We start from the raw sequence: 57,086 nt of genomic DNA, 5'->3' as shown, positions 1-57,086 counted from the left end.
CGGGATGTCGTCGCGCACCCAGACCCGCTGGTTGCCGACGAGGCCCGCGACGAGCAGCACGAAGCCGGTCACCTGCGTGGCCCCGTCGAAGAGGAGGAGGGTGGCGGCGAGCCGGCCGTCGTCGCTGTCGACGTCGACGTCCTCGCCCGTGCCGAGCGTGATGAACGGGCCGCCCACGGGCACGAGCATCGGCGAGTAGCTGACGGCGTCGCTGCCTCCCTCGCTGAGGATGCTCCCCGCCGTCAGCGCCGAGAGCGCCCACGCGCTGGCGAGGACGATCGACCCCGCGATCACCAGCCGGCGGTTCATCTGCGTCTCGACGCGATAGCCCGCCGGCCGGATCCCGCCTTCCGTGAAGGTCAGCGTTCGCGGCATGCCGAGGATGACGGACGGCGCATACGGCACGTAGCCGGGAGGCACGTGGTCAGGCGGCGGCGCGTATCCAGGCGGCAGCGCGTAGCCGGGCGGCGCATAGCCGGGCGGCGCGCCGGCAGGGGACGGCGCGTAGCCAGACGGCGCCGCGCTCTGCGCGGACGGGGGGGCGTCGCTCTCCGCCGTGGCCGGCGCTGCGAGCGCGAGCGGGCCAAACAGCGCGGCCATCGAGAGGGCGGTGCGGATCGCGGTCACGTGCGTCTCCCTTCGGGGTGAGGGCTGTCGGCGCAGGGGCACCAGCTCAGAATCTCCATCGGAGGCTAGCGGAGGACCCGCCGATCGAGACCTCAGGCCAGCGGGGCGCAGCGTGCCCAGGGTCGCGTGAGCTCACCGTGAACTGGCGCTCGAGGTAGACGTCCTCGTTCGCGAGACCGGCGGCGTACAGGATGAGCCCGCCCACCTGGGTCACGGCATCCATCGTGAGCCAGAAGATGCCCGCGCCCTCCGCTTCCAGGGTCCCTATCGCGATCATCGGGCCGGCGAACGGGATGAGCAGCGGCCCGAACTCGTCGAAATCGTCGTCGTCGAACGACGCGATGCCTGCGACCGTGAACGTGAGCGCGTACGGGATGCCGAACGTGAGCAGCCCCGCCGTGGCGAGCTTGCGGTCCGCCCTGGTCCGGAGCGCGTAGCCGCGCGGGATCGGGTCCCCCTCTTCGTACTCGATGGTCCGTGGGTTGGCCCACGGCGGGAGCGGCGGCACCGGCAGGTAGTAACCCTGCGGGATGGGCACCAGCGCGCCGCCCGCCGGAGCGATCGGGGCGGGCGCCGGAGCGATCGGGGCGGCCGCCGGAGCGACAGGGGCGGCCGCCGGAGCGACAGGGGCGGGCGCCGGAGCGACAGGGGCGGGCGCTGGAGCGATCGGGGCACCCGCTGCCGCGGGCGCCGTGCCTGGCGCGGCGGGCCTCGCCGCGTCGCCGCGCGCCGGTTTCGGCGGCGCGGCCTGCGCCTGCGCGGCCGCCGGCGCGGCGAGCCCGAGCAGCGCCGCGAGCACCGCGGCGGCCTGCACGCCGCGAACGCGCGGCGCTGCGTCGCGGCGCAGCGGTACGATACTCCCTTTCGTTTGCCCGATCGGCATGCTGGCTCCCGTCGCGCTCGCGCGACGACTCCAAGGACTGCGGGTGGCTTCGGTGCAGCGAGGCCAGGATACGCAGACTGTTCACGAACTCAATCCGCCCGCACAGTGCGGGCGGGCGCCGCGCTGGGAGCCCCGACGCTGGCGAGCCGGTCGCCCGCTCCGGCCGCACGATGGGCCACCCCTCGGCCATGCGCTGCACGCCCGAGGAGGAGCTCGTCGTCGCGAAGCCCGCGAGGCCCCGCCCCTCGGCGCATGCTGGGCTGCCGCTCCCCGGGCGCCGACGGTGCCCTCGCGCCCCTCGCTCACCAGCGCGATACCCGCCATCGTCGAGCGTGGTCTGCGCGCCCGCGCGGCGCCGCCGCCCCGCCGCCACGAGTCATGAGTCGCCGGCGACGCGCGGTCGAGCCGTGCACCTGGGACAACCCTGACAGGTAAGGACTGTAGCGAGTGGACCCCTGGGACAACCACGATGCGTAAGGGTCATGGCAAGTGGACGCCTGGGATAACCCTGACAGGTAAAGACTGTATGTCTCTCACCTGCTCTGGCTCAGCTCGCCACCGCCCCATCGGGCGCTACGCTGTTGTCTGATCAAGGGTGATGTCGCAGCCGCCCCCATGGCGAGCTCGGCAGAACCATGGCCTTCCATGACATGGCGGCGACGACCGCCCGCGGAGGAGCGAAACGATGACAAGGACCTCATTCGTGGTGTTGGCGTGCGCGGCTGCCGCGCTGAGCAGCGCGTCGTGCGGAGGGACGGACAAGGGCAATCGGGCCACGGGCGGCGGCGATACGGGCAGCGGCGCTACCGGCGGCGATACGGGCAGCGGCACCCCCGGCAGCGGCGATGCGAGCGGCGGCGATACCGGCGGCGGCGCCACGTCAGGGACCGGCGCGCAGCCGGGGGCCGGCGAGCAGTTCTCCGTCGACGCGCAGGGCGGGACCTTCACGGCGGACGACGGCTTCACCATCGAGGTGCCGCCGGGCGCGGTGAACGAGAACACGGTGATCACCATCCAGCGCACCGACGAGGCGCCCGAGGGCGCGGTGGGGCCCATGTACGTCCTCGGCCCGGAGGGCCTGACGTTCGAGAGGCCGATCACGCTCACGCTGCCGATCACCGTCGAGCTCAGGGCGGAGCTGGGCGAAAGCGCGGTCCTCGGCGCCTATGGCTTCACCGCGCAGGAGGGCTCGGACGATTTCGCGCCGCTCGCGCGGCACGACGTCTCGAGGGACAGCGTCGTCACGGAGACCGACCGCCTCTCGAGGATCTATCCAGGCATGATCCTGGCGACCCCGATGGCGAGCCTGCACCGCTACCCGAGCGCGCTGGCCGCCGACGAGTCCTTCCTCTACTTCGCGAGCGGCGGCACCGAGGACGTCGCGACCGGGGACAACAACGACGGATTCATCTACCGGGTGAGGCTGGGCACCGCCGAGGCAGAGGCGATGATCCCCGCCGATCCCGATCCCAAGGCGCTGTGGGTCAACGACTCCCACGTGTACTGGGCGAGCGGCGGCGATGATGACCCGGTGATCCCCTCGGCGCTCCGGCGCGTCGACAAGGCGACCCTGGAGGTGGAGACGCTGGCCCAGATCGGCTATGTCGTGAGCGTCATCGGCGACGCGTCGGCCATCTACTTCGGCGACGGCGATGGAGAGAACCTCTTCACGATGCCGCTCGACGGCGGCGAGCCGGCCGTCCTCGCGTCCGGCGCCGGGAGGCCCGCGTACCTCGCGCAGGACGCGGAGAACCTCTACTGGACCGGCGGCGCGGCGACCAACAAGGTCTACAAGGTGGCGAAGGCGGGCGGGGAGGTGACCGTCATCGCCGACAACGAGGCCGAGCCGGCGGGGATCGCGGTGGACGCGGCGTTCGTCTACTGGGCCAACGCCGGCGACGGCGGCGTGTTCAAGGCGCCCATCGCCGGAGGACAGAAGACCTTGATCCACAGGGGGGACTCGATGGCGGGGCTGGCCCTCCGGGGCTCGACGCTGTTCTCCACGGACACGCGCGGGAACCGCAGCGTCAACGCGCACGATCTCGAGAGCAACAGGACCGTGCTGCTGGCGTTCGAACAGCCCGTCCCCTGGCGTGTCATCGCCCCGGAAGGGCAGGGCGTGTTCTGGTCCAACGCCGGCGACTACCGCTACCAGGGGCAAGTCGCGTCCTACCACGCTCCTTGATCCTCCGTGGCCCGGCGGTGACCGCGAAGGCGCGCCCGCGTGGCTCGCCCTCGTGGTCGCCGTGGGTCAGGGGCCGAACGCCGCGACGAAGACGTCCTCGTCCCCTGTCAGCGGGCCAGAGCCGAGGTCGAGGGTGCCCGTGAACGTCGCTGTGGCCAGCACGCGATCGAGCGGATCGACGACGATGCTGAAGGGTCGCTCCGTGTCGAACCCCTCGACCCACAGCACGTGCCCGCCGGCGTCGAACTTCACCAGGAAGGTGCGCGCGCTGTAGCTCGACGGGTTGTGCCCTGACGGGAAGGGGATCCCATCGAAATCGAGCGTCGCCGAGACGTCGGCGACGAGCACCCCGGAGGCGACCACGTTCGCCTGGCTGTCGACGTCGATCGAGGTGATGACGACAAGGCTCTCCGGCGCGCTGAAGCCCCTGCTCCAGACGGTGTTCCCGGCCGCGTCGAGCTTCGCGAGGAACGCGACCTGGTAGCCCTCGTTGATGATCGGCCCCGTGCCGAGGTCGATGGTGGTGCCCGTCTGCCCGGCCACGACCACGTTGCCCGCCGGGTCCGCCTCGACGTCCTGGATGAAGCCGGACGTGTCTCCGAACGTCCTGCTCCAGAGGTGGTTGCCCGCGGGATCCAGCTTCGCGACGAAGAGTCGAGGGTCCTGGAGCGGCCCGCCGCCCAGATCCGCGCCGGGGCCCACGGATCCTCCGAAGAGCACGTTGCCCATCGGGTCCGTCGTGAGGGCGACCGACCCGTCGCTGGACTCGCTCCCGACGCCCTTGCTCCAGAGGGTGTTGCCCGCCGGATCCAGCTTGAACAGGAAGATGTCCTGCGCGCCCGCGCTGCTCACCGGCCCCGCGCCGAAGTCGACCGTCCCCTCGAACGAGCCGAGGACGACCACGTTGTCCTCGCCGTCGACCGACAGGCCATAGACGTCTTGATAGGCCGGATCGCCGAAATGGCGGACCCACGCGGGGTCCCCTGCCGGGTCCGTCCTCATGACGTAGATGTCGCTCAGCCCGGCGCTGGGGATCGGCCCGGCGCCGACATCCAGCGAGTCGACATAGCCTCCCGCGTTCACCAGGCTCCCGTCGGAGAGCGCGGCGATCTTCGCGCCGAACTCGTCCCCAGGGCCGCCGTAGCGCCTCGCCCAGGCGAGCCCGCCGTCCGGATCGAGCTTCGCGATCAGCACGTCGCGCTGCCCCGCGCTCGTGAGCGGGCCTCCGCCGAGATCGGCCGTACCGCTGAGCTGGCCAGTGAGGAGGACATTGCTGGCCCCGTCGGCGTTGATGCTCGCGAACGACGCTTCGCCGGGAAAGCTCACGCTCCAGAGCGGCGCGCCCGGCTCCACGCAGGCGCCGTGTCCGTCGCACACCTCGCCCTCGCCGCAGCGATTTCGCCCCCGCGACGGCGGCGGTCCATACGGCGCGGGCGCATGGACGCATGCCCACCTGACGCGTGCGTCCAGGGTGCATGGGTTGTGATCATTGCAGCTCGCTGCGCCGTGGCCGTGGTCGTGACCGTGACCGTGACCGCGCCGTGGGTGCCTGTCATTCGCCCGGAGCGCGCTCGCGGACGCCGCTGCCCCGTCCGGTTCGGGGCTCCCCTGTTTGCTTTCAGGGGGCGCGGCGCAACCGACCATGGCGGATGTCATCACCACGGCGGCATGCATCCTGCTGTTCATGAGAATCGTCGAGACGTGAGGCATGAGCTCCTCCAGCGCGCCTCGAAATGCGCGCTCTCTGCTCGACCATGGCGACCTGCGAGCCATGGGGCGCGCGGGCCATGGTCTCCCGTGTAGGGATCGATGTTGCCATCATCTCGATCATTTCAACTCCATGGTTGCCTGGCATTGCGAGTCCGCCGTCGACCTGAACGCGCGCCGGTCCAGGGAGAGGCGCCACGGGCGCTGAGCGGTTGCAGACGTAGGTGGCTAAGAATCCGCCCGACGCGGTCCGCGCGCGGCGAAGCGCCACGGCCGCGCTCGCCGAGCGCGGCGGCGCTCACGTCGTGACGCCGCCGCCGCGCCTGCGCCTCGCTGCGACGATCGCGGCCCCGGCGCTCACCAGCCGGGATCGAGCGCCGGCTCGACGGGCACGAACGGACCGACCTCACCAAGGTTCCAGCCGCCGTGGCGGAAGCAGGCGCCCGAGCCGTCGGTGCGCACGCCGCAAAGGAGGTCGTACCCGCCTTCGATGAACGTGAAGCGCCCGGCGTCGATCGGCATCTCGGCGCCGTCGTAGCGCCTGCACGTGAGAGCCCCCTCGGCGTCGATCGCGCACACCGCTCCGGCCGTGGCGGTGATGGAACGGTACGGCCCGCCCGAAAACTCGGGATACTCGGGCCCGGCGCAGTGCGTGCTGGGGGTGTTGCCGCAAGAGATGGTCGGCTCGAAGCACTGGATGCCGCCCGCCTTCGTGAGCCCGCAGACGATGCGGTTGCTGAACGCCACCTGGGTGAACTCACCGGCGATCGTCTCCATGCCATGGAACTGCCACAGGCTGCCATCCGGGCGCACGCCGGCGACGAGCCCCTCCCAGGCGCAGAGCGCTTGCGTGAATGGGCCCTCGAACTCCACCACCTTGTCCGGGTGCTCCGGGAGGTTCTCTTGCAGGCGATCCAGCAGCACCGCGAACGACCCGTCCACGAACAGCGGGCACACGCCCTGTTCGCCCCACATGTTCGTCGCTCGAAAGGAGGCGACAGCTGGCAGCCCGTCTGGCAGGAGCGTCTCGGCGGCGAGCAGCCGACCGTCCTCGGTGAGCCCGATCAGCCCCTGTCGCGTGAGCTGGACACGCCGGTAGCGCTCGGCGGGCAGCGCGCCGCCCGGATCGTCGCCCCAGCAACGATAGCTGCCGTCGGTCTTCGTCACACAATAGCTGCCGACGTCATCGTCGACCGCGACGTTTCGCGCGCACACGAAATCGGAGACGCGCCAGCCGCCGTCGCTCGTGCACGTCTCGCGCAGGCCGCTCGCGTTGCAGCGCGCCTCCCCCGCCGCGCAGGCCGCGGCGCTCCCTCCCTCGCCGCCTTCTATTTCTGCGTCGCTCTCCTGCGTCGTCCACGTCCCGCTGCAGCCCATGGCGAGCATCGTGGCGCCCACTGCCACGAGCCGCGCCGCCCTCCGTTCAAGCGCCATGACACAAAGGATACCCAGGTGCTCCGTGCTCCGCATGCACGATCGATCGTCGAGCGCTGGCCCCGATTCAAGGGGTGAGCATCTCCGCGTCTACGCAAGCGGCAGCCCGCGGGCCACGCTTCGTCGCTTTGCGCTCGAAATTTGCGCGCCAGGTGGACCCCACGAAGGCCGCGTCGCGAGCTCTGGCGGGCGGCTTCAGCTCGCGGGCTTCAAGCAGCTCGCGGGCCGAGGTGGAGGCGCGAGCCTCCATCGCCCTGCCAATGGAGGAGGCTGTCGCCTCCATCGCCGGGTCGAGCGGCGGTCTGCCCCACGACCTGCGTCGCGATCCTGCGCTGCGAGATCATTGAGGGCACAGGAGCGCTCAGGGGATCGTCGCAGGCACGCTCCCTGCTCTCTGGTCTGGTGCGGGTGCGGGCACGGCCTGAGTGGCCGTCATACCAAGGAGAGTCACACCATGAAGATGGCTGCGTATCATCTCGGTCTCGGTCTCATCACCTTCTCGATGGTCACGGGCTGCGTGGCGGCGGACGCCGGCAGCTTCGACGAGGAAGACACGGCGGAGAGCGCCGAGGAGCTCGGAGGAAACCCTGACCCCTGCGCGATGGGGACCGACCCGAACTTCACCAGCCCGCAGCTCACCGCGATCGGAGCAAGCGAGACCTACGTCCGCGCCTACCAGTGGATCGACGGCATCTGTCCGGACATCGGGCAGGATCGAGCGACGACGATCGTGGATTTCCCCGTGCCCGGCTATTACCAGCACCAGATCCCGGAGACATACCGCTTTGACGTACAGCCTACCTTCTGGGGGGCCTCCTCCACCTCGTGGAGCGACGCGTCGCAGGCGATGAGCGACTGCGCGAACACCAAGATGGCCACGCGCGTGCAGCGCTGGGACGCGGCCACGAGCCAGTTCGTGCAGCTCACGTACAAGGAGCAAGCGGGCGCGTGGCTCTGGGACAACCCGCTGACCGGCCGCGGGCACTGCTCGACGCCGACGTTCGTCTACTACCACGAGAACTACGGGACCGCGCAGCAGGTCGCCACGAGCAAGTACCGTGTCCGCACCTGGGCGACGCAGCCCGACGGCTCCCACGCGACCGTCTGGATCACGGGGACGCACACGGGCCTGTAACCCGCGCGCGACGATCAGCTGTTCGCGCGAAGCGCCTTGAATTCCCCCGGATCCTTGTGGCAGCTGGAAGCCCGGCGACGGGTAGAATGCTACTCTGGCGGTCGAGGAGCGCCCATGCCCGATCCGTACAACCTGCAACGATTCGTGGACGCGCAGGCTCCGGTCTATGCCCGCGTCCTGGCCGAATTGCGCCGAGGAGAGAAGACCAGCCACTGGATGTGGTTCATTTTTCCGCAGCTGAAGGGCCTGGGCCACAGCGCCATGGCTCAGAGGTTCGGCATCGCTTCGAAGGGAGAGGCCGAGGCGTATCTGCAGCACCCGACGCTCGGTCCGAGACTGCTGGAGTGCACTCGCCTCGTGAACCAGATCGAGGGGCGCTCGCTCTACGACATCTTCGATAGCCCCGATGACATGAAGTTTTGCTCGTCGATGACCCTGTTCTCCCGCGCGGCCCCCGGCGAGGCGGCGTTCCTCGCGGCGCTCGACAAGTACTGTGGCGGCGAGCCCGATCCGCGAACGCTCGCGCTGCTCGAGTAGCGCCGGCCGTCGCCGGAGGCGCCGCTGGATCGCCCCCGTGGGTGGATCGTCGACGCGCTCGTTCGCGTCGCGTGCGCCGTTCTTGCCTGTAACATTCCGATGTCACGGTCGCTGTCGGCTCGCGCGGGAACCAGCACGACCGACGTTGCGGACGCCACGTCCCCTGGTGAAAGCTCCAGATTTCGCCCTGGGCGGCCGCCTGTAACCGAGGCAACGCAATTTCCCACTTGATCCGCCGTCGTGGACGGACGAGTGAGCCGGCGCTCGCTCCGGCCGGGGGCGGGCGAGAGGACCATCACCCGTGGATGCATTGTCGTACCAGTCGCTCTTAACGGGCGCCGTCGCGCTCATGGTCGCACGCACCTTCTACGTGCGTGTCAAGAAGGCCCCTGAAGGCAACGAGACGATGGCGCGCATCGCGCGCTACGTCCGCGAGGGGGCGATGGCCTTCCTCGCGCGCGAGTACAAGGTGCTCGCCGTCTACGCCGCCGCCGTCTTTGCGCTCCTGGCCGCGACGCTCGGGCTCCTGTCCGCGGTCGCCTTCGCCGCCGGCGCGTTCCTGTCGCTCATCGCCGGCTTCTTCGGCATGAAGGCCGCGACGTACGCCAACGTTCGCACGGCCGAGGCCGCGCGCGCGCACGGCAAGCCCACCGCGCTCGTCACCGCGCTCGACGGCGGCGCCGTCATGGGCCTCTGCGTCGCGGGGCTCGGCCTCATCGGCCTGGGCGGCATCTATGCCCTGTTCCGCAACGACGAGCACCTCGCGACGATCGTCCACTCGTTCGCCGTCGGCGCGAGCTCGATCGCGCTCTTCGCCCGCATCGGCGGCGGCATCTACACGAAGGCCGCCGACGTCGGCGCCGATATCGTCGGCAAGGTCGAGGCGAACATCCCCGAGGACGACCCCCGCAACCCGGGCGTCATCGCCGACAACGTCGGGGACAACGTCGGCGACATCGCGGGCATGGGCGCCGACATCTACGAGAGCTACGTGGCCGCGGTCGTCGCCGCGATCGCGCTCGGCCTCACGCTGCCGATCGCCAAGCTGCAGCAGCTCGCGCCGTCGGTGAGCGAGCAGGAGCTCCGCGCGATGGCCGTGTCGCTGCCGCTGCTCCTCGCGACGATCGGCCTCGCGGTCTCGGTCGTCGGCATCTTCATCACGCGCGAGCTCAAGAACCTGCCGCCGGCCCGGGTGCTGCGCCTCGCGCTCATCGTCCCGCCGTTCCTCGTCGTGCTCGCGGCGGCCGGCATCCTGCCGGGCCTCGGCTTCAGCTTCGGCGCCGTCATCACCCTCGCGGCCGGCGCCGCGGGCGGCGCCATCGTCGGCCTCGTGACCGACTACTACACGTCGATGGGCCCCATCCACAAGGTGGCCCAGAGCTCGCTCACCGGCCCCGGCACCAACGTCATCCGCGGCATCGCGGTCGGCCTCGAGAGCGTCGCGATCCCCCTCATGACCCTCGTCGCCGTGGGCTGGATCTCGAACCACTACCTCGGCCTCTACGGCATCGCGCTCGCCGCGGTCGGCATGCTCGCTGGCACCGCGATCGTCATGACCGTCGACGCGTACGGCCCGATCGCCGACAACGGCGGCGGCATCTCCGAGATGGCCGGCCTCGGCAAGGAGGTCCGCGCGATCACCGACGAGCTCGACGCGGTCGGCAACACCACCGCGGCCGTCGGCAAGGGCTTCGCGATCGGCTCGGCGGTGCTCACCGTCGTCGCGCTGTTCGCCGCCTTCAACATGGAGGTCGACGCGGTCCGCCGCGCGAAGGGCCTCCCGGAGCTCGTGCTGTATCTGACAGACGCCAAGGTCCTCATGGGACTGCTCTTCGGCGCCCTCCTCCCGTGCCTCGTCGGCGCGCTCACGATGACCGCCGTCGGCCGCGCGGCCGGCTCGATCGTCGAGGAGATCCGCCGTCAGTTCCGCGAGATCCCCGGCCTGCTCGAGGGCAAGCCGGGCGTCGAGCCGCAGCCGAAGGTCATCGTCGACATCGCCACGTCGGCCGCCATCCGCGAGATGATCGCGCCCGGCGCCATCGCGGTGCTCGCGCCGGTCGTCGTCGGCTTCGTGGCCGGCCCCGAGGTCCTCGCGGGCACGCTGGCCGGCGCGCTCGTCGTCGGCGCGGTGCTCTCGCTGATGATGGCGAACGGCGGCGGCGCCTGGGACAACGCCAAGAAGCACATCGAGAAGGGCGGCCTCGACGGCCACGCGAAGGGCTCCGACGCCCACAAGGCCGCCGTCGTCGGCGACACCGTCGGCGATCCCTTCAAGGACACGTCGGGCCCCGGCATCTCGATCCTCATCAAGGTGATGGGCGTCGTGTCGCTCCTCATCGCCCCGCTCATCGCCTGAGCGGACGCGCCGTCGCAGCGAGCAACCCAGAGAGCGCGGCCCTCACCGGCCGCGTTCTCGCTTTTGTGGCTTCACGCGCGGCTCTCGTCCTGCCTCGGCCATCGAATTTCCTCGGCTGACAGCGGAGCTCCCGTGCTGTAAATGGCCTGTCTTCGGCGGGGGAGAAGGATGTCCGGGTGAGGATCAGCCGCCGCTCGCAGGTGCCGCCGTTCGCGGTCATGGAGGTGCTCGCCGCCGCCAACGCGCGGCGCGCGGCGGGTGAGCCGGTCATCAGCCTGTGCGCTGGCCAGCCGGGGTCAGGGGCGCCCGCCGCCGTGCGCGCGCGGGCGGCCGCGCTCCTCGCGGAGGGCGACCTCGGGTACACCGAGGCGCTCGGCATCCCGGCGCTGCGCCGCGCGCTCGCGGAGCACTACGGCCGCTGGTACGGCGTGGACCTCGACCCGTCGCGCGTCGCCCTCACCACGGGGTCGTCGGGCGGGTTCCTGCTCGCGTTCCTCGCGGCGTTCGAGGCGGGTGACCGCGTGGCGCTCGCTCGCCCGGGCTACCCGGCGTACCGGAACATCCTTCGGTCCCTCGGGGTGGAGGTGGTCGAGCTGCCGTGCGGCCCGGAGAGCCGCTTCCAGCTGACAACGTCGCAGCTCAGGGCCGCGTGCGACGGTGCAAAGCTCGATGGCGTGGTCCTGGCGAGCCCGGCGAACCCGACGGGCACGATGGTCGACGCCGCGGAGCTCGACGCGATGGCGCGCTGGTGCGCGGAGCATGGCGTCCGGCTGGTGAGCGACGAGATCTATCACGGCCTCACGTACGGCCCGTGGGCCGGGCGCCAGGCGACGGCGGCGCGCCACGTCGACGCGGGCGCGGTCGTCGTGTCGAGCTTCTCGAAGTACTGGGCCATGACGGGCTGGCGCCTGGGGTGGCTCGTGCTGCCGCCGGAGCTCGTCCCGACGGTCGACGCGCTGGCGGGGAACCTCGCGCTGTGCCCGCCCGCCCTGGCGCAGCACGCGGCGCTCGCGGCCCTGACCCCGGAGGTGTACGCCGAGGCGGACCGGCTGGTGGAGGGCTACGCGGCCGCGCGCGACCTGCTGCTGCGGCGGCTGCCCGAGCTCGGCTGGAAGGTCGCCCCGCCCGACGGCGCCTTCTACCTGTATGCCGACGTCGGCACGGACGACTCGGTCGCGTGGTGCGAGCGGCTGCTCGCCGACACGGGCGTGGCGCTCACGCCGGGCACGGACTTCGACGGCGAAGGCGGCGCGCGGTACGTCCGGCTGTCCTTCGCGGCCCCGGTCGAGCAGGTCGACGAGGCGGTGACGCGGATCGTCGCCTGGCAGCGCGCGCGGTGACCGGAGGGGGGTCGCCGGGGGGGCCCGGGGAGCTCACGAGGCGGCGCGCGTCTCCTTCGGCTTCCGCCGGCCCTCTGGCATGAGCACGGTGAGCGCCGTGTCGATGAACGCGCGCAGCTTCGCCTGCGTCTGCGCGCGGGCGGGGAAGTAGAGGAAGAACCCGGGCCCCGTCGGCGCATGGCGCTCGAGCGCCGTCGCGAGCGCCCCGCTCGCCAGATCCTCGGCGACGGCCAGATCGAACATGTACGCGAGCCCGAGCCCATCGCGCGCGAGGGACACCGCCAGATCGGCGTCGTTCACCGTGAGCGTGCCAGGGGCGTGCACGGTGATCTCGCGGTGATCGCGCACGAACTCCCAGCGATAGAGCGCGGCGCTCTGGAATCGGTACTGGATGCACGTGTGGGCGAGCAGATCCTCGGGCTCCTCCGGGCGGCCGTGGGCGGCGAAGTACGCCGGCGCGCCGACCACGAGCCAGCGGAGATCCGGCGTGAGGCGCACGGCGGTCATGTCCTGGGCGAGGTCCTCGCCGAGCCGCACGCCGGCGTCGAAGCCGGTCTCGGCGAGATCGACCAGGGCGTCGTCCACCGAGATCTCGACGGCCACGTCGGGGTAAGCGCGGCGGAAGCGCGGGAGCACCGGCTCGATCACGAAGGGCACGGCGGTCCGGGCGACGGTGAGGCGGAGCAGCCCCGCGGGCTGGCCGCGGAGCTCGTCGAGCGCCTCGAGCGCGGCGCTGATCTCACCGGCCGCGGGCGCGAGGCGCTCGTGGAGCCGCTTGCCGGCCTCGGTGAGCCCCACGCGGCGCGTCGTGCGCGAGAGGAGCGGGAGGCCGACGCGGCGTTCGAGGGCGCGGATCGCCTGGCTCACGGCGCCCGTGGTCACGCCGAGCTCCGCGGCGGCGGCGCGGAAGCTCCGGTGCCTCGCCACGGTGAGGAAGACGGTCAGACCCTCGAAGCGGTCCGTCGCGCGGTTCATGGCGCGATTGTATAGCAGCGCTGATCGGCTCGTTTCGCGCCGTGGGTCTACCGGTCGCGGCGGGGAGGGCGCATCTAACCAGCGCGCGGCCGGGCATGCCGCCCTGCGCGCAGGGAGAGGACGAAGGAGGCAGCATGGCCATCACCCTGGTGAACCCCAGCGGGTTGCCGAAGATCGAGGCGTACCGACAGGTGTCGATCGCCACCGGGTCGAAGCTCGTGTTCATCGCAGGCCAGGTCGCCTGGGATGCTGATGGGAGGACGATCGGCAGGGGCGACTTCGCCGCTCAGGTCGAGCAGTGTTACCTCAACGTCGCCACCGCCCTGGCCGGGGTTGGAGGCTCCTTCAACGACGTTGCGAAGCTGACCATCTATGCCGTGGGCTGGACTCCCGACAAGATGCCCCTGCTGCTGGAGGGGATCCGTCGGGCAGCCGCGAAGCTGGGAGTCACCCCGGTCCCGCCAGGGACGCTGCTGGGCGTGAGCGCGCTCTCCGACCCCGAGCACCTGGTCGAGGTCGAGGCCACCGCGGTCATCGACTGAGCGCAGCAGAGTAGCCCTCGAGCTTCACGCCGCTTCCGCCGTTGCCGGCGAGCTGGGTCTGGTACAGCGCGTGGTAGGCGCCGCCCGCGGCGAGGAGCTCCGCGTGCGTGCCGCGCTCGACGATGCGACCCGCGTTCATCACGAGGAGCATGTCGGCGTCGCGGATCGTCGAGAGGCGATGCGCGATGACGAAGCTCGTACGCCGGGCGCGCAAGGCCGCCATCGCGCGCTGGACGAGCACCTCGGTCCGGGTGTCGACCGAGGAGGTCGCCTCGTCGAGGATCAGGATCGCCGGGTTCGCGAGGAACGCGCGGGCGATCGTGATGAGCTGCTTCTCGCCGGCGCTCAGGTTGCCCGAGTCCTCGTCGATCACCGTATCGTAACCAGCGGGCAGGGCGCGCACGAAGCGGTCGACGTGCGCCGCGCGCGCTGCCTCCTGGATATCGGCCTCGGTCGCGGCCGCGTTGCCGAACGCGATATTGTCACGGATCGTGCCCGAGAACAGCCATGTATCCTGCAGCACGATACCGAGCCTCGCGCGCAGCTCGTGGCGAGGCAAGCGCGCGATGTCGACGCCGTCGATCAGGATCCGACCGCCGTCGAGCTCGTAAAACCGCATCAAGAGGTTCACGAGCGTGGTCTTGCCGGCGCCCGTCGGGCCGACGATCGCGACCGTCTGGCCTGGCAGGATCGTGAGGTCGAGGTCCTCGATGAGGGGCTCGTCGGGCTTGTAGCGGAACGTGACGTGCTCGAACCGGACCTCGCCGCTCACCTTCGGCAGGGCCGCGGGCGGGGTGGCGTCGGGTGACTGGCCCTGTTCGTCGAGCAGCTCGAACACCCGCTCTGCAGAGGCAACACCCGATTGCAGGACGTTCGTGACGGACGCGAGCTGGCCGAGCTGCTGAGAGAACTGGCGCGAGTACTGGATGAACGCTTGCACGCTGCCGAGCAGCATCGCGCCCGACGCGACGCGCAGGCCGCCGACGACGGCGATCGCGACGTAGGTCAGGTTCCCGACGAAGTTGACCGCCGGCATGATGATGCTGGACATGAACTGCGCGCGGAAGCTGGTCTCGAACAGCTCCTGGTTCGTGGACTGGAAGCGCGCCTCGACGTCGCGGCGTCGCCCGAGCACGTTGACGAGCGAGTGGCCGGTGAACGCCTCCTCGATCTGGCCGTTGAGCACGCCGACCTGCGCCCACTGCGCGACGAATTTCGCCTGCGCGCGCTTCGCGACCGCCGCGGTCGTGAGCACCGAGAGCGGCACGGTGAAGAGCGTGATCACCGCGAGCACCGGCGAGATCACGACGAGCATGACGATGATGCCGAGGAGCGTCAGCGCGCCGTTCATGATCTGCGTCAGGGTCTGCTGCAGGCCCTGCGCGACGTTGTCGATGTCGTTCGTGACGCGGCTCAAGAGCTCGCCGTGCGGGCGGCCGTCGAAGTAGGCGAGCGGCAAGCGGGCGAGCTTGTCCTGCGCCTCGGCGCGGAGCTGTCTCACGGTGTTCTGCACGACGTCGTTGAGCAGGTAGCCCTGCAGCCAGGCGAACAGCGACGCGCCGGCGTAGAGCGCCATCACGAGCAGGAGCAGCTCGGCGAGCTCGCGGAGCTGGATGCCGCGGCCGGGAACGACGTCCATGTGGCCCACGAGCTCGGCGAGCCGCGCCTGGCCGGAGCGCTGGAGCTCCGCGACGGCCTCGGCCTTCGTGGCGGCCGCCGGGAGGCGAGCGCCGATCACGCCGGAGAAGATGATGTCCGTCGCGCGGCCGAGCAGCTTCGGGCCGGCCAGGCCGAGCCCCACGCTGAGCAGCGAGCAAGCGAGCACGACCACGAGGCGCGCGCGCTCGGGGGCGAGGCGGCCGAGGAGGCGCCGCGCGGAGGGGGCGAACTGCTTCGCCTTCTGCGGCGGCGCGGCGCCCATGCCGAAGGGGCCGCGCGGCAGGATCGGGGAGCGCGCCCCCGCGGGGGCGGCGGGCGGGGGACCCGCGTGACGCGCGCTCATGCGGCCACCGCCGCATCGCGCTGCGAGGCCACGATCTCGGCGTAGGTCGGGCACGACGCGAGCAGCTCGCCATGCTTGCCCTGGCCGACGATCTCGCCGTTGTCGAGCACGAGGATCTGGTCCGCGTCGACGATGCTCGACACGCGCTGCGCGACGAGGATCACCGTGGCGGCGCGCGTGCGCTCGGCGAGCGCGGCCCGCAGCCGGGCCTCGGTCGCGACGTCGAGCGCGGAGAAGGCGTCGTCGAACAGGAACACGCGCGGCCGGCGCAGCAGGGCGCGGGCGATCGACAGCCGCTGGCGCTGGCCGCCGGAGACGTTCGTGCCGCCCTGCCCGATCGGCGTGTCGAGCTCTCGCGGCATCGCCTCGACGAAGTCGCGCGCTTGCGCGGCGGCGAGCGCCGCCCAGAGCTGCTCGTCGGTCGCCGCGGGGTCGCCGTAGCGCAGGTTCGAGGCCACCGTGCCGGAGAACAGGAAGGCTCGCTGCTGGACGAGCCCGATGCACGACCACACCGCCTCGAGGGCGAGCATGCGCGCGTCGACGCCGTCGAGCCGGACCTCGCCCCTCGTCGGATCGATGAGCCGCGCGATCAGGTCGAGCAGCGTGGTCTTCCCCGAGCCGGTGCTGCCGATGATCGCGGTGACCTGCCCGGGGCGCGCGACGAACGAGATGCCGCGCAGGACGGGCAGCTCGGCGCCCGGGTAGCGGTACTCGACGTCTCGCAGCTCGACGACGCCGGTCGGCTCGACGAGCGTCACGGGCTGGTCGGGAGCGCGCACGGACGGCTCGGTGTCCAGCACCTCGACGATGCGCTCCGAGCACGCGGCCGCGCGCGGCAGCATGACGGCCATGAACGTCACCATCATCACGGCCATCAGGATCTGCACCAGGTAGGCGAGGAACGCCGTCATCGAGCCGATCGCGAGCGTGCCGTCCGCGATCTGGTGCGCGCCGAACCACAGGACGGCGACGCTCGAAGCGTTGAAGACGAACATCACGGTCGGGAACATCAGCGCTTGCAGGCGGCCGATGCGCAGCGCGGTGTCGGTGAGGTCGCCGTTCGCGTGCTCGAAGCGCGCCGCCTCGGCGCGCTCGCGCACGAAGGCGCGGATCACGCGCACGCCGGTGATCTGCTCGCGCAGCACGCGGTTCACGGTGTCGATGAGGGGCTGCATCCTCCGGAACTGCGGCACCATCCGCGACATGATCGCGACGACGGCGCCCGCGAGCAGCGGCACCGCGATCGCGAGCAGCCAGGCGAGCGACCCGTCCTCGCGCAGCGCCATCACGATGCCGCCGACGCACATGATCGGCGCGAGGACGAGCATCGTACAGCCCATCATCACCACCGTCTGCACCTGCTGGACGTCGTTGGTCGTGCGCGTGATGAGCGACGGCGCCCCGAACCGCGACAGCTCGCGCGCGGAGAACTCGCCGACGCGGTGGAACACCGCCGCGCGCAGGTCGCGACCGAAGCTCATCGCGACGCGCGCGCCGGCGTAGTTCGCGGCGACCGAACACACGATCTGGACGCCGGTGATCGCGAGCATGATCGCGCCGAGCTCCAGGATCCGCGGCGTGTCACCGAGCGCGATGCCCTGATCGATGATGTCGGCGTTCAGGCTCGGCAGGTACAGCGAAGCGAGCGTCGCCACGAGCTGGAGCGCGACGACGAGCGCCAGCAAGCGCGCCTGTGGGCGCAGGAAACGGCGCAACAGCTGCCTCAGCAAGGCTCCTCCTCTTCGGAGCGGCGGCGGATACCGTCGAGCAGGACCGCCACGACCTCCGCGGCGGTCAGGGGCATGCCGTCGGTGATCCGCGGGTGTGTGCCCGCGAACGTCATCATGCGCAGGAGGCGCGCTGCATAAGCCGGATCGCAGCGCAGCTCGTCGCGCGACGCCTCGAACAGGCGCTCGATCTGCACGTGAAGCTGTTCATCGTGGCGCGGCGTCTGAGCGCACCCGGACCCGGGGCGCATGGGTGGCGGCATCGTCATGCCGAGCATCGAGATGAGCTGCCAGATGCCCTCGACGCGGCGCTGCAGGACCTCGACCGCCTGGATCAAGCGCTCACGCAGCGGCGCCGCGAGATCGATGCGCTCCAGCTCTCGCAGCGTCGGCGCCGGATCGAACAGGGTCGCGATCGCGGCCTGGATCAGCGACTCCTTGTCGGGGAACACGCGGAACAGCGTCCCTTCCGCGGTGCCGGCGGCCATCGCGATCTGCGCCGTCGTCACGTCGCGGCCGTACAAGCGCAGCAGCGGGATGGTCGCCGCGATGATGCTCGCGCGACGCTCCTCCGGACGCAGGGGAGGAGCTCGCCGGCTTGGTGGTGCCATGCGTCCCGTGTAGCGGAGTGAGCGCTCACTCGTCAAGAGTGAGCGCTCACTCACTCGGTATGAAGGCGGCCGGTGGGGCCCGCGCCGGGACACGACGGAAGGAGGACCCAGCCGCCCTTTTCAGGTGAAACTATTGAAATCGTTTCGCTTTCGTCCGTGCGCTCCCGCGCACGGACGACGAGGCCCAGGGTCGTCCGTGGTTGTGCGCTTCCGGAAGGCCCCAGGATCAGCGCGCGCCGGAGAGCCTCGCGATGAACCCGCGGGACTCGTTATCGCTCTCGCTCCCGAGCGGCGCGGCGAGGCCATCGAGGCGGAGCGCGCCCGTCACGGCGCCGGCGACGTAGACGGGCCCGCCGAGCGCCCCGTCCACCGCGACGACGCGGAGGGCGACGGTGCCGGCGCCTTCGACCTTGGTCGCGGAGATCAGGCTGCCCTGCGCGTCGAGCCGCATCAGAAACCCCGCCCGCTTCTGGGACGTCGTGAGGCTCCCGGCGCTCCCCAGCGGGATCGTGCCCGTGAACTCCCCCGTGACGTAGATCGCGCCAGCGCCGTCCACCGCCACGCCGGCCGCGACCTGGCTCTCCTTGTCGTCGCCGAACCCGCGGCTCCACACGACGCCCTTCCTCGAGACGCGCGCGACGAAGAAGCTCTCCGTGTCCCCCGCGTCGGGCAACGCCGGGCAGCCGCCGCCGAAGTCGACGACCCCGCGGTACGAGCCGGCGATCACGACGTCGCCGCCCGGGAGCAGCGCGGCGCCGTGCTGCGCCACCTGCTGATCCCCCTCGAGGTTCAGCGTGGTCAAGTCCACCAGAGCGCCGTCGATCGCCGTGTAGCGCGCGACGAAGACGTCGCGCTGCTCCGAGGCGAAGGGGGTCTGCCCACCGAACGTGACCGCTCCGCCGAGCGACTCGTAGTCGCCCACGACGGTCACGAGGTTGCCGCCCGCCTTCGGGTTGACGGGGAGCGCCTTGACGGTCACGGCCGCCCGCGGCCCGAGGCGGTGTTGCCACTTGCACGCGCCGTCCGCCGGGTAGAGCGCGGCGAGCAACGCTGACTCCGCCGGGACGCTCTTCAGCTCGCACGGGCCGAAGCTCCGGCCGGCGTCCGTCACGTCGACGGCGAAGACGACCGCCTCGGAGCTCGCCGCCATGGCGCGCGCCGTGGTGTTGTGCTGCGCGTCGACGCTCCACGCCCACCCGCAACGGCCGTTCGCGTCGAGCGCCGCGACGAAGCTCGTCGTGTAGCTGGTGGCGACCAGCGGAGGGCCGACGCGGCACGCGTCGAGGAGCCCACCGGGGAGATTGGTGGCTCCTGCGGCCTCCCCGGCCACGTAGGTGGTGCCGCCGCTCGCAGCCAGGTGCAAGCCCCAGACATCGTTCGCCGACAGCCCGTACCGGGAATCGTTTTCCCCGCCGGAGGTCCACTTCGCGACCGAGAAGCGGAACGCCCCGCTGTCGAGGACCTCCGTGATGACCGCCGTCAGCGCGCCGTCCGACGCCGCGAGGTCGCCGACGTCGAAGCCGAGCGTCTCTCCCCAGCTGGCCGACGGCTCGACGAGGGTCCCCTCGGCGTCGCTGCACAGCGGACCCCCACCGCCGTTGCCCCCGCCGCCCCCGCCGTCGCCGCCCCCGCCGTCGCCGCCGCTGCCCCCGCTGCCTCCACCGCCGCCGCCGCTGTCGCCGCCGCCTGCACCACCGGTGCCCGCACCACCGGCGCCCGAGCCTCCCGTGCCAGGGCCTCCCGAGGAGGAGGCCGAGGCCGCGCCCGCGCCGGACTGCGACGGAGCCAGCTCACCGACCTCCAGCCCGATGATCGCGTTGCAGCCCCCCGCCGCCGCAGCGAGCAGGCAGGCGCAGGACACGACGGATCGGAGGGCACCAGGTTCGGGTCTCATCGGGTCGGCTCTCCGTTGCGTGGCACCCTCGATGCCGCCACCGAGCCAGCGCGGGCTCAGTGGCATGCCCTGGCGTACTCCTCATAGATGTAGGTGGACATGCAGAGCAGGCTGCAGGAGCCGAACGGGCCCTTGCGCCCGCACCGGGGGTCCGTCAGAAACACGTTGCTCGCCGCGGTGCAAGCGAGGCCGCTGCAGCTGACCGCGCGGAACTCCTTCTCCTCCTCGCCGCTGCAGTCGTAATCAAAGCCGCCTCCCGTAGGGATCGGGGTGTCATAGAAGGTGCTGGGCTGGTCGGGGTGGACCAGGGCGTTGTTGTCGTTGCAATCATCGCCACCCTCGCACGCGGTCGATCGATAGTGGTCGCCGTCGGCATCGCAATCGACGGCGCCGCCGCCGGAGCCGGAGGTCGCCGAGCTGGCGCTCGCGCTGGAGGTCGCCGCGCCGCCGCCGGAGCCGGAGGTCGCCGAGCTGGCGCTCGCGCTGGAGGTCGCCGAGCCGCCGCCGGAGCCGGAGGTCGCCGAGCCGCCGCCGGAGCCCGCGGAGCCGCCGCCGGCGCCCGGTGCACCGCCGCCGGCGCCCGGTGCACCGCCGCCGGAGCCCATCGGGCCGTCGCCGTTCCCGCCGGCGCTGGAGGCCTCCGCGCCGCCGCCGGGGCCCGCCGCGCCCGAGGACGCGACGGCGGAGCTCGCCGCGTCCGTCGCGCCGCCCGCGCTCGTGCTGGAGCGTTCCGTGAAGGTGGCGTCGGGGAATCCACAGCTGAGTCCGGCAGGGAGGGCCAGGCAGAAACAGAAGAGGCGGTGAAGCGAGCGCATCCTCTCATAGAAGCTGCCAGTCCCCGCTTCGTCAACCCGGGCTGGAATGCGCACCGCTGCGGTCCGGTCGCAGGCTCCGTGTCGTCGTGCGGAAATGTCATGGACTGCTCGCGTGGTGCGCTGGCGTCCGCGCGTGGCGCTCACGGCAACCCCTTCACCCGGGCGATGAACCCTTCGCCCGGCGCAGCGCTGGAATGGTCGCTGGGGACGAGAGAGAACGTCTCCGTCAGCTCACCGCCGATGGTGAAGGGATCGCCGAGCGTCGCGCCCGGCGCGACCGCCCACACGCCCACGGTGCCTGTGCCCGCGAACGCGGTCGCCGAGAGGACGTTGCCGCTGGGATTGAGCACGATCAGAAAGCTCTGCAATTCGTCCGTCCCGGCCGTGAGCCTCTCGCCGTTCCCCAGGGCGATCTCGCCCTCGAGCGTCCCGGCCATGTAGATCGCGCCTGCTCCGTCCACCGCCAGACTGACGACCATCTGATCTCGCTTCTCGTCGCCGAACCCGCGGCTCCAGACCACTCCCTCCTTCGAGACGCGCGCGACGAACGAGTTCTCCGTGTCTCCTGTGGGAGGCAGGAGCGGACAGTCGTCCTCGAAGCTGAAGGACGGCCCGGTGTAGGTCCCGGAGATCACGAGTTCGCCGTCCGGGAGCATCGCGGACCCGTGCCGCGCCGCAGCCTGGGTCCCAGGGGCCGTGAGCGGGATGAGGCCCGTCAGGGCGCCGTCATCGAGCCGGAAGCGCGCCACGAACAGGTCGCGATCCGGCGCGCGGGGGAGCTTTCTTCCCTGGATGTCGATGGGCTCATCCGGCGCGTCGTAGTCGCCCACGACGAGCACCTCGCCGGTCTCCGGCGCGGCGACGACCTCCGCGACGTGCACGGCCGCGGAGGACCCGAGCGCGCGGCTCCACCGGCACTTGCCGCCTGCGTTGAAGGTCACGAGATCCGTGACCCCGCGCTGATCGGCGGCCCCGAGGACGCACTCGTCGGTCTTCGCGCTCGTCGCCCCGGAGCGTGAGACGGCGAAGGCGACCCGGTCGGCCGTCGCCGCGAGCCCGAGCGGGTAGGCGTTGACCTCGGCGTCCACGCTCCAGGCCCACCTGCACTTGCCCAGCTCGTCGAGCGCCAGCAGGAAGCTCGGCTTGCGACCGGTGTCCGCGCTCGCGCTGGCCATGCACCTGCCGCCCGACGCGAGCAACGTGAGGGGAGCTTCCGACCAGCCGGCCACATAAGCGAGGTCCGAGGCGACGGCCAGGTGCTCGGCCGAGACGCTGCCGAGCATGTCGCCGGTCGTCATCCCGTACGCGCTCTCGCGGACCCCGGCCGGGCTCCACCTCGCGACCGAGAATCCCGTCCTGATCTTGGTGGGCTCGCTGGCGAGCACCCGGCTCTCCTTGACCAGGGCCGTCACCTCGCCGTCTCGCGCCGCGAGGCCGACGACCGCCAGGCCGGACAGCGCGCCCCACTCTCCCGACGGTGTCCGGACGGCTCCCTCGCGGGCGTAGCTGCAGAGCGCCTCGTTCCCGCCGCCAGCGCCGCCCTCGCCAGCGCCGCCCTCGCCGGCGCCGCCCTCGCCAGCGCCGCCCTCGCCGGCGCCGCCCTCGCCGCGACCGCCTTCGCCTCCTGCGCCGCCGGCCGACACGCTCGAAGCGGTGGCGCCCGCGCCGCCCGCCGAGGAGTCGAGCGCGCCGACCTCGAGCCCGATGAGCGCGTTGCAGCCCCCCGCGGCCGCGGTGATGAGCAGCCCGGCGCAGAACATGGGTCGAGTGCTCCTGAGATCGCGCTTCATCTCCCGTCTCCTGGTGGCGCGGTGCCGCCGCGGCCGCCAGCGAGAGCTCTCGCCTCGCTCGCCACCATCGACTTCATGGCGAGCGTCGCTCCAGGAGTCGAGGGGGTTCCGGCGCGTCCCTCACCGAAAGGCGCGCTCTCCGCCGTCCGCCGTCGGCCCGAGCGCGGGCCGCGGCGATCCGGTCGCAGAGGCCGATGCGGGGGGCGGGGCGTCGAGCGCTCACGGCCCGGCGCGCCGGACAGCGGGGATCACCGCACGCCCGGGAGCTCGGCGACGAAGCCGCGCCCCATCGCGTCGGTGAGCGGCGGGTCGCGCCCGATATCGAGGGTGCTGCCCAGCTCCCCGCCGAGATAGAGGGCGTCGCCAGGCGCCGGGCCGGGCGCGGCGGCCCACACGTAAGCGTCGCCCGTCCCCTTCAGCTCGGAGGCGGAGACGACGTTGCCGCGGGCGTCGAGCACGATCAGAAACCCGACCATCGGATCGGCGTCCGTCGCGGGAGCGACGAGCTTCCCGCCGTTCCCGAGGTCGATCTCGCCCTGGTAGTTCCCCGTCACGTAGATCAGTCCATCGGGCGCCGCCGCCACGCTGGTGACCCACTGCCGGTGCCCCGCGTCGCCGAACCCGCGGCCCCAGACCACGGACGGGCCGGAGACGCGCATGACGAAGAAGTTCTCCATGTCCGGCGCGTCCTCTTCGGGCGCCGGCGGGCAGCCCTCGCCGAAATCGAGCGAGCCGGCATAGGAGCCGACGATCACGACGTCGCCGTCCGAGAGCAGCGCGGCCCCGCGCTGGTCCACCTCCTGACGCCCGGGGAGGGGGAACGCGTCGATGCCCTTGAGCGACCCCTCGGTCAGCGCGAAGCGCGCCACGAACACATCGCGATCCTGCGAGGGAGGGAGCAGCGCTCCCCCGACGACGTAGCCCTCCTCGCCCTCGTAGCGGCCGACCGCCAGCACCTCGCCGCGCGCCTCGTCGACGAGGAGCTCTCCGACGGTCACGGCCGGCGACGGGCCGATGGGCATCCCCCACAGGCAACCGCCTGCCGCCGGATCGAGCGCGGCCAGGCCCACGGACGTCTCCGCGCCGCCCATGGCGAGGGTGCACGTGCCGTCGTTCACGCTCGGTCCCTTCACCGAGGCGGCGATCACCACGGCGCCGGGCGCCGCCGCAAGGCCGAGCGGGGTGGAGGTGGCGCCGCCCTCCGGCGACCACGCCCACCGGCACTGGCCCTTCTCGTCGAGCGCAGCGAGGAAGCTCGGGTGAGAGCGCGCGAGCCCGCTGATGACGCACCCGGTGGTGGACGCGCTGGGCAGCTGGGGGCCGCTGTCCGACCACCCTGCCACATAGGCGAGCCCCTGGCCGATGGAGAGGTGCGTGGCCTTGATGTCGCCTTCCAGCACATCGGTCGCCGTCAGCCCATACCCGGCATCGCGGGTGCCGCCGCGCGCCCACCGCGCGACGGAGATCGTGCCCTTCTCGTTGACGATGGCCGTCACCCCGTCGCCGTGCGCCGCGACGTCGGTGACGTCGAGCCCGATGGTCGTGCCCCAGCGTGCCTGCGGCCCGCGGATGGCGTCCTTGCGATCCTCGCCGCAGAACGGCGCCTCGCCGCCGCCGCCGCCGCCGCCCGCGCCAGCGCCAGCGCCGCCGCCTCCGCCGCTGCCGCCGGTGCCGGCGCCGCCGCTGCCACCGCCGCCCTCGGCCCCTCCGCCCGTGCCCGTGCCCGCGCCGCCCGTGCCGCCCGTCGATGCGTCCAGCTGGCCGACCTCGAGGCCGATGAGCGCGTTGCAGCCTCCCACGCCCGCGGCGACGAGCAGGACGGCAGAGACCACGGCTCGGATGCTCCTCTGATCGCGCTTCACCACCAGGGCCCCTCCCTCGCGGCGACGCCGCGCAGCTCCCGTCAAAAAACGACAGTCGCCACGGCGCCGCCCGGCACCACGCCGATGGTGGCCCGGGGCGCTGGCGACCCTTGCCCCGAGGAGGGCGCCGTGAAGACGAGCACCGCGCCCGTGCCCAGCGCCGCCGCCCCGACGAGGAACGCGACCGTCGAGATCGTCCCCGCGGTCACGCCCTGCTTTTGCAGCTTGATCCCCTGATCCAGGCAGACGTTGTCCTCGTCGCAGTACGCCTCGGCGTCGCCCTTCTTCCCGATCGCGCGCGCGCCGAACACGGCGCCGACGCCGATCCCGACCGCGCCGACGCCGGCGCTGATCCAGCCGGCCGTCCGCCGGGGCGAGCCCCCCGCCTCCTGCGGGGCGGTCTTCGGGGGGAGCGCAGGCCCCGCGCCCGCGGCGGCCGCGGCCTCCTCCGGCGCCACGACCAGCTCGACCTGCGCGCCCTCCGCGAGCTGCACCGTGAAGATCTTCTGCTTCCGGCCCGGCGCCGCCGCCGTCACCTGGACCTCGCCCGGGTCCACCGGCAACGACGAGCCCAGCGAGCCCGCGCCGACCGGGACCCCCGCGCGCTGCACCGCCGTGTCCGCGGGCGCCCCCGGCGCGAGCCGGATCGTGAGCCTCGGCACGCGGGCCTCGAGCGCCGCCGCGCGCGACTGGGCGATGGGGCGGCGGTCGTCGTTCGCGGGCAGATCGCGCGCGAGCTGCCGGAAGATCGACCACGCGGTCGCGACCCTGCCGCGCTTCTCCTCGCAGTCGCCGAGGTTGAGCAGCGCCCCGGGCGCCGGATCGAGCTCGTAGCTCTCCCGGAATTTCGGGCACGCGGCGTCGTAGTCCTTCGCCTGCAGCGCCGCCCTGCCGGCGTCGAACAGCGCCTCCGCGGCCGCAGGATCGCGCCCCTGCGCGGAGGCGTCGGGGCAGGCGAGGAGCACGGCTCCTCCCAGGGCGAGCACCTCCGCCGGGAATCGTCTACGCGAGCTCGATCTACGCATCCGTGCGGCCTCAACGTCTCCGGTTGTACGGGTCCTCCGCCGGCGTCGGCGCGGGGGCCGGCGTCGTGGCGGCGGGCGCCTTCGTCGCGGTCGCGGGGGATCGCGCCCTGCCCCCGGCGGCGGGCCTCGGCGCGGCCGCGCTCGCGCTCGCCGGCGCGGCGTGCGCGGACGCGCTCGCGGCCGTCGCGCTCGCGGCCTCGAGCGCCGGCGTGGTCGCGGGCGCGGACGGCGCGATCGCGGGGACCGCATCGCCGGACGGCGCCGGCTGCACGCCGGCCCCGAGCGAGCCTGCGCTGTCGGGCGGCGCCGTCGTCGCCCCGGCGCCCGCGGTGGGGCGCGGCTCGGCCTCCACCGTGGAGCCGTGCGACGGATCCTCCGCGCCCCTTTCGCCCGCGCGCTGCCACCACACGAGCGCGACCAGGGCACCCACGGCCAGCGCGCCGGCGAGGAGCGCGCCCGTGGCCGCCGCGCGCGGCGCGGAGCGCTCCGCGCTGGCCGAGCGCTCCACGACCGGCGAGACCGTGCCGGTGCTGGCCGCGCCGCCGCCGGCCGCGACGCCGCTGGCCGTGCCCGCCGCGGCGAACTCCGTGCCGCGCGGCCCGCTCCCGGGACCTCGCGCCTGCGCCGACGGGCGCCCTGGATCCGAGTGCAGGAGCCCGCGCCCGTGCTCCGAGTGCAGCGGCGCGCGCCCGGGATCCGGGTGCGCGCCCGGGGCCAGCTCGAGCGCCGCGCCGCCCCGCGCCTGGCGGAGCGCGCGCTGCATCGCGCGGGCGTTCGGCCAGCGGCGGTCGGGGTCGAACGCGAGCGCCACGTCCATCACGCCGGCGATCGGCGGGGGCAGGGCCGGCAGGACGCTGCCCACGGGCGGCGCCGGCTGCGTCATCGCCGCGAGGAGCAGCAGCGGGAGCGTCTCGGCCTCGTGCACGTACCGCCCCGAGAGGAGCTGGTACATCGTGCTCCCGACGGCCCACAGATCGCTGCGCGGGTCGACCCTGTCCCACTGCCCCCGCGCCTGCTCCGGCGGCATGAACTGCGGCGTCCCCATCAGGGTGCCGGCGCGCGTGGAGGCGTTCGCCGGGGAGGAGTGCTCGCGCAGCCGCGCGATGCCGAAGTCGAGCACCTTCAGCTGCCCCTGGCGCGTGAGGAACAGGTTGTCCGGCTTGAGGTCGCGGTGCACGATCCCGCGCTCGTGCGCGACGGCGAGCACGTCGAGCAGGTCGTCGGCGATGCCGAGCACCTCGTTCACGCCGAGCACGCCGCCCGGCTCGCGCGCGCGGCGCGCCTCGACGGTCTCGCCCTCGAGCAGCTCCATCACCAGGAACACGGAGCCATCGTCGGTGACGTCGTCGTCGAGCACCCGGACGATGCCCGGGTGCTCGACGCGGTTGGCGACGTAGCCCTCGCGCAGGAAGCGCGAGCGCGCCTCCTCGTCCTCGGACAGCTCGCGGCGGAGGATCTTCACCGCGCCGCGCATCCCGTTGCGGTGCGTGGCGGCGTAGACCATGGCCATCCCGCCGAAGCCCAGCAGGCGCTCCAGCCGCCACTTGCCGCGCAGGACCTGGCCTACGAGCGCTTCGGGCCGGAAGCCTTCAGGGTGGACGCGGGTCATCGGCGAGCATCACCCCCGGCGCGGGCCACGTGGGTCGTCGCGTCGCCGGCGGAGCCAGCGAGGCCGGCGCGGCTGGAGCGACGGGGACGGCTGGCGGGCGCGCGAGGCATGACGGGCGCATGTTACCCCGGTCTGACGCCGCGGTGCGTGAAACCGTCCGAGGTACGCCTGCGCGCTCGCCGGATCGGGCGGATCCCGGGCGTCGCGGGCAGCGGCGCGGGGCCCGACGCCCTTGACGTCGCGCGCGAACGGGGACACTTCGCCGCCCTCACGGGGGATCGAGCGAGCATGCGCAAGACGATGAGCCAGGCGGCGTTGATCCTCCTCGCCGCCATTTCCTCGATCCGGTGCGGCGGCGCGGGCGCCCATCCCCCTGAGGGCCCTGCGCAGGAGCCCGCCGGCCGGCCGGCCGCGGAGGCCCCGGACGACGAGCTCCGCGCCGTCGCCGCGATCCACGGCGGGGCGGGCCCGTGGGCCGTCGCCGGCTACCGCATGGGGCGCTTTGCGCTCGCGAGGCTCGGGCTGCCCGCGAGGAGCTTCGACCTCGAGGTGATCCACCACAGCCCGCGGAACGTGCAGTTCTCCTGCATCGCCGACGGCGCCGCCGCGGCGACGGGGGCCAGCCTCGGGAAGCTGAATCTCAGCCTGATCGAGGCGAGCGAGGACGGCGTGGAGACCACGTACAGGCGCAGGTCGACCGGGCAGGCCGTGACCCTCCGCCCGTCTGCGGCCTTCCGCGCGCGCTTCCGCGACGTGCCGAGAGAGATGCTGGAATCGGCCGGCAGGGAGGTCCTCTCCTTGCCAGACGCCGAGGTATTCGAGGAAGCGCCGGCGCGCGTCGCCAGCCCGCCGCCCGGCGCGCCGAGGTGACGCGCCTGCCCCGGGGGGCGCGCTGCCTCCGGAATTCACCGGAACCGCAGGCGCACACGTGCTACTCCCGGCGCCGCTGAGATGATCACGCTCGAAAAGCTCACCAAGCGGTACGGTCCCAAAATTCTCTTCGAGAACGTCACGATGCGCTTCGACCCCGGCAAGCGCTACGTGCTCGTCGGCGCGAACGGAGCGGGGAAATCGACGCTCCTCAAGGTCATCTCCGGCGAGGAGGAGTCGGATCAGGGCTCGGTCGAGATCCCGAGGCAGCTCCGCGTCGGGGTGCTCAAGCAGGACCATTTCGCCTACGAGTCCTGCAGGATCGTCGACACGGTCCTGATGGGGAACCGGGCGCTCTGGGACGCGATGCAGGAGCGCGATCGGCTGTACGAGGTCGAGATGACCGATGAGGTCGGCATGCGGCTGGCCGAGCTCGAGGGGACGATCGGCGAGGAGGACGGCTACACCGCCGAGTCGCGCGCCGCCGAGATCCTCGAGGGGCTCGGGATCGCGACCGCCCGGCACACGAGCACGGTGAGCACGCTCGCGGGCGGGTACAAACTCCGCGTCCTCATCGCCCAGACGCTCTTCGGGGGCGCGGACGTCCTGCTCCTCGACGAGCCGACGAACCACCTCGACCTCGACTCGATCCGCTGGCTCGAGTCGTACCTGACCGACACCTTCCGCGGCACGCTCCTCGTCGTCAGCCACGACCGGCACTTCATGAACGCGATCGCGACGCACGTCGCCGACGTCGACTACCAGACGGTCACGCTCTACACGGGCGACTACGACGACTTCATCGAGCAGAAGACGACCGGTAAGCGCCAGTCGGAGGCCGACGCCGCGCAGAAGAAGAAGAAGATCGCCGAGCTCAAGGACTTCGTGGCCCGCTTCGGCGCGAGCGCGAGCCGGTCGAGCCAGGCGCAGTCGCGCGTGAAGGAGATCGAGAAGCTCGAGGCGGGCATCCAGGTGCGGCGCTCGAGCGTCGTGCGCCCGTACATCAAGTTCGAGATCGAGAAGCCCTCTGGCCGCGACGTGCTGCGCGTCGAGGGCCTCTCCAAGAGCTTCGGCGATCGGCGCGTGATCCAGAAGCTCGATTTCAACCTGAACCGCGGCGACAAGCTCGCGGTCATCGGGCCGAGCGGCATCGGCAAGTCGACGCTGCTCAAGCTCCTCGTCGGCGAGTACACGCCGGACGCCGGGGCCGTCACGTGGGGCCACGACACGAACGTCGGCTACTTCGCGCAGGATCACCACGAGGCGATCGAGGCGGGGTTCACGGCCTACGACTGGCTGTACCGCTTCGACCCGTCCGCCCCGAAGGAGCACGTGCGCTCGGTGCTCGGGAAGCTGCTCTTCAGCGGCGAGGCCGGGCTCAAGAAGACGGAGAACCTCTCCGGCGGCGAGGCGGCGCGCCTGTTCCTCGCGAAGCTCATCCTGGTGAAGAACAACATCGTCGTGCTCGACGAGCCGACGAACCACCTCGACGTCGAGAGCATCGACGCGCTCCTCCAGGCGCTCGTCGAGTACAAGGGGACGGTCGTCGTGACGAGCCACGACCGGCACTTCGTGGGCAAGCTCGGCACCCGCGTGCTCGATCTGTCGTCGAAGGATCCGCGCGTCTTCAACGGCACGTACGACGAGTACCTCGAGGGGCCGGGGAACCCGGACGCGCTGAAGAACGCCAGGGCCTCGTAGCGCGCCCGCCGGAGCCCTGGGGCGCGCGAGCCCCGGGGCGTGTTCGAAAGGGCGCTCCAGGGCCCGTGCGGAGCCGTTCGTCCCCTCGGAGCACGGCCACGGCGGCTATCACCGGTCCGCGTAGGACCACGCCGACGCGAGCGAGAGGACATACGCGCTCGTCTTGGCGCAACCCGGGTTCGTTTGTGGCGGTCGCGGGCATGTAGGCCGTCTCACGGCTGCCGGTCATCGCTTGCAAGGTAGGGAATCGCGCGCTGCATCAGGATCACGTCGAGCCAGCGGTCGAACTTGTGCCCGACGTCGCGGAGCAGCCCGGCGTCCTCGAACCCGAGCGCGCGGTGCAGCGCGACGCTCGCCGCCTGGTCTCCGGCGATCTGCGCGATGATCGTGCGGTGGCCGAGCGAGATCGCGCGGCTCACGAGATCGGCGAGGATGCGGCGCCCGAGCCCCCGCCGGTGGAGGCCGTCGCGCACGTAGACCGAGTTCTCGACGGAGCGGGCGTAGGCCTCGCGCGGGTTCCACAGGGAGAGCGAGCCCCAGCCGACCACGGCCCCGGCCCCGTCGCCCTCGACGGCCACGGTGGCGGGGTGCTGGGGGCCGTGCGCCGCGAGCCAGGCGCGTCGCTCCGCCGGGGTCGGGACGGTGGTGGCGAAGGTGCAGGTCGAGCGCTCGACGTAGAACGCATAGATCTCCTCGATCGCCGCGAGATCGGCCTCGGTCGCCAGGCGGATGCGCACGCCGTCGCCTGGCGCCGGGAGCGGCGCGAGGTCGGGCGCGACGAACGCGGCGCGGGCGTCGTCCGAGAGCAGCCGCGCGCGAGAGTAATGGGCGAAGAGCGCCTTGCTGCTGCGGTGGCGGTCGAGGAGGCCCTCCGCGAGGTCGTGGACGGCGGCGCCTCGGTGCTCGGCGGCGTGGCGGGCGACGAGCGTGAGCCAGGCGACCGTGATCGTCTCGTGGTAACCGTTGGTCGGCGGGTGCCGGGCGTTGAAGGCCTGCAGGGCGGAGCGCATGCGCGCGAGCGCCCCCTCGGGCCCGTGAGCGCGCACGTAGTGCAGGGCGAGGAGCAGGTGGCGCGCGTGCGAGAAGTCGCGCTGCGCGATCGCGGCGTCCTCGATGGCGGCGGCGAGCGCCGCGAGGTCGCGCTCGTCGATCTGGCGTTCGCGACGCTCGCCACGATCGCCGAAAGGCGGCAGTCCGTCGGCGCCGCTCACGGCGCCTCCTTCCGGGCGGCTCCGCGGCCGGGCGCCTTGCGGGGGCGCGCTTCGCCGTCGCGCGCCTCTTCGGACGGCAGCGGCAGGGGCGGGAGCGCGGTCTCCTTGGCGGTGGACAGGACGATCGTCGTGCGCGTGCGCACCACGCCGTCGTGGGCCTTGAGCTCCTGCGTGAGCAGGCGCTCGAGCGCCTCGGTGTCACGGCAGCGCACCTTGAGCAGGTAGTCCTCGTCGCCGGCGACGTGGTGGCACTCCTGGATCTCGGCCGCGCGCTCGACGGCGCGCAGGAACTCGCCGCGACCGCGCCGGTTCGCGATCGAGACCGAGATGAAGGCCGTGAGCCCGGCGCCCACGGCCCGGGCGTCGAGGCGCGCCTCCCACCCCGTGATGACCCCGCGCTCCTCGAGGCGCCGCACCCGCTCGGCCACGGCGGGCGCGGAGAGGCCGACCGCCTCGCCGAGGTCCGCCCACGACCGGCGGGCGTCGCGGGCGAGGAGGTGGATCGCTTTCAGATCGATGGCATCCATGGTTGTTGTCATTGGAAGCGAATGGATTGTTGATAAAATTGTTTCGAAATTCAAGTCGTGGGTCTCCATGCGTCGGCGCGTCGCTCCCGCCGCCGTCCCTGCCCGCCGCCTTTCGCCGCGCGGCCACGCTGCTCGCGGCGCAGCACCAGAGCAGCATCGCTGCTGGCCCGCGGGCAGCGGCGAGCGCGATCTGCCGCGCCCGGGTCCTCGCCGGCGGCGCGGCGCTCCGGCGCGCGGGCCCTGCCAGCGCGGCGCCGGGCGCCGGCACGGGCCCTGCTCGGGCGGCCTGCATGACCACCATCCGCCTTTCTCTCGACACCCCCGAGCTCGCCCAGGCCTACGAGCACGGCAGCGACCGGCAGTTCAACCACGGCAAGCTCCTCATCGAAACGCTGGGCGTGCGGCGCGGCCAGCGTGTGCTCGACGTCGGCGCGGGCACCGGCCGGCTCGCCGCTCACGTGGCAGAGATCGTCGGCCCCGAGGGCAGCGTGACGGCCATCGATCCCCTGCCGCTCCGCATCGACATCGCCCGGCAGAAGGCCCGCGCGAACCTCGCGACCGCGGTCGGCCGCGCCGAGGACCTCTCCGCCTTCGCCTCGAAGAGCTTTGACGTCGTGTACCTGAACAGCGTCCTTCACTGGCTGAACGAAGCCCAGAAGGAGCGCGCCATCGCCGAGGCGGCGCGCGTGTTGAAGCCCGGCGGCAAGCTCGGATTCAGCACGGGATCGCGGGAGAAGCCGCACCAGCTCGAGCCGATCCAGCGCAAGGTGCTGGCCGAGCTCGGGAGAGACGCCCAGGGCAATCGCCCGTACAAGCTGACGGTCGACGAGGTTCGAGCGCTGCTCGAGCGCGCCGGCTTCATCGTCGACACAGCGGAGATCCTCACCTTCGTCGACCACGCCGCCGACGTCGACGAGATCTTGACGCACAGCGGGTCGAGCTCGTTCGGCAACCACCTCTCGCACCTGAGCCCCGAGGAGAAGCGCGAGGTGCGCGAGCGGCTCGCGAAGGAGGTCGAGGCGTTCCGCACGCCGCAGGGGATCCGGCTCGAGCGCAACCTCATCTTCGCGATCGCCCACACGGCAGGCAACTAGCCCGCCCGCCGGCGCCGCTTCAGTCCAGCGCGCCTCGCGCGTGAGAGCTCTGCTAGAATCGAGCGACCATGCGAGGGGAAGAGGTGGAAAGGCGCATGCTGCGGCGCCGGCTGAGCGGTACGGCGGGATTGCTGCTCCTCGGTGCTGCGGCCTGTGGCACCACCCCCGACCGCCCGAGCGGAGCGACAGGCGGCGCTTCCACGGGAGCCTCGAGCGCCGGCGCGGGCGGCGGAGGCGACGCGACAGCTGGCAGCGGCGGCTCCGGGGCCGCCGAGCCGTCCGGGGGCGGGCAAGCGGGATCTCCCGAGGGGCGTGACTGCGGGACGGCGGGGGAGGTGATCGCGGTGGGCGCGAACCTCCTTGAAGAGGCGACCGGACCCGCGCCCGAGCTGGAGCGCTTGCGTGGCTGTACGCGCTTCCTCGGCACGCTCCATCTGCTGAGCCTGGACGGGCCGGAGGCGATCGACGCGCTCACGGATCTCAGGGAGATAGCGGGGTCCTTGCTGCTCTATTCGCCTCCTGAGGATCTCGGGCCTCTGTCCAACCTGACGCGGATCGAAGGTCGGTTGCTGGTCGTGGCGGCACCGGAGGCCTTGCGTGGCCTGGAGTCGATCCAGTACGTCTCCGGGCTGTGGCTCTACCAGAGCGGCTTTGCCGACTTCTCGTGGCTTCCTGCTCTCGCGGAGATCGGCGCCTCCATGATCGCTCGGCGCAACGCGCAGCTGACCGCTGAAGCATTGGAGTCCTTCGCGACGTCGCACGTGCGCAGCGGCGCGCTGGTGTCCCTCACGAACGCCGTTCCCAAGGAGCCGCCGGACCCCGATGCCGAGGCGGTCGTGTGTGGCCAGCCAGACGATCTGGTGATCGTGCCCTACACGAGCGTGGCTGGATGCACCCGCTTCCGGGGCTCGATCCACCTGAGCGATACGACGCCGGGCGCCTTGGAGCCCCTCTCTTCCCTCGTCCACATCGACGGCTCGCTGACCCTCTTCCGCAACCACACGGACGACTTCACCGCGCTGCGCAACCTGCGCCGCGTCGGCGCGAATTTTCAGATGCATCTGCTGGAAGGGCCGGGCCTCGATGGGTTCGACGCCCTCGCGGAGGTGGGTGAGCTCAGACTCCAGAGCTCGGGTGATCTCACGAGCTTCGACTGGCTCCCAGCGCTCACCAGCGTTCGTGAATCCGCCTTGGCGGTGAGGGGGCTCCCCCTGTCCATGGAGGCCTTGGAATCTTTTCTTTCGCGCCTGGACATCGGGGGCGAGACCGCGGTGATGACCCTCGACTGACGCGTCCTCGTTGCGTTCAAATTCACCGCGCCGCCCGCGCGCGGCTGACGAGCGCCGCCGCGCCCGCGAGCCCGGCGAGGCCAGCCACCCAGGGCCAAGGGGACGTCTTCGTCGCCGAAGGGAGGGTGACCTTGCCGAGGTCCGTCTCTTCGACCACCTCCTTGATGTGCGGGTACACGCGGATGAAGGCGAGCGCTCCAGCGACCATCCCGAGCAGCCCGAACATCGCGTCGTGCCGGCCTTCGCCGACGGCGGCGAGGGTCGTGCCGGGGCAATAACCGAGGATCGCCATCCCAGCGCCGAAGGCCACACCGCCCAGGATCACCGAACGTACCTGGAACGGCTTCACGTCGAGCTCGGTCGCGCCGGCCGCGCGCAGGCCGTGCGTCCCGATCGAGCCGGCGGCCGCCGCGGTCGACATGATCCGCGCAATGCTGCTGTCGCGCAGCAGAAGCTGCTGGATGATGAGCTCGGCATCCGAGGCCCCTCCTCGCTGGAGGAGGGCGCCGAACGCGGTCCCGGTCGCGAGGCCGAGCACGAGTCGTCCGAGCGGATCCCGCTTCATCGCGCGCCTCCTCGAAACAGGAGCTTCGCCGCCAAGACGGCGCTCACGCTCATCGCGACGTCGAACGCGAGGCTGGCCGCGGCGAGCTGCATCGTGCCGCTGATGCCGTGCCCGCTGGTGCATCCTTTGCCGAGCCGCGCGCCGAACATCATCAGGGCGCCACCGCAAAACGCGGCGGCGTAGCGCTTTCCGCGGCTCTCCCCGAACCGCGCCCGCCATGCGTCCGGCAGCGTGGATCCTCGCGTGCCCGAGGCGCGCGAGGCCAGGAACGCGCCAAGGACGATGCCCGGGGCGAGCAGCACCTCCCAGTCGATCTTCGGCGTCGTCTCCCGCTTGGCCACGAACTCGTTCACCCGGCTGGCCTGCGGCGCGAGCCGGCGCGCCAGCGCGCTCGCCCCCGTCTCGAACGCGGACGTCACGCCGAGAGGCCGCTTCGCGGTCCCCATCGCGAACGACTCCAGCGCTCCGATCGCGAGCCCGGCGATCTCCGGTGCCCAGCGCGTGCCTCCCGGCGAGCTCATCGTCGTGCTCCTTCGATATCCATGGTGGTGATCGTGCGCTCGGGGCCCTGCTTCTTCGGCAAACCGACTTTCTCCCACGCCGTCATCCCGCCGAGGACGTTGGCGACCTCGGTGAAGCCGCGGCGACGGAGGATGCTCGTCGCGAGCCCAGCGCGATGCCCGACGCTGCAGACGAGCGCGATGCGGCCATGACGCGGCAGCGCGGGCTGGACCTTCTCGAAGTGCTCGTCGAGATATCCCACGTACATGTGCCGCGCGCCTTCGATGTGCCCCTCCGCCTCGAACTCCTGATCATCGCGGACGTCGAGCACGGCGACGGCGTTGCCCGCGTCGTGGAGCTCGCGCGGGGTCATCGTGCCCGTCTTCTCGATGGGCATGCCCGCGTCCCGCCATGCGTCGAACCCTCCGGCGAGCACGCCGGACACGTGATCGACGCCGACGCGCGCGAGGTGCAGGACCGCCGCCTCCACGTCCGCGGCGCGCGAGACGACCAGGTACACCCGGGTCGTCTCGTCCGCGACCCACCCGCCGAACACCGGGAGCCCAGCGAACCAGAGGTTCAGCGAGCCGGGCAGGTGGCCCGACGCGAACGCCTCGGGATCGCGCGCGTCGAGCACCAGCCCCTGCCTGGATTCCGACGCGAACTTTTGGGGCGGCAGGGAGGGTACTTCGCCGGGCTTCGCGGAGAGCGGCTTGCCCCCTTCGAGGTTCAGCCTCTCCATCAAGCTGAAATAGGGTGGGCGCGGGATGCGCTCCACGACCTTGGCGCGGGCGAAGTCGTCGGCCGACCTGACGAAGACGGGATTGTAGGCGCGCTCGAGGCCGAGCGTGGAATCATCGCGCTCCGCGATGTTGCCCCCGCAGACCGAGCCGGAGCCGTGGGCGGGCCAGACGAGCGCCTGATCCCCGAGCGGGAGGAGCTTCTCGTGCACCGAGGCGAAGAGGAGGCGCGCGTTGTCGCTGGTCTTCTCGCGGTCGGGCAGGTCGGTCCGGCCCGTCTCCCCGATGAACAGCGTATCGCCGGTGAAGACGCCAAAGGCGCGCCCGGGCGCGTCCGGGAGGAACACGGCATAGCAAGTGCTCTCCGGCGTGTGTCCCGGCGTATGGAGCGCGCGGGTGCGCAGCCCGATCAGATCGAGCTCCTCGCCGTCCCGCATCCGGATGTCGCTCTGTCCGAAGAGCGGATGATCTCCGCTCACGATCTTCGCGCCCGTCGCCTTCGCGAGGGCGCCAGAGCCAATGACGAAGTCCTCGTGGCGGTGCGTCTCGAGGATGAACTTGATCACGAGGTCCCACTCTCGGGCCGCCGCGAGGACCTCGTCGATGTCCCTCCGCGGGTCCACCACGATCGCCTCGCCCTTGTTGCCGAGCAGGTAGGCGATGTGAGCGAGACCTGGAGTCTTCATCCGGTGTAGATGCATGCACGGGAGTGGATGCAAGCGAGGCGCCAGGCCGACCGCTGCGAGCGATCGGCGCGACGCGCGAGCTCAAGGGATCACCCGTCGCGCGCAGGACCGCCACGCCTCGACCTGTCCGCTGTGGCGAGATGGCGCGTCACGAGGCGCGAGCGACAGCGCCGGCGTCCTGCCCGCCTCGTCCGCGACGGCTGCTTCCCATCGCCGGAAGAAGCCAGAGCCGCCCTGACGCGGCGCTCACGCCGCGCGGATATCGCTCTGGAACGGGGAGACGTTCTCCCGGAACATGAGCCAGACGAAGAGGCATCGCAACTCGAAGTACTCGTCGGCCGCGATGCCCGCGAGCGTGGGGTCGAGCTCGCCGATGTCGTGCCCTTCCCAGAGGAAGCCCGGCACGCCGCGCGCCCGGCTGACGAGCCCGCCGCTCTGCAGCTGGTCGCGCGCGCGGAACCAGCGGGTGAGCGACATGTTGACCGCCGCCGTGAAGTCGGGCCGGTGCGCGATGCGCTCCGGCAACGCGACCTGGTCGAGGCCGGCTGACCAGCAAAGCCAGCAGAGGGCGGCCCACTCGGCTCGGGCCCTCCGCATCAGGAGAGAGACCGGCAGGGCTCCTGGGTCGAGCGCCTCGTCCACGGTGAGCTCGACTGTCTCGACGCCGTTCTCGGTCTCCTCGGTCAAGGTCGCCTCCGTCCGCGCGAGCTCCACCGGCCCGTCCGGCAAGAGGTGCGACAGGTCGGGCGGGAGCCACGGACAGGGCTCCGTGCCCGGCAGGCCGCGCTGCACGGCCTCGCGCAGGCGCAGCAAGCGGGTGGCGTAGAGCTGGACCTTCTGCCGAACCTGATCGAGCGGCTGATCGAGCTCGACCGTGGCCGATGCGTCGCCGGGCACCGGATCGATGGCCTGGCGCGCCGGCCAGAAAGCGAACTCCGGGTACAGCAGCCGCACGAAGGTCCTGAGGTGCTCGGCCACGGCGGGGGCCTCGGCCTCGACGCGGTCGGCGTCCTCGAGCACCCCGCGCGTGTCGCCGAGCTCCAGCCGCAGGAGCGCGCGCGTGATGCAGGTCGAGCGGCGCTCGGGCACGAGCAGCAGCGCCGCCTCGACGAGCGAGAGCGCAACGCGACGCGAGCCCCGGAAGACGGCGGCGAGCGTGCGGTAAGCTGCGCTCGGTTCGGCGCCGAGCAAGAGCTCGTCCAGGACGCCGAGCGCGGTCGTGTCGGACGCCTCGAGCAGCGCTCGCCCGCGTTGCTCCACGACCTCGGGTTTCGGCTGCAGCGTCGCGCCGCGCAGGAACTCGGCGAGCCTCTCTCGCTCGCCCCCGCGGGCCGCCGCGCGGGCCGCGGCGCAGCAGGCCTCGCGCGCGCGGCCGTCCTGCAAGAGCTCTCGCGCGAGGGCCCAGACGCGCTCGGCGTCCCATGCCGCGAGGTCTTCGGCGAGCGCGGGCGACGCGCCGAGGCTCGCCTCGTCGAGGGCCGCGCCGAGCTCGCGTCGAACCACCGGCCCCCCGTCCGCGTCGAGCCCCGTGAACGCTCCGACCGGGTGACCGTGCGTGTACTGTCCGCGCTCCTCGCGCACGCGCCGGTCGAGGTAAGGGCTCGTGTCCGGATCGGGAAACCAGCGGACGGACGGGCCGTGGAAGCGTCCCTGGGGATCGAGGTGCCGCTCCTCGGAAGGGCGGCCCAGCGCGTCGTACCGGAGCTCGCGATGACGCGCGCCAGCGCGAATCTCGATCTCCTGAGAGGGCTTGCCCTCGCGCGTGAAGTAACGGTCGATGAGCGAGGCCGAGGCTTCGTCCTCCTCGCGGACCAGCCATCGTTGCGAGCCGTGGTCGTAGTCGGCCTCTCCGGCGACGCCGGCGGGTCGGTCGGGCCAGCGGGAGCCGTCCGCAGAGATCGGGTGCCCGTCGCGGTCGTGAAAGACCTGGCGCAGGATGCTCCCTTGTCGATAGCGCGTTCGCAGCTCCCAGGCGCCGGGCGGCACACAGCACGGTCGTAGCCTGAGCTCCGTCGGGGCGTCGCTGCCGTACACCACCACCTCGCCGTCGAGCTCGCCGCCCCGGTAGCGCCCGCGCTGCGCGGGTTGACCGTTCGGGTGGAACAAGGTGAACGGCCCGTCCTTCACCCCGCCCGCGTAGCAGCACCGCGAGAGCAACGAGCCGTCGCTCGCGCGGTAGACGTGGCACTCGCCCGAGCGACGGCCGTCGGCGTCGGTCTCCACGAGCTCGAACGTGCCGTGCTCGGGGTTGTACCTGGCTGAAGGAGGAATCGACGGAGGCCGCTCCGCGCCGTGGTGTGCCGTGGAGTCCACGCATCGCAGTCTATCGGCTTTCGCGCCGAGAAGGCGGCCCTTCACGCTGATTGCAAAGATCCACGAAGCGCGGGTTCGGGGCGAGCGGCGCCTGCCCGAGCGCCGCTCCGGACCACCGAAGCTCGACCCTCTCGACGACCGCGGCCAGCGCAGCGGATCGCTGCTGTTGGCGCCGCGCTACTGGTTGGCGGTGTCGCCGGTGCAGATGACGAACTGCGTCGCGCCGTCCAGGGCTGCGCCGTCGCCGGTGAACCGGACCTGGCGGCGCTCTGTGGACGGGCACTTGGCGACGACTTCGTCTCGGCCGAAGCCGAGCCGCGGGTCGACATAACACCACCCGTGCACCTTCTCGCCGCCGACCTCGACCGGCGCAGGAGGCACCGTGTTCTGGCACGCCGCGAGCTCGTCCGGCGTTTTCAGCTGCTCGACCTCGCAGACGCAGTTCCAGCCGTTCGCCGCCGCCACCGGATCCTCGAGCACCATCCGCTTCGCGGCGAGGTTCTCGCGGAGCACCTCCCGCCGCGCCGTGAGCCCGTCGCAGCCGCACTTCCCCTCGGCTGTGCTCCGCGCCTCGAGGACGAGGCAGCTGACCTGTCCGCTCTCGTTCGGCTGGAGCGCGCGGGGCAGGCACTGCCCGCCGAGCTTCGTCTTCAGGCGATCGACGATCGCGCCGATCGCCGGCCGATAGCCGAAGTCGAGCCGGTCCTCTCCCGTGAACTCGAGCTGCGCCGGGCACACCGAGCCGACGATGCCCTGCTCCCCGAGGTCCCGGATGAGCTCGAGCTGCCGCAGGCCCGGATAGGCCTTCGCGCTGACCTGGAGGTTGCTGTCGGTGCCGTCGGGGTTGTCCTTGCACAGGGGGCTGTCTCGGTCTTCACTGCCCTTGCAGTCATCGCCCGTCACGGGATCGAGCAACCGGAACGTGCAAGCGTACTGGAGGTCGCCGAAACCCGGGTTGGGGTTCCATTCATGGCCGTTGATGTCGTTGGCGTCGTCCGGCGAGTCCGGGCCGGCGATGCGCGTCCCGGTGATCGGGTTCTCGCCGTCGCGAGGGAGCGGCGACTCGATCATGTGGGGATCGCCGGGGCTCCGGCGCGACTTCGGATCTCCGAGGATGATGTCCCAGGTGCTCGCGAAGCTCGCGTTGGGAGCGCTCAGCTCCTTCGCGCTCTTGAAGCCGCCGACGCGGTTGCCGTCCTGGTCCCTGCCTTCCCGGAGATCGGGCTGGCCCGCGTCGTCCTGGCGCGCGATGTCCTGCCACGGGACGCCCACGAGGCCCGCGAAGAACACGTACTCCGGCGGACGGACCGCGCTGTTCTCGTCGTCCGGGTCGAGATCCGAGAAGATCGGGTTGTCGACGAGATTGCCCTGGTGATCCTGGATCCGCGCCTGCGTGAGCGCGTCCGTGTAGCGGTCGATCGGGTAGAGCAGATCGATGCCGAACCGGCGCTTCTGGTCGAAGCAGCGCAGGTTGTGCGGGTCCTCGTTCGGGAAGAGCGTCTTGGGCTGTCCATCCGGTCCGCAGGTCTCCTCGTCCAGCGGGCACTCGCCCCTGTCCGACCCGCAGGACTTGCAGCACGGGTCGTCCAGGCCCTTCTCCGCGCACTCCCTTCGCGGCGCGAACATCCGAAAAACGTCGCCGTCGTCGTCCTTCTGCCTCGCGACCCAGAAGGCGTTCCCTCCCTCCTTGATGGAACAGTCGTTCTCGTCCGACAGCATGACGATCGCGAGGAGCGAGTCCGGCCGCAGGAACGCCTTGCGCTGATCCAGGAGCTTCCTGTCCACGCCGCGCCGCTCCGCTTTGCCGTTCACCACCTCGAGGGTCTCGTAGGGCGCGGGGTCCACGAGGAAGCGGTACCAGCTCTCCAGCTGCGACTCGAAGCCGCAGCCGTTGTCGGCCACCCCTCGGACCATGTTCGTCAGCGCCGGCACCAGGCCGCGTCCCGCGCCGTCGTCGAGGATCGACTCGCCCGCGGGGCTGAGCTTCTGCTCTGGATCCCAGGCGAGGAACCCCATGTTCTGGTAGGTCGGCGGGTCGTTGTCTGCGTCGTTGTGGTCGTCCCTGTCGCTCCGGGCAACGAGGTGTCCCCTGTCGTTGTTGAAGACGAGCGGTCCCTCGGGGCACGAGTCCGCGCCATGGCTGCCGAGGCTCGTGCTGATGATCCCGATGTGGATGTCGACGACGGGCTCGAACTCGCGCTCCTTGCCGCTCGGGCAGCGGCCGTCCTCCCCCGGCGGGGACGATTTCAGGGGGTCCAGCGGATCGATGCACCGGGGGTCGACCAGGCGCCTCACGAGGTCGGGAACGGCCAGCGCGAGGATGTCCTGCTTGTCCTTCATCGACGACGAGTTGTCGATGGTCAGCAGGAGATCGATCTTGTCGACGCGCCGCGGGAGCCGCTCGACGACGGTGCCAGTCGTGCGCGTGTCCTGATGGGCTATCGGGCGGCTCAGGCACCCCGGGAGGAGCGATGTGCCGCCGACGACGAGGGAGCACAAAAGCGACGCTGCCGCGCGGGCAGCGCGTGACGGAGGACGAGCGGGCATGGATCCTTCCTTGCGCGAGAGATGGAGTGGGCCCTTCGCGCGCCATGCGCGCGGAGCCGGCGCGCCCGTCTCGCGCGGAGTGGGTGACAGGCCGCCTGGCGATCGCGTATCAGACGCCGAGAGGGGGTGTTCTCTTGGCTACGTGGCGAGATGAGCGCGACCCCATCACGAAATCCACGAACCACGGAGAGACCGCGGTGCGGTGGCCGCGTCGCACAGTGGCGGCACATCCGCCGTAGCGGCTCGCGGCACGGGCGGCACAGCGGCCATCGCGGGCGGAGGCGCCGCCGTCACGGCACGGGCGGCACAGCCGCCATCGCGGGCGGAGGCGCCGCCGCCTCGTCGGAAGCGGAGGCGGCCTGCGCCGGCATGCGATAGTATTGAAAAGTTACGTGTAGAGAGAAATCGTGAAGGCCGGGCGCCAGGGCGTCCTCGGCCGGCGGCGGGAGCTCAGCTCTCGGCGGAGGCGGCCGTCTCGGCGCCAGCGACGAGCGGCGCGTACTGCGCGAGGGACTTGCTCCAGCGCTTGTGCTTGCGGCCGGGCTTCCGGGAGCTCTGGGTGCTCCGCTCCTGCTTCTGGGTGACCTTGAGGGTGAGGTGCTGGTGCTGGCGCGTAGGGCGATTCATGGCGGCGGATGCTGGTCGAACGCGCCCCGCTCTGCAAGCCTCAACGCGACGGAGCCCGCGCCTGCTCGCTCCGTCCGTCCCGCTCCGTCCCCAGCCGGCCGAAGCTGTGGATCCCGTAGATGAGCACCAGGAGCGCGAGCACCGTGAGCCCCATGCCCGCGTCCGACGGCCCGACGCCGACCAGCGCGAGCCCGGCGACGAGGAGCAACCCACCGCCGCCGAGCGCGCGTCGCGCGCGCTCCTCGGCGTCTCGCTCTCTCCGGTGCCCCCGGCGGCGCGCCGGCCCGTCCTCCTCGAGCGCGCTCACTGGAACTTCTGCGTCCGCGCGTAGGTGATGAAGTCCTGCACGTCGCGCGTCAGCTCGCGCTCGGCGGTGATCGTCGTGCGCTCGTGCGACTCGCCGACGAGGTCGTCATAGAGGTAGTTCTGCTGGTAGAGGAGCACGAGGCGAATGGCCCCGTCCGGCCCGCCGCGGACGACGCGCAGCTTCTCGTCCCGGCCGTTCGGCGGCGGGATCGCGGCGCCGAGCGCCTGGGCGTCCTCCTCGGTCACGTAGACGACGCCGTACGAGCGGCTCTGCACGCCGACATCGACGCGCACCTTCTGCCCGCTGGTCAGCTCGACCTCGCGCCCGCGCGCAGGCTGCGCGCCCTCGTGCGCCATCGCCCGGCGGATCACCTCGATCGCCCTGCGCTCGTCGAGGGCGCGCATCGGGTTCGGCGCGCGCGCCTCGCCGCCGCTGCACGCCGCCAGCGCGAGCGCCGCGGTCGCGATCCCCAGCGCGAGGCGCGCCGCCCCTCGCGCGCCGCCGAGGAGACGGCGCGCGTCCCGAGCCTGCCCGGGCGCGAGCGTGCGCGCTGAAGGCCGATGCTGAAGGGGGCCGAGATGGGGAGCCCCCGAGCCTTGATGAAGCTTCCTCGACATGAGCGGCATGAGAGTAGCCAACCGCCCGGAGCTTCGCTACTTCTCCCGACATGGCGCGGCTCGCTGCGATCGACATCGGATCCAACGCCATCCGGCTTCGCATCGTCGACGTCGATCCTCCGGCGCTCGGGGCGTTCGGGGCCGGCTGGGATCCGGCGCTCGCCGGGGCCGCGACCGGCGCGCCCGACGCGCCGCGCTTCCACCCGTTCCGCGATGTCCATGCGGATCGCGCGTCGGTGCGTCTCGGGCACGACGTGTTCACGAAGGGCCGGCTCGAGTCGGGGGTCATCGGCGCCGCCTGCGAGGCGCTCCGGCGCTTCCGCGCGGCGATGGATGCGGCCAAGGTCGACCGCTACCGCGCGGTGGCGACGAGCGCCGCGCGCGAGGCCCAGAACGGCGACCTCTTCGTCGAGCGCGCCGCGCGCGAGGCCGGCGTCCACATCGAGGTCATCGAGGGGGTCGAGGAGGCGCGCCTCGTCCAGCTCGCCGTCCGCGAGCGCGTCGCGCTCGGCGAGCGGACCGCGCTCCTCGTCGACATCGGCGGCGGCTCCACCGAGCTCACGCTGCTCCGCGGCCGCGGGGCCGTCTTCTCGCGCTCGCTCCCCGTGGGGACGGTGCGGATGGTCGAGGCCTTCCTCGAGGATCGCCGCCCGGTCGACGCGGGGCACCGGCGGCTCGTCGAGGAGTACGTCGATCGCGTCATGGTCGAGGCCACGCGCGAGATCGTGGAGCTGCTCGGCGAGGGGTCGGGCTCGGGGATCGATCTGCTCGTCGGCACGGGCGGCAACATCGAGACGCTCGCGGAGCTCTGCCCCGCGCCGGCCGGGTCCGCGGAGGGGCGGGCGATCGACGTGGCCGCGATGTCCCGCCTGCTCGACGAGATGGCGTCGAAGACGCCCGAGGAGCGCGCGCAGATCTACGGCCTGCGCCCGGACCGCGCCGACACCATCGTCCCCGCGGCGACGATCCTGGGCCGCATCGCCCGGGCGTTCGTGCAGCGGGTCATCGTCGCTCCCGGGGTCGGGCTCAAGGAGGGCGTGCTCGTCGATCTCGCCCACGCCCACTTCCTCGGCCCCGACTTCCGCGGAGAGGCCGCCGCGGTCAGCGACGCCTGCGTCCGGCTCGGCCGCCGCTACCACTTCGACGAGAAGCACGGCGCGCTCGTGGCCCGCTTCGCCGAGCGGCTGTTCGACGACCTCGCGCCGCGCCATCGCCTCGGCCAGCGCGACCGGATCCTCCTGCGCGCGGCGGCCCTGCTCCACGACATCGGCGACTTCGTCCGCTACGAGGGGCACCACAAGCACAGCTATTACGTCATCGCCCACAGCGACCTCATGGGCCTGACCCCGGAGGAGCGCGCGATCGTCGCGAACATCGCGCGCTACCACAGGAAGTCGCCGCCCAGCATGGACCACGACAACTTCCGCGCGCTCTCGCGCGACGCGCGCGCCAAGGTGAAGTCCATGGCGTCGATCCTCCGCATCGCCGACGCGCTCGATCGCGAGCACCGGGCCAAGGTCGCGGAGGTGAGCGGCCGCATCGAGGGCGACACGCTGGTGATCGAGGTGCAGGGCGCGGAGGACCGGGCGCTCGAGGAGTGGACGGTCGTCGCGAAGGCGGGGATGCTGCGCGACGCGCTCGGCCTGGAGGTGCGGATGGTCGACGCCACGCCGAGATCGCGCCCGCCTCCGGCCGCGAGCGCGGGCGGATGACGCGAGGCACCGCCGCGCTCGCGGCGGCTGACGCGAGGCTCCGCTGCGAGCGCTGGCGGGGTCGACGCCCGAAAAAGGCGCCGTGGCCTTTGCGTGGAGCCCTGCGGGCCACCATGAAGCTCGGCACGGGGGAGGTTGTGCCCCCGTGGACGAGCGCGGCGATGCCGTACCGACGGGCGCGGCTGCGCCGCCGTGGAACAGGGGCGAGCGACCGTTGACGCTGAAATCTCCGAAGCTGATGGAGGCCCGCCGCGCCGCCGGCGTCCTGAGGTCCGCCCTGCGCGGGCACACGGGCGATCTGACGCTCGCCGACGCGTCGGCGAAGAGCGGCCTGCCGCTGCGCGACGCGGAGAGCGGCCTGCACCTGCTCGTCAGCGAGCACCGCGGCCACCTCAAGGCGACGTCCGAAGGTGAGCTGCTCTTCCGCTTCCCGCACGGCTTCACCAAGCCGTGGGAGACCCGCACGCGCCTCACGCGCGCGCTCCAGGCCGTCCTCCGGGCCGCCGCCGGCGTGGCTCGCTTCGTCGTGCGGGCGTGGATCGCGATCGTGCTGATCGCGTACGTCGTGATCTTCGTCGGGATCCTGATCGCCCAGCTGTTCGCCCGCTCGAGCAGCGACTCGCGCAATCACGACGGCGTCCCCGGATCGTTCGCCGGCTACTTCCTCTTTCGGCTGGTCCTCGACGCGATCTTCTGGACGTTCCACCCGTTCTCGCCGTTCGTGTGGACGGCCGAGCCGGCGTGGTCCTCGTCGCATGGCCACCGCGGGGCGCTCGGGCAGCGACGCGACGAGACGCCCTTCTACGAGAAGGTGAACCGGTTCTTCTTCGGCCCGACGCCGGCGCCGCGCGATCCGCTCGAGGCCGAGAAGCTCATCCTGGCCGAGATCCGCGCGCAGCGGGGCCGGATCGGGCTCGCCGACGTGATGCGCGTGACGGGGCTCTCGCGCGACGAGGCGGATCCGCTGATGGCGCGGTTGATGCTCGACTACGACGGCACGGTCGACGTGTCGGAGGAGGGGGGCATCGTCTACCGGTTCGAGGCGATCCGGCGGACGGCGGCGGAGGCGCCGGCGCGGGCGCCCGCGCCGGTCTGGGCGGAGCGCGAGGAGCTGCCTCCGCTGACCGGGAACGGGCCGGGGATGAACGCGCTCATCGTGGCGCTCAACGGGTTCAACCTGCTGATGAGCCTCTACGCGCTCGGGGCCCACCTTACGCTGGACAACCTCGGGCTCCTGGCGCGGGGCGTCCCGATGGCGGAGCTGCCCGCCACGGGGACGGCGGTCGCGCTCGGGGTGGTGCCGCTCGTCTTCTCGCTCGCGCTCTTCGCGCTGCCGCTCGGCCGGGCGCTCCTGCGCCCGCTGAAGCAGCGGAGGCTCGCCCGGCGGAACGGCCGGCGGGCCGTGCTACGGGCGATCCTTGCCCGCGTCGGCGCGAGGCAGGGCCGGGAGCCGATCACGGAGGCGGTGCTCCAGCGGGCGTGGCAGGAGGCGGCGGGGGAGCCGCCGCGCTCCGAGGAGATCACCCGCGAGGTGGTCGCCCTCGGGGGCGACGTCGACCTCGAGGCAGGCGAGGGGATCCGGTACCGCTTTCCCGATCTGGAGACCGAGGCGAAGGCCCTCGAGGCCGAGCGGGAGGCGGCCTCCGAGGAAGAGGCGCGCGCCGGGAAGGTGATCTTCTCGTCCGACGCGTGAACGCCGTCGCAGACGGTTTTTTCTGTGGTGCTTGATGAGGGCGCTGACAAAAACCGTCGATGACGTGTGCGCGCGTACGGAGCCGCACCGCATGGAACCGCCGTTCATTGACGCGCTCTGGTCTGGACGTCTACGTTAGGGTGAATTTCGCTCATGTACTCCGTTGACAACAGGGCCGGTCGTCTCATCGAGGTGAGGCTCGCATCACCGCTCCCGGCTGGCGAGGTCGACGCGTGCATCGCCCGGATCCAGGGCGTCGTGACCCAGAACCGGCACGGCGCTGTCGTCTGCATCGAGCTGCTCCAGGTCGACGTGCTCGCGCCCGAGAGCGCGGAGAAGTTCCTGGAGATGATGCGGGTCCAGAACGCCACGGTGCACCGGACGGCCTACCTGCTGCCGGTGTCGAACGCGATCCTGGGGCTCCAGGTCGAGCGCCTCATCCGGGACGCGCACAACTCGAGCCGAAAGGCGTTTCGCGACACCACCTCGCTCGAGGCCTGGCTCGTCCCGGTGATGACGATGGTGGAGGCGCAGCAGCTCCGGAAGTTCCTGTCCCAGCTCGGCTGAGGTGGAGCGCGCCGCCCGCGGCGCGCGCCGCGGGCGCCCCACCGCGCCAGGCGCTAGCCGCGGACGAACGGCAGGTACTTCGGCTGCCAGAACCGCGCCTTCACATAGGCCTCGACATTCCCGGGGTCGACCTTCGTGCTCCTCGCGACGCCGTCCTCGAACGCCGCGCGGATGACCGCAATGGCGACGCGCGTGGAGACCTCCTGGAGCTCCTCCACGGGCGGGTAGATGAGCCCGTTGTCGAGGTGCTTCTCCGCCGTGTAGTCGACGAGCGCATACGCCGCCGCGAGCACCATGCCGTCCGTGATCTCGCGCGCGTCGGACAGGATGGATCCGAACCCGAGCCCCGGGAAGATGAAGGCGTTGTTCCCCTGGCCGATGGGGATGGTCTTGCCGTCGCGCTCCACGGGCGGGAACGGGCTGCCGGTCGCGACGAGCGCGCGGCCCTCGGTCAGGGCGAGGATCTCCTCGGGGAGCGCCTCGCAGGCGCTCGTCGGGTTGGAGAGGGCGAAGATGACCGGCCGCGGGGTGTTGGCGGCCATGGCCTTGATCACGGGCTCGCTGAACGAGCGCGGCTGCCCGGACAGCCCGAGGAGCACGGTCGCGCGCGTGTTCTCGAGGGTCTCGAGCAGCGTCGGCACGGCCCCGGCCTTCTTCCACGCGGCGATCTTCCCCGGATCCTGCGCGAACTTGCGCTTGTACTCCTCCATCGGGCGGTCCTTCGCGAGCAGGCCCTTGGAGTCGAGGACGAAGATGCGGGCGAGCGCCTCGTCCTCGGTGAGCCCCTCGCGGAGCATCCCCTGGCAGATGGCCCAGGCGACGCCGACGCCGCCCGCGCCCGCGCCGTGGATGACCACCGATTGGTCCCTGAGCCGCTCGCCGCGCAGCCTGCACGCGGCGACCACGCCCGCGAGGGTGACTGCCCCTGTCCCCTGGATATCGTCGTTGAAGGAGGGGATCACCTTCCGGTACCGATCCAGCACGGAGAAGGCGGCCTCCTTGGAGAGGTCCTCCCACTGGATGACGGCGCGGGGGCAGCTGCTCTTCACGGCGTCGACGAACCTGTCGAAGAAGTCGAAGTAGGCGTCGCCGCGCAGGCGGCGCTGGCGAACACCGAGGTAGAACGGGTCCTCGATGAGATCGGCCCGGTCGGTCCCCACGTCGAGGACCACGGGCATCGTGTGGAACGGGCTCACGCCGCCGCCCGCCGTGTAGAGCGCGAGCTTGCCGATCGGGATGGCGAGCCCGCCGTAACCCTGGTCGCCGATGCCGAGGATCGCGGAGGAGTCGGTCGCCACGATCATGCGCACGTCCTCCCACGGGAAGCTCGCGAGCACGCGCTGGGCGCGATCGATGTTCACGGGAGAGAACGAGACGCCGCGCGCGCTCTGATAGAGGAAGTTGAACTGCTGCACGGCCTCGCCCACGGTCGGTGTGTAGACGATGGGCAGCATCTCGCCGAGGTGGCGATTGAGCAGCGCATAGTAGAGGATCTCGTTGCGCTCCTGGAGCGCCCGAAGATACTGATACTTGGCGATCGGCGTCGGCTCGCGGCGAAACCCGCCATAGACGCGGGCGAGCTGCTGTTCCATGGTGTTGACCTGCGGCGGGAGCAGCCCGTCGAGCCCGAGGTTCACGCGCTCTTCCGGCGTGAAGGCCGTCCCCTTGTTGGTCATGACGAGCCTGAGGAGGGCGATCCCGTCGAAGTACACCTCCATGTACTCGCGGCCATAGGCGTCTTTCTTGACGTCGAAATACTTTGATATCCTCACCATGGAGGCATTCTAAACCGATGCGCGCGCGCCGGCGAGCGTTCCTTGAGCGCTTGAGCGGGCGAGCGGGCGAACTCGGGTTGTTCCCGGTCGGTGAATGGAGTGTTTCTCACAGTGGTATCGCCGGCGGGCGAACCCGGGCGGATCCTGCTCGCCGGATGCAGTGCTTCTCACATTGTTATCGCCTCGTGGTATAGAGGCGCGATGCGACGCGTTGCCGTCATTGGAGGCGGTCTGGCCGGGTGCATCGTTGCGTTCCGGCGAGCGATGGCGGGCGACCAGGTGACGCTCGTCGAGGCGGCTCCGCGGGTCGGCGGGCAGCTCTGGACGGTGCGGGCCTCGGGCTTCGTCGTCGAGCTCGGCGCCGAGGGGTTCATCGCGCGGAGCGAGGCCGTCCCTGGGCTGGCGAGCGCGCTCGGCATCGCCGGCGATCTCGTCGGTCAGGAGACGCACCGGTCGTTCGGCTTCGACGGCGTCGCGCTGCGGGAGCTCGCGCCGGGCGAGGCGGCGGAGTTCCTCGGCTTCCAGGTGCCGCGCGACGAGCTCGGCAAGGGGATCCGGACCTTCCGCCTCGGGATGGCGCAGCTGACCGAGACGCTCGCGCTCGCGCTCGCGATCGCGGGGCGCGTCGAGGTGCGCACTTCCGCAGCGGTCGCCTCGCTCGCGAAGGTGGCCGGCGGCTTCCGCCTCGCGCTCGCCGGAGGGGCCGAGATCGACGCCGACGCGGTCGTCCTCGCCACCCACGCCGCCGGCGCGGCCGCGCTGCTCGGCGAGGCGGGGCGGGCGCTCCGCGACGCCGAGACGCTCTCCAGCGTGACCGTCTCGCTGGCGTACCCGCGCGCCGCGATCGAGCACCCGCTCGACGGCACCGGCTTCGTCGTCGCCGCGGGGCACCAGGCGCACGGCTTCCGCGCGTGCACGTTCACGACCTCGAAGTTCGCCGAGCGCGCCCCCGCCGGCCACGTCACGCTTCGCCTCTTCTTCCGCCCGGATCCGGCGGACCTCGAGCAGATGGGCGACGACGCCTGGACGGCGCGCGCCGAGGCCTCGCTCGCGCGCGTGCTGCGCGTGCACGGGCCCTCCGAGCGCGCGTGGGTCTCGCGCTGGTCGAGCGCGCTCCCGGTCTCCACTCCTGCGCACGCGGCGCGGGTCCGAGAGGCCGAGCAGGCGCTCGCCGGCAGCGGCGTGCTCCTTGCCGGATCGGCGTTCCACGGCTCCGGGATCGACGCCGCCGTGCGCTCCGCCGAGGCGGCCGCGGAGCGCGTCGGCGCCCTGTAGCGCGCTGTCGCGCTCCGGTGCGACCACGCACGAGAGGCGACCCGTCCTCCCGAAAGCTCGCAGGCTGCGCTGATGCGGCGCGCGAGGAGCGCGGCCTGCCAGCGTCGATCTGCGGTGACAGGCTCGACCCGGACGGGCGAGGATGCGCACCATGACCACCGACATCACCGGCTGTCACGGCACGCGCGAAATCGAGAGGCGCTTCGCGCTCGGCTTCATCGCGGCGTGCGTGGCCGCGGGCTGCCGTGACCAGCCGCCGCGGCCGACCGCCGAGAGCGCGCCGCCCGTCGCGGCGAGCTCACCTGCCGCCGTCGCGTCGGCGAGCAGCGCAGCGCCGCCCGCGTCGCCGGCGTCACCGGCCCTGCCCGCGCCGAGCGCGCGCCCGCTCACCGAGAAGGAGAAGCAGGCCCTCGCCAGGTACAAGGCCGCGCTGGCGAGAGGCCGGCTCGCGACCAAGAAGCAGGACTTCAACGCGGCCATCCAGGCGTTCACCGAGGCGATCGCCGCGGACCCGAGCGACGCGCGGGCGCTCGCGGAGCGAGGCTTCGCGCACCTGACCGCGGGCGACAGCGGCGCGGCGGACAGCGATTTCGACGCGGCGCTCGCGGGGGCGGGCGATCCCGAGCTGCGCTCCCAGATCTGGTTCAACCTCGGGCTCCTGCGCGACAGGGCGGGCGACGCCGAGGCGGCCCGGGTCGCTTATGCCAACGCGCACCTGCTCAAGCCCTCGGCGGCCACGCGCGGCAAGCTCGCCGGCAGATCGACCTGCACCGTGGAGGTCCGCAAGGCCGACCTCGAGGGCGCCGATCTCGTGAAGGGGTGGACCGAGCTCCTCGCGCGGATCGGCGCCGCCGAGGGGGCGCCCGGCGAGGCGACGAGCGAGGCCGCGGCGCGAGAGCGCCTGTGCAGGCCCGACTCGAGGTGGGCGGACAGCCCGTGCGCCGGCGATGCGCCGTGGGTCTTCCCTCGCGACTACATGATGTACGTGCACCACAGCAACCATGTGGTCTTCCCCCGCAAGCCGGACGGGTTCCTGGTCGTGAACGGCGGTCATTCGGGGGGCTGGCCCGCGCACTGCCATGGGATACGCAGCGTGAGCGGCTCGGTCGAGGGGGGGCTGCTCGTGGTCGAGAGCACCTTCGACGGCGCTGGCGCGGTCTACGACGGAGAGGTTAACGACGAGATGCGCTGCCGGGACGGCGCGAGCTACCGCGAGCGGACGTTCTATGACGCGCGCTCCGGCCGGGCGATGGTGGCGCTGCGCTGGCCGGCTGGGAGCGAGGCCGACGTGAAAGTGCAGGGCGGTCAGCTGGTCGTCTCTGGTGGCGGCTGCGACGAGCGAGTCCGGCTCAACGCCAGCGCCAGCGCCAGCACGAAATAGGCCACGAGGTGCGCTGCGCGCGGTCGCCTGCTGCTGTCACTCCTGGCTCAGGGTGCCTGAGCGCCGTCGTGGGTCGTGCGTGACGCCCTCGGCATATGCAGGCCCAGGGCGGGTGCCTGGAAAAAGAAAATGGCGCGGCTCGTCGATTGCATCGAGGACTGCACCGACCGCGCTCGGACCGGCGAGCGCCGAGGGAGCGTGCCAATGCTGAAGGCGTTGAAGGCGGCGAAAAAAGAATCGACTCGAGGAACTTTTCTGTTGCGCAGCCCGTCCAAGGGGAGTACTTAATCGGAACACGAGGATTCGCCATGTTCAGCCGCCGCCACAACCTGCAGATCGTCACCATCCTGTCCAAGTCGGGAACGCCCGATGCGACCATGGCATGGGATCGCCTGCTGGGCGATGAACATTGGGCGCATAATCCAGGTTACCCTTGCGGCCTCCGTCCGTCGCGGAAGCTCGGTAACCCGGAGAATAGCGCCTAGAGGCAGCTAAGCACGCGTCGATCGACGACGTTCGCGAAGGCCGCCTCGGGAAACCCAGGCGGCCTTCGGCGTTCTGGGGGCTTGTGGGCTGTCGGCTCGTTGCGGCTATCGGCCCGCTCGTGGGCTGGAGATCTGCCGTGGGCTGTCGGCCTGCCGGTGGGCTGGAGAGCTGCTGTGGGCTTTCGGCCTGCTGTGGATCGCAGGCTGCCGGCGGGTCGAGGAGATGAGTTGTCTTGCGCGCGGCGCGCTACGTCGTCGCGCGCTGCGGTGGGGGAGTTGCGCCCGGAGAAAGGAGGCGCGGCAGAGAATGCGTTGGGAGCATTCGATTCGAGAATGAGCGCCGCGGCGCGCGTTCGCGGCGCCCGGTAATGCTTTCGCGGAATGGTCGACGTGCATTGGCTTGCCGACACAGCAGGCCAGGCGGAGGTGCGCCCTCCGCGCGGACCCGTAGCTCAAATGGATAGAGCAGCCGCCTCTTAAGCGGACGGCTGGAGGTTCGATTCCTCTCGGGTCCACCTGTCCTCGTCGGCGCAGCCGCGCCGGCGTCGGGGACACCTGATCTGTGACAATTTAGGATGACGTAGATGGAGGCGCGCTGCGCCTCCATGTTCCGGTGTAGCTCAATGGCAGAGCGCCCGCCTGTTAAGCGGGTGGTTGGAGGTTCGATTCCTCCCGCCGGAGCCGCGCCCCCATCGCGGGAGGCAGGCCCGTTTCGCTCACGCGAGGCGCCGGCTCGCCGCCAGCCGGGGGCGCGTCGGCGCCTCGTTCGAGCTGGCGCTGCGGGATGTAGCCTAGTGGAAAGGCGCCTCATCTGGGGTGAGGAGATCCGCCGGTTCGATTCCGGCCATCCCGACGATGGTTTGCGTGGGTGTTTCTCTTCTGGTGAAGAGGGCAGGTTGTGACCCTGCGTAGGCGGGTTCGATCCCCGTACGCCCACCCAGGACGGGTCGAACGGGCTCGGTTATCTTTGGGAGATCAACCCGAGCACGCTCTTTTATCCGTCCTCTTTTGCCCGGGGTCCGGGCCGGAGGTGGTGTGATGGCCGATTATCTGAAGCACTTCGCCGCGCTGGTCACCCCCCAGCGGCAGAAGGCCCGCGCCGATCAGGTGAAGAACAGCGCCGGCGGCTTCGCCTTCGCCCTCGACGAGTGGGCGAGGCTCGACCGCTGGCTGATCCTCGGCGCCGAGGGGGGGACCTACTACGCGACCGAGCGGAAGCTCACGGTGGAGAACGCCCGCGCCGTCGAGGCGTGCCTCGCCGCGGACGGGCCCCGCGCCGTGCAGCGCATCGTCGACATCAGCAGCTCGGGGCGAGCGCCGAAGAACGCGCCCGCGATCTTCGCGCTCGCGATCGCCGCCGCCGACGCGAAGCTCGAGACCCGTCAGGCCGCCCTCGCGGCCTTGCCCGAGGTGTGCCGCACGGGGACGGATCTCTTCCACTTCACCCGCGATGTGCAGGGGTTTCGCAAGTGGGGGCGCGGGCTCCGGTCCGCCGTCGCCGCCTGGTACAACGACAAGCCCGTCGACAGGGTCGCGTACCAGGCGATGAAGTACCAGCAACGCGACGGCTTCAGCCACCGCGATCTCCTGCGGCTCGCGCACCCGGTCGCGCCGACCCCGCAGCACGACGCCCTTTACCGCTGGATCGTCGGCGGCATCGAGGCGCTCGGGAAGGAGTCGGCGCGCGGCAAGGCGCTGCCCATGACCGATCTGCCGGACGCGGTGCGCGCGTTCGAGTCGCTCCGCGCGGCGACGAACCGCAAGCAGGTCACCGCGCTGATCAGGCAGCATCGCTTCACGCACGAGATGCTCCTGACCGAGTGGAAGAGCGACCCCGCGGTCTGGGAGGCGCTGCTCGAGCACATGCCTCAGACAGCGCTCCTCCGGAACCTGGGGAAGATGACCGCGATCGGCCTGCTCTCGCCGATGAGCGACGCGTCCCGCAGGGTGGCGCGACAGCTCACCGACGCCGGGCGCCTGCGCGCGGCCCGGGTCCACCCCATCGCCGTGCTCTCGGCCCTCAAGGTCTATGAGCAGGGCCACGGCGAGCGCGCTCGCCGGCGCGCCAACGCGCTCTCGTGGACCCCGGTCCGCGAGATCGTCGACGCGCTGAACGAGGCGTTCTACCTCGCGTTCCGGGCGGTCGAGCCGACGGGGAAGAAGCACCTCCTGGCGCTCGACATCTCCGGGTCCATGACCAGCGGCTCCATCGCCGGCGTCCCTGGCTTGACGCCGCGCGTGGCGAGCGCAGCCATGGCCATGGCGACGGCGAGGATCGAGCGCGAGTACGGCGTCGTCGGCTTCTCGGCGGCGTCGGGCGGTTACGGCGGCAAGTGGGGCGGGGGCGTCTCCGGCCTCACGCCGCTGTCGATATCGCCGGAGCAGCGCCTCGACGACGTGCTGCGCGCGGTGGGTGGCCTCCCCTTCGGCGGCACCGACTGCGCGTTGCCGATGGTCTGGGCGAAGCGGAACCGGGTAGAGGTCGACGCGTTCGTCATCTACACGGACAACGAGACCTGGGCGGGCGGCGTTCACCCGTTCCAGGCGCTCAGGGAATACCGGCAGGCGATGGGCCGACCGGCCCGGCTGATCGTCGTCGGCATGACGTCGACCGGCTTCTCGATCGCCGATCCCACGGACCCCGGCATGCTCGATGTCGTGGGGTTCGACGGGGCGGCCCCCCAGGTGATGGCGGATTTCACCCGGGGTGTCTCGTGACAGGCAGCGTGACGGACGGGCTCCGCCGGCCCGTCCGTCCGACGAGGGCGCCTCACGAGCGCCCTCCTTTTGCAGGACGCCGCCATGATGGATGGCGCCTGTCCTTCACCCTTTGCCCGGGATCTCCCGGGCCTCAGAGGGACAGTTCTCGTGGTTCGACTCCAGCGTCCCGCTCTCAGCAACAGCCCCCGAGCCCGAATGGATAGGGGCCGGCCTACGAAGCCGGTCGATGCGGGTTCGAGTCCCGCCGGGGGCGCCGGGATCCTCTCTCCGTCGCCCGCTCTCTCGCCCGATCCGGGCCGGAGGACGACGGTTCTCGGATCCCGACCTTGCCGCCGTAGCTCAGCCTGGTAGAGCACCTGACATTCCGCTCTCCACCATTTGCCCGATCCGGGCCGAAGGAGGACGGTTACCCGTTAATCTGGATGACGCGGGTTCGAATCCCGTCGGCGGCGCTGGTTTGCCCTCGTATGCATCTGGTGAGGCAGCCTGATTGTCGATCAGGTGAGGGGAGTTCTATCCTCCTCGGGGGCGCCTAGGGGTGTGCGTCATGGAGACGGCGGAGCCTCCAAAACTCCTGCGAGAAGGTTCGATTCCTTCACGCCCCGCCGCAAAAAAAGGAGCGCGATGATCCCAATAAGAACGATGAGTGATCGTCCAATGGGCGAGGAGGTAAAGGAGGTAACGGACGTGGGGAGACAAGGAGATGGATGTTCGATGATGAAGATCTGACGCCAGAGCCGCTGGCTCGGGGTGATAGTTCAACCGGGAGAACACTGCCTTCGCACGGCAGGGATCGAGGTTCGACCCCTCGTCGCTCCACCGGACGGGCCAATGCTCGTGGGTTACCATGCCGCTTGGCAGTTCCCCCTTGGGGCCTCCCCACGGCGCCCTTTGCCCGTTCGTTCGTCTCGTTGCCGAGGCGGGCCGCCGTCCGGCGGCCGCACACGATGTGCGGGCGCGCGGCGCCCGGCGGCCCGCCTCTTTTTTCGATGAACCCGCGGTGGTAGCTCAACGGTAGAGTGCGAGCGTGCCAGGCTCGCGACGGGAGTTCGATTCTCCTCCACCGCTCCTGTCAGGGGCCGCCCCTCGCGGCGCTCTGCGCCCGCGACATCGCGGCGCCGGGGCCGCAGGTCGGCTCTCCTGTTCATGTGCTTATCATGTGTCCCTGTCCCCATCTCGCTAGAGGCTCAGGCGGCCGGATTTTCGCTCCGGAGGCGCGGGTTCGAATCCCGCTGGGGACACCGGGCCGCTCCGCTCGCCAGCGTGCTCCTTCGGGCGCCCGCGCCCGAGCGAGCCTGCCAATTCCATCTTGATGATAGATTTCTGGGTGTGGCTCAACCTGGTAGAGCACCGGCTTCGGGAGCCGGGGACTGGGGGTTCGAATCCCCCCACCCAGACCGCGGAGGGGCGACAGCTCCGCCGCGACGCACGACGAAGACCCTCTGGGTGTGGCTCAACCTGGTAGAGCACCGGCTCGGGGAGCCGGGGGCTGGAGGTTCGAATCCTCCCACTCAGACCGCGTCGCGCGGACGTCACCGTGACGGAACGGCATACGTGGCAGGCTGAGATCCTGCGCCCTTCGGGGTATGTGGGTTCGAGTCCCACCGGTGACACCCTGCCCGGGTGGCGAAACGGCAAACGCTGCTGGCTTAGACCCAGCCATCTGGGGGTTCGACTCCCTCCCCGGGCACCGATTGCGTCTAACCTGGAGTGACGTCATGAAGAGAAAGAGACGATAGAGAGGTGGGCCATGACCGCGCAGACGCTGCTTTTGACGCCATGGATGGTGCCCCATAAGGTCATCCCCTGGCAGACCGCCGTCACGATGAGCTTCCTGGGCAAGGTGGAGGTCATCGAGGTGTACGACGATGTCATCCGGTCGCCGTCGCTCTCCATCAACGCGCCTGCGGTGGTGCGGCTGAAGCGGCCGACGCTGGGGATGAAGCGCGGCGTGAAGTTCTCGAGGCTCAACGTCCTCCTGCGCGACGGATTTTGCTGCCAGTACTGCGGCGTGAAGAAGGTGGCCCGTGAGCTCAACTACGATCACGTCATCCCGCGTGTGCAGGGTGGCAAGACCGTCTGGGACAACATCGTCGCTTCCTGCTACGCGTGCAACTCGGCGAAGCGGGGGCGCACGCCGGAGCAGGCCGGCATGAAGCTGCTCCGCGCCCCGGTGAAGCCGAAGTGGCTGCCGCCTGCGCCCGTCATGGGCCTGAGCGAGCGGCGCATCCCGGAGGTGTGGGCAGGCTACTGCGCGAGCTCGGGGTGAGCTGAGCCCCTCACGCCGGCGCGCCCGCGGCCCGTCGTGCAGACGGCGGGTCGGGCGCGCCGGCGCGCGTCGGGGCTTCCGCCGGCGGCCGCGCGGGTGCAGGATGGGCAGGCATGGAGACGCGTCAGGCCGAAGGCCGCGCGGAGGACGAGGACGCGCCGTTCCCCGCGATCCTGCGGGGCTGGCTCATCGAGGGAGAGCTCGGCCGCGGCGGGATGGGGCGCGTCTTCCGGGCGCGGCACCCGAAGACGCGGGCGCGGGCGGCGATCAAGGTGCTGCTCGGCGACTACGCCCGCCGGCCGGACGTCGTGGCTCGCTTCCGGCAGGAGGCGATCGCCGTCAACATCATCAACCACCCCGGCATCGTCCGTGTCTTCGACTCCGGTGAGGTCGAGGACGGCTCTCCCTACATCGTGATGGAGTACCTGGATGGGCGGGGGCTGCGCGACTGGGTGCAGGCCGTGCCGGCCGCGGATCGGCCGCGGCAGGTCGTGCGGCTCGGCTACCAGATCGCGTCGGCCATGGCCGCGGCCCACGCGTCCAAGGTCGTCCACCGC

General features: G+C 71.6%; 44 protein-coding genes and 15 tRNA genes (2 of these 59 running past the window's edge). 34 read left to right on the top strand and 25 right to left on the bottom strand.

Features of this window, described 5'->3' with window-relative positions:
* Both WMF39_RS31025 and WMF39_RS31020 read right to left on the bottom strand, forming a co-directional pair.
* Positions 1-627: the 5' portion of a hypothetical protein gene (locus WMF39_RS31025; RefSeq protein ID WP_437740097.1), read on the bottom strand. Its footprint begins 72 nt before the window's first position; only the first 627 of its 699 coding nucleotides appear in the window; it begins with the start codon at positions 625-627; the stop codon falls past the left edge of the window.
* 46 nt (positions 628-673) lie between these two features.
* Positions 674-1,510, bottom strand: coding sequence for a hypothetical protein (locus WMF39_RS31020; RefSeq protein ID WP_437740096.1), 837 nt, complete (start codon positions 1,508-1,510; stop codon positions 674-676).
* A gap of 685 nt (positions 1,511-2,195) precedes the next feature.
* Here WMF39_RS31020 and WMF39_RS31015 point away from each other — a divergent pair.
* The gene (locus tag WMF39_RS31015; protein ID WP_437740095.1) at positions 2,196-3,695 is read left to right on the top strand and encodes a DUF5050 domain-containing protein; all 1,500 of its coding nucleotides are present in this window, start codon (positions 2,196-2,198) and stop codon (positions 3,693-3,695) included.
* Positions 3,696-3,761: 66 nt separating this feature from the next.
* Here the strand turns inward: WMF39_RS31015 and WMF39_RS31010 are convergent, their stop codons facing one another.
* Positions 3,762-5,072: a hypothetical protein gene (locus WMF39_RS31010; RefSeq protein WP_437740094.1), complete on the bottom strand. Its 1,311-nt coding sequence runs from the start codon at positions 5,070-5,072 to the stop codon at positions 3,762-3,764.
* A gap of 687 nt (positions 5,073-5,759) precedes the next feature.
* Positions 5,760-6,836, bottom strand: coding sequence for a hypothetical protein (locus tag WMF39_RS31005; RefSeq protein WP_437740093.1), 1,077 nt, complete (start codon positions 6,834-6,836; stop codon positions 5,760-5,762).
* Positions 6,837-7,290: 454 nt separating this feature from the next.
* Here WMF39_RS31005 and WMF39_RS31000 point away from each other — a divergent pair, with 454 nt between their 5' ends.
* The 4 genes from WMF39_RS31000 to WMF39_RS30985 all read left to right on the top strand — a co-directional run bounded on the left by WMF39_RS31000 (position 7,291) and on the right by WMF39_RS30985 (position 12,204).
* A complete protein-coding gene (locus tag WMF39_RS31000) occupies positions 7,291-7,971 on the top strand; it encodes a hypothetical protein (protein WP_437740092.1) in 681 nt (226 codons plus the stop codon).
* A 114-nt stretch (positions 7,972-8,085) separates the two neighbouring features.
* A complete protein-coding gene (locus WMF39_RS30995; protein ID WP_437740091.1) occupies positions 8,086-8,508 on the top strand; it encodes a DUF1810 domain-containing protein in 423 nt (140 codons plus the stop codon).
* 301 nt (positions 8,509-8,809) lie between these two features.
* Positions 8,810-10,864 (top strand): sodium-translocating pyrophosphatase, encoded by a 2,055-nt coding sequence (locus WMF39_RS30990; protein WP_437740090.1) that lies wholly within the window; start codon positions 8,810-8,812, stop codon positions 10,862-10,864.
* 176 nt (positions 10,865-11,040) lie between these two features.
* Positions 11,041-12,204: a pyridoxal phosphate-dependent aminotransferase gene (locus WMF39_RS30985; RefSeq protein WP_437740089.1), complete on the top strand. Its 1,164-nt coding sequence runs from the start codon at positions 11,041-11,043 to the stop codon at positions 12,202-12,204.
* Positions 12,205-12,237: 33 nt separating this feature from the next.
* Here WMF39_RS30985 and WMF39_RS30980 read toward each other — a convergent pair whose 3' ends face one another.
* A complete protein-coding gene (locus WMF39_RS30980) occupies positions 12,238-13,179 on the bottom strand; it encodes a LysR family transcriptional regulator (RefSeq protein ID WP_437740088.1) in 942 nt (313 codons plus the stop codon).
* Between the two features lie 134 nt (positions 13,180-13,313).
* Here WMF39_RS30980 and WMF39_RS30975 point away from each other — a divergent pair, with 134 nt between their 5' ends.
* On the top strand, positions 13,314-13,721 hold the full coding sequence (locus tag WMF39_RS30975; RefSeq protein ID WP_437740087.1) for a RidA family protein: 408 nt from the start codon (positions 13,314-13,316) through the stop codon (positions 13,719-13,721).
* Here the strand turns inward: WMF39_RS30975 and WMF39_RS30970 are convergent.
* From WMF39_RS30970 to WMF39_RS30930, 9 genes are all read right to left on the bottom strand, one after another.
* Positions 13,711-15,723, bottom strand: a complete 2,013-nt coding sequence (locus tag WMF39_RS30970) for an ABC transporter ATP-binding protein (protein WP_437740086.1) — start codon at positions 15,721-15,723, stop codon at positions 13,711-13,713. The genes WMF39_RS30975 and WMF39_RS30970 overlap by 11 nt on opposite strands.
* A complete protein-coding gene (locus WMF39_RS30965; RefSeq protein WP_437740085.1) occupies positions 15,720-17,453 on the bottom strand; it encodes an ABC transporter ATP-binding protein in 1,734 nt (577 codons plus the stop codon). Before WMF39_RS30965 ends, WMF39_RS30970 begins: the two co-directional genes overlap by 4 nt.
* Positions 17,447-18,061 carry a TetR/AcrR family transcriptional regulator gene (locus tag WMF39_RS30960; RefSeq protein ID WP_437740084.1) on the bottom strand — a complete coding sequence of 205 codons (615 nt, stop codon included), beginning with the start codon at positions 18,059-18,061 and terminating at the stop codon, positions 17,447-17,449. Before WMF39_RS30960 ends, WMF39_RS30965 begins: the two co-directional genes overlap by 7 nt.
* A 226-nt stretch (positions 18,062-18,287) precedes the next feature.
* On the bottom strand, positions 18,288-19,955 hold the full coding sequence (locus tag WMF39_RS30955; RefSeq protein ID WP_437740083.1) for a hypothetical protein: 1,668 nt from the start codon (positions 19,953-19,955) through the stop codon (positions 18,288-18,290).
* 56 nt (positions 19,956-20,011) lie between these two features.
* Positions 20,012-20,770 (bottom strand): hypothetical protein, encoded by a 759-nt coding sequence (locus tag WMF39_RS30950; RefSeq protein ID WP_437740082.1) that lies wholly within the window; start codon positions 20,768-20,770, stop codon positions 20,012-20,014.
* Positions 20,771-20,910: 140 nt separating this feature from the next.
* The gene (locus tag WMF39_RS30945) at positions 20,911-22,560 is read right to left on the bottom strand and encodes a hypothetical protein (RefSeq protein ID WP_437740081.1); all 1,650 of its coding nucleotides are present in this window, start codon (positions 22,558-22,560) and stop codon (positions 20,911-20,913) included.
* A gap of 248 nt (positions 22,561-22,808) precedes the next feature.
* On the bottom strand, positions 22,809-24,392 hold the full coding sequence (locus WMF39_RS30940) for a hypothetical protein (RefSeq protein ID WP_437740080.1): 1,584 nt from the start codon (positions 24,390-24,392) through the stop codon (positions 22,809-22,811).
* Positions 24,393-24,463: 71 nt separating this feature from the next.
* The gene (locus WMF39_RS30935) at positions 24,464-25,387 is read right to left on the bottom strand and encodes a tetratricopeptide repeat protein (RefSeq protein WP_437740079.1); all 924 of its coding nucleotides are present in this window, start codon (positions 25,385-25,387) and stop codon (positions 24,464-24,466) included.
* Between the two features lie 70 nt (positions 25,388-25,457).
* Positions 25,458-27,056: a protein kinase domain-containing protein gene (locus WMF39_RS30930; RefSeq protein WP_437740078.1), complete on the bottom strand. Its 1,599-nt coding sequence runs from the start codon at positions 27,054-27,056 to the stop codon at positions 25,458-25,460.
* A gap of 288 nt (positions 27,057-27,344) precedes the next feature.
* Here WMF39_RS30930 and WMF39_RS30925 point away from each other — a divergent pair, with 288 nt between their 5' ends.
* Entirely contained in the window at positions 27,345-27,926 is a 582-nt protein-coding gene (locus WMF39_RS30925; protein ID WP_437740077.1) for an FmdE family protein, read from the top strand.
* A gap of 81 nt (positions 27,927-28,007) precedes the next feature.
* Complete coding sequence (locus WMF39_RS30920; protein WP_437740076.1) at positions 28,008-29,627, top strand: ABC-F family ATP-binding cassette domain-containing protein; 1,620 nt, start codon at positions 28,008-28,010, stop codon at positions 29,625-29,627.
* Between the two features lie 212 nt (positions 29,628-29,839).
* On the opposite strand, the gene WMF39_RS30915 is transcribed toward WMF39_RS30920, so the two are convergent.
* Together WMF39_RS30915 and WMF39_RS30910 are read right to left on the bottom strand one after the other, a co-directional pair.
* Positions 29,840-30,838: an N-acetyltransferase family protein gene (locus WMF39_RS30915; RefSeq protein ID WP_437740075.1), complete on the bottom strand. Its 999-nt coding sequence runs from the start codon at positions 30,836-30,838 to the stop codon at positions 29,840-29,842.
* Positions 30,835-31,365, bottom strand: a complete 531-nt coding sequence (locus tag WMF39_RS30910) for an Lrp/AsnC family transcriptional regulator (protein ID WP_437740074.1) — start codon at positions 31,363-31,365, stop codon at positions 30,835-30,837. Before WMF39_RS30910 ends, WMF39_RS30915 begins: the two co-directional genes overlap by 4 nt.
* 38 nt (positions 31,366-31,403) lie before the next feature.
* Between WMF39_RS30910 and WMF39_RS30905 the strand changes: the two genes are divergently transcribed.
* Together WMF39_RS30905 and WMF39_RS30900 are read left to right on the top strand one after the other, a co-directional pair.
* Complete coding sequence (locus WMF39_RS30905; RefSeq protein WP_437740073.1) at positions 31,404-32,459, top strand: class I SAM-dependent methyltransferase; 1,056 nt, start codon at positions 31,404-31,406, stop codon at positions 32,457-32,459.
* Positions 32,460-32,803: 344 nt separating this feature from the next.
* Positions 32,804-33,748: a hypothetical protein gene (locus WMF39_RS30900; protein ID WP_437740072.1), complete on the top strand. Its 945-nt coding sequence runs from the start codon at positions 32,804-32,806 to the stop codon at positions 33,746-33,748.
* 22 nt (positions 33,749-33,770) lie between these two features.
* Here WMF39_RS30900 and WMF39_RS30895 read toward each other — a convergent pair whose 3' ends face one another.
* From WMF39_RS30895 to WMF39_RS30860, 8 genes are all read right to left on the bottom strand, one after another.
* Positions 33,771-34,313, bottom strand: coding sequence for a DUF6691 family protein (locus tag WMF39_RS30895; protein ID WP_437740071.1), 543 nt, complete (start codon positions 34,311-34,313; stop codon positions 33,771-33,773).
* Positions 34,310-34,834 carry a YeeE/YedE thiosulfate transporter family protein gene (locus WMF39_RS30890; RefSeq protein WP_437740070.1) on the bottom strand — a complete coding sequence of 175 codons (525 nt, stop codon included), beginning with the start codon at positions 34,832-34,834 and terminating at the stop codon, positions 34,310-34,312. The genes WMF39_RS30895 and WMF39_RS30890 overlap by 4 nt, the downstream gene beginning before the upstream one ends.
* On the bottom strand, positions 34,831-36,240 hold the full coding sequence (locus WMF39_RS30885) for an MBL fold metallo-hydrolase (protein WP_437740069.1): 1,410 nt from the start codon (positions 36,238-36,240) through the stop codon (positions 34,831-34,833). The genes WMF39_RS30890 and WMF39_RS30885 overlap by 4 nt, the downstream gene beginning before the upstream one ends.
* Positions 36,241-36,486: 246 nt before the next feature.
* Positions 36,487-38,553 (bottom strand): toxin-antitoxin system YwqK family antitoxin, encoded by a 2,067-nt coding sequence (locus WMF39_RS30880; RefSeq protein WP_437740068.1) that lies wholly within the window; start codon positions 38,551-38,553, stop codon positions 36,487-36,489.
* A gap of 177 nt (positions 38,554-38,730) precedes the next feature.
* Positions 38,731-41,100, bottom strand: coding sequence for a hypothetical protein (locus WMF39_RS30875; RefSeq protein ID WP_437740067.1), 2,370 nt, complete (start codon positions 41,098-41,100; stop codon positions 38,731-38,733).
* A 450-nt stretch (positions 41,101-41,550) separates the two neighbouring features.
* On the bottom strand, positions 41,551-41,727 hold the full coding sequence (locus tag WMF39_RS30870) for a hypothetical protein (RefSeq protein ID WP_437740066.1): 177 nt from the start codon (positions 41,725-41,727) through the stop codon (positions 41,551-41,553).
* Between the two features lie 40 nt (positions 41,728-41,767).
* Positions 41,768-42,034 (bottom strand): hypothetical protein, encoded by a 267-nt coding sequence (locus tag WMF39_RS30865; protein ID WP_437740065.1) that lies wholly within the window; start codon positions 42,032-42,034, stop codon positions 41,768-41,770.
* Positions 42,031-42,651: a hypothetical protein gene (locus tag WMF39_RS30860; RefSeq protein WP_437740064.1), complete on the bottom strand. Its 621-nt coding sequence runs from the start codon at positions 42,649-42,651 to the stop codon at positions 42,031-42,033. Before WMF39_RS30860 ends, WMF39_RS30865 begins: the two co-directional genes overlap by 4 nt.
* A 50-nt stretch (positions 42,652-42,701) precedes the next feature.
* On the opposite strand from WMF39_RS30860, the gene WMF39_RS30855 reads away from it, so the two are divergent.
* The 3 genes from WMF39_RS30855 to WMF39_RS30845 all read left to right on the top strand — a co-directional run bounded on the left by WMF39_RS30855 (position 42,702) and on the right by WMF39_RS30845 (position 46,623).
* Positions 42,702-44,363: a Ppx/GppA phosphatase family protein gene (locus WMF39_RS30855; protein ID WP_437740063.1), complete on the top strand. Its 1,662-nt coding sequence runs from the start codon at positions 42,702-42,704 to the stop codon at positions 44,361-44,363.
* Between the two features lie 214 nt (positions 44,364-44,577).
* Positions 44,578-46,056, top strand: a complete 1,479-nt coding sequence (locus WMF39_RS30850) for a hypothetical protein (protein ID WP_437740062.1) — start codon at positions 44,578-44,580, stop codon at positions 46,054-46,056.
* A 153-nt stretch (positions 46,057-46,209) separates the two neighbouring features.
* The gene (locus tag WMF39_RS30845) at positions 46,210-46,623 is read left to right on the top strand and encodes a hypothetical protein (protein WP_437708746.1); all 414 of its coding nucleotides are present in this window, start codon (positions 46,210-46,212) and stop codon (positions 46,621-46,623) included.
* A gap of 53 nt (positions 46,624-46,676) precedes the next feature.
* Here WMF39_RS30845 and WMF39_RS30840 read toward each other — a convergent pair whose 3' ends face one another.
* Complete coding sequence (locus WMF39_RS30840) at positions 46,677-48,395, bottom strand: NAD-dependent malic enzyme (RefSeq protein ID WP_437748052.1); 1,719 nt, start codon at positions 48,393-48,395, stop codon at positions 46,677-46,679.
* A gap of 204 nt (positions 48,396-48,599) precedes the next feature.
* Between WMF39_RS30840 and WMF39_RS30835 the strand changes: the two genes are divergently transcribed.
* The 21 genes from WMF39_RS30835 to WMF39_RS30735 form a co-directional block, all read left to right on the top strand.
* Positions 48,600-49,673, top strand: coding sequence for a protoporphyrinogen/coproporphyrinogen oxidase (locus WMF39_RS30835; protein WP_437740061.1), 1,074 nt, complete (start codon positions 48,600-48,602; stop codon positions 49,671-49,673).
* A 151-nt stretch (positions 49,674-49,824) separates the two neighbouring features.
* Complete coding sequence (locus tag WMF39_RS30830) at positions 49,825-51,054, top strand: tetratricopeptide repeat protein (RefSeq protein WP_437740060.1); 1,230 nt, start codon at positions 49,825-49,827, stop codon at positions 51,052-51,054.
* 308 nt (positions 51,055-51,362) lie between these two features.
* Complete coding sequence (locus WMF39_RS30825) at positions 51,363-51,539, top strand: hypothetical protein (protein ID WP_437740059.1); 177 nt, start codon at positions 51,363-51,365, stop codon at positions 51,537-51,539.
* 441 nt (positions 51,540-51,980) lie between these two features.
* A tRNA-Lys gene (locus WMF39_RS30820) sits at positions 51,981-52,054 on the top strand.
* A 94-nt stretch (positions 52,055-52,148) separates the two neighbouring features.
* Positions 52,149-52,220, top strand: a tRNA-Asn gene (locus WMF39_RS30815).
* Between the two features lie 99 nt (positions 52,221-52,319).
* Positions 52,320-52,392: transfer RNA gene (locus WMF39_RS30810), tRNA-Pro, on the top strand.
* A 12-nt stretch (positions 52,393-52,404) separates the two neighbouring features.
* Positions 52,405-52,479 (top strand) — tRNA-His (locus WMF39_RS30805).
* A 98-nt stretch (positions 52,480-52,577) separates the two neighbouring features.
* A complete protein-coding gene (locus WMF39_RS30800) occupies positions 52,578-54,257 on the top strand; it encodes a TROVE domain-containing protein (RefSeq protein ID WP_437740058.1) in 1,680 nt (559 codons plus the stop codon).
* A gap of 184 nt (positions 54,258-54,441) precedes the next feature.
* A tRNA-Arg gene (locus WMF39_RS30795) sits at positions 54,442-54,513 on the top strand.
* A 75-nt stretch (positions 54,514-54,588) separates the two neighbouring features.
* Positions 54,589-54,712: transfer RNA gene (locus WMF39_RS30790), tRNA-OTHER, on the top strand.
* A gap of 7 nt (positions 54,713-54,719) precedes the next feature.
* Positions 54,720-54,791 (top strand) — tRNA-Asp (locus WMF39_RS30785).
* A 4-nt stretch (positions 54,792-54,795) separates the two neighbouring features.
* Positions 54,796-54,865 (top strand) — tRNA-Trp (locus tag WMF39_RS30780).
* 142 nt (positions 54,866-55,007) lie between these two features.
* Positions 55,008-55,079, top strand: a tRNA-Ala gene (locus tag WMF39_RS30775).
* Between the two features lie 178 nt (positions 55,080-55,257).
* Positions 55,258-55,328: transfer RNA gene (locus WMF39_RS30770), tRNA-Gly, on the top strand.
* 99 nt (positions 55,329-55,427) lie between these two features.
* Positions 55,428-55,501: transfer RNA gene (locus tag WMF39_RS30765), tRNA-Glu, on the top strand.
* A gap of 82 nt (positions 55,502-55,583) precedes the next feature.
* Positions 55,584-55,657 (top strand) — tRNA-Pro (locus tag WMF39_RS30760).
* 45 nt (positions 55,658-55,702) lie between these two features.
* Positions 55,703-55,776 (top strand) — tRNA-Pro (locus WMF39_RS30755).
* A 15-nt stretch (positions 55,777-55,791) separates the two neighbouring features.
* Positions 55,792-55,873, top strand: a tRNA-Leu gene (locus WMF39_RS30750).
* 4 nt (positions 55,874-55,877) lie between these two features.
* Positions 55,878-55,950, top strand: a tRNA-Leu gene (locus tag WMF39_RS30745).
* A 60-nt stretch (positions 55,951-56,010) separates the two neighbouring features.
* Complete coding sequence (locus WMF39_RS30740) at positions 56,011-56,529, top strand: HNH endonuclease (RefSeq protein ID WP_437740057.1); 519 nt, start codon at positions 56,011-56,013, stop codon at positions 56,527-56,529.
* A 113-nt stretch (positions 56,530-56,642) separates the two neighbouring features.
* On the top strand, positions 56,643-57,086 hold the 5' end (the start) of the coding sequence (locus tag WMF39_RS30735; RefSeq protein ID WP_437740056.1) for a protein kinase domain-containing protein. It continues 1,773 nt past the right edge of the window; 444 of the gene's 2,217 nt are visible here — the first part of the coding sequence; its start codon is at positions 56,643-56,645; the stop codon falls past the right edge of the window.

The organism is Sorangium sp. So ce1504, assembly GCF_051521635.1.
Lineage (GTDB): Bacteria > Myxococcota_A > Polyangia > Polyangiales > Polyangiaceae > Sorangium > Sorangium cellulosum_B.
Note: the sequence above shows the minus strand (reverse complement) of the source record. Positions and strands in the feature narration are given on the sequence as shown.

Excerpts from the sequence above, each read along its gene's own strand:
- WMF39_RS30870 (WP_437740066.1), bottom strand. The coding sequence starts at position 41,727 with ATGAATCGCCCTACGCGCCAGCACCAGCACCTCACCCTCAAGGTCACC.
- WMF39_RS30910 (WP_437740074.1), bottom strand. The coding sequence starts at position 31,365 with ATGGATGCCATCGATCTGAAAGCGATCCACCTCCTCGCCCGCGACGCC.
- WMF39_RS31005 (WP_437740093.1), bottom strand. The coding sequence starts at position 6,836 with ATGGCGCTTGAACGGAGGGCGGCGCGGCTCGTGGCAGTGGGCGCCACG.
- WMF39_RS30895 (WP_437740071.1), bottom strand. The coding sequence starts at position 34,313 with ATGAAGCGGGATCCGCTCGGACGACTCGTGCTCGGCCTCGCGACCGGG.
- WMF39_RS31015 (WP_437740095.1), top strand. The coding sequence starts at position 2,196 with ATGACAAGGACCTCATTCGTGGTGTTGGCGTGCGCGGCTGCCGCGCTG.
- WMF39_RS30960 (WP_437740084.1), bottom strand. The coding sequence starts at position 18,061 with ATGGCACCACCAAGCCGGCGAGCTCCTCCCCTGCGTCCGGAGGAGCGT.
- WMF39_RS30800 (WP_437740058.1), top strand. The coding sequence starts at position 52,578 with ATGGCCGATTATCTGAAGCACTTCGCCGCGCTGGTCACCCCCCAGCGG.
- WMF39_RS30945 (WP_437740081.1), bottom strand. The coding sequence starts at position 22,560 with ATGAAGCGCGATCTCAGGAGCACTCGACCCATGTTCTGCGCCGGGCTG.
- WMF39_RS30980 (WP_437740088.1), bottom strand. The coding sequence starts at position 13,179 with ATGAACCGCGCGACGGACCGCTTCGAGGGTCTGACCGTCTTCCTCACC.
- WMF39_RS30955 (WP_437740083.1), bottom strand. The coding sequence starts at position 19,955 with ATGAGACCCGAACCTGGTGCCCTCCGATCCGTCGTGTCCTGCGCCTGC.
- WMF39_RS30860 (WP_437740064.1), bottom strand. The coding sequence starts at position 42,651 with ATGTCGAGGAAGCTTCATCAAGGCTCGGGGGCTCCCCATCTCGGCCCC.
- WMF39_RS30975 (WP_437740087.1), top strand. The coding sequence starts at position 13,314 with ATGGCCATCACCCTGGTGAACCCCAGCGGGTTGCCGAAGATCGAGGCG.
- WMF39_RS30855 (WP_437740063.1), top strand. The coding sequence starts at position 42,702 with ATGGCGCGGCTCGCTGCGATCGACATCGGATCCAACGCCATCCGGCTT.
- WMF39_RS30740 (WP_437740057.1), top strand. The coding sequence starts at position 56,011 with ATGACCGCGCAGACGCTGCTTTTGACGCCATGGATGGTGCCCCATAAG.
- WMF39_RS30920 (WP_437740076.1), top strand. The coding sequence starts at position 28,008 with ATGATCACGCTCGAAAAGCTCACCAAGCGGTACGGTCCCAAAATTCTC.
- WMF39_RS30970 (WP_437740086.1), bottom strand. The coding sequence starts at position 15,723 with ATGAGCGCGCGTCACGCGGGTCCCCCGCCCGCCGCCCCCGCGGGGGCG.
- WMF39_RS30835 (WP_437740061.1), top strand. The coding sequence starts at position 48,600 with ATGCGACGCGTTGCCGTCATTGGAGGCGGTCTGGCCGGGTGCATCGTT.
- WMF39_RS30845 (WP_437708746.1), top strand. The coding sequence starts at position 46,210 with ATGTACTCCGTTGACAACAGGGCCGGTCGTCTCATCGAGGTGAGGCTC.
- WMF39_RS30950 (WP_437740082.1), bottom strand. The coding sequence starts at position 20,770 with ATGCGCTCGCTTCACCGCCTCTTCTGTTTCTGCCTGGCCCTCCCTGCC.
- WMF39_RS31000 (WP_437740092.1), top strand. The coding sequence starts at position 7,291 with ATGAAGATGGCTGCGTATCATCTCGGTCTCGGTCTCATCACCTTCTCG.
- WMF39_RS30925 (WP_437740077.1), top strand. The coding sequence starts at position 27,345 with ATGCGCAAGACGATGAGCCAGGCGGCGTTGATCCTCCTCGCCGCCATT.
- WMF39_RS30825 (WP_437740059.1), top strand. The coding sequence starts at position 51,363 with ATGTTCAGCCGCCGCCACAACCTGCAGATCGTCACCATCCTGTCCAAG.
- WMF39_RS30890 (WP_437740070.1), bottom strand. The coding sequence starts at position 34,834 with ATGAGCTCGCCGGGAGGCACGCGCTGGGCACCGGAGATCGCCGGGCTC.
- WMF39_RS30830 (WP_437740060.1), top strand. The coding sequence starts at position 49,825 with ATGACCACCGACATCACCGGCTGTCACGGCACGCGCGAAATCGAGAGG.
- WMF39_RS30885 (WP_437740069.1), bottom strand. The coding sequence starts at position 36,240 with ATGAAGACTCCAGGTCTCGCTCACATCGCCTACCTGCTCGGCAACAAG.
- WMF39_RS30995 (WP_437740091.1), top strand. The coding sequence starts at position 8,086 with ATGCCCGATCCGTACAACCTGCAACGATTCGTGGACGCGCAGGCTCCG.
- WMF39_RS30930 (WP_437740078.1), bottom strand. The coding sequence starts at position 27,056 with ATGACCCGCGTCCACCCTGAAGGCTTCCGGCCCGAAGCGCTCGTAGGC.
- WMF39_RS30875 (WP_437740067.1), bottom strand. The coding sequence starts at position 41,100 with ATGCCCGCTCGTCCTCCGTCACGCGCTGCCCGCGCGGCAGCGTCGCTT.
- WMF39_RS31020 (WP_437740096.1), bottom strand. The coding sequence starts at position 1,510 with ATGCCGATCGGGCAAACGAAAGGGAGTATCGTACCGCTGCGCCGCGAC.